Annotated in this window: 50 protein-coding genes (2 of these 50 only partly in view); 36 read left to right on the top strand and 14 right to left on the bottom strand. The window is 59.6% G+C overall.

Annotated elements, in window-relative coordinates:
- From rlmN to glmM, 12 genes are all read left to right on the top strand, one after another.
- Positions 1–1,034, top strand: partial view of a 23S rRNA (adenine(2503)-C(2))-methyltransferase RlmN gene (gene rlmN / locus O3675_RS03490; RefSeq protein WP_060824432.1) — the 3' portion only. The gene continues 181 nt to the left of window position 1, outside the view; only the last 1,034 of its 1,215 coding nucleotides appear in the window; the start codon falls outside the window, past its left edge; its stop codon occupies positions 1,032–1,034.
- A gap of 286 nt (positions 1,035–1,320) precedes the next feature.
- On the top strand, positions 1,321–1,542 hold the full coding sequence (infA, locus tag O3675_RS03485) for a translation initiation factor IF-1 (protein ID WP_005505018.1): 222 nt from the start codon (positions 1,321–1,323) through the stop codon (positions 1,540–1,542).
- Between the two features lie 124 nt (positions 1,543–1,666).
- Entirely contained in the window at positions 1,667–1,780 is a 114-nt protein-coding gene (rpmJ, locus tag O3675_RS03480; protein ID WP_004005257.1) for a 50S ribosomal protein L36, read from the top strand.
- Between the two features lie 179 nt (positions 1,781–1,959).
- Positions 1,960–2,328: a 30S ribosomal protein S13 gene (gene rpsM / locus O3675_RS03475; RefSeq protein WP_005505026.1), complete on the top strand. Its 369-nt coding sequence runs from the start codon at positions 1,960–1,962 to the stop codon at positions 2,326–2,328.
- 68 nt (positions 2,329–2,396) lie between these two features.
- Complete coding sequence (gene rpsK / locus O3675_RS03470; protein WP_005505028.1) at positions 2,397–2,804, top strand: 30S ribosomal protein S11; 408 nt, start codon at positions 2,397–2,399, stop codon at positions 2,802–2,804.
- A 138-nt stretch (positions 2,805–2,942) separates the two neighbouring features.
- Entirely contained in the window at positions 2,943–3,935 is a 993-nt protein-coding gene (locus tag O3675_RS03465) for a DNA-directed RNA polymerase subunit alpha (protein ID WP_005505031.1), read from the top strand.
- Positions 3,936–4,040: 105 nt separating this feature from the next.
- Positions 4,041–4,694 carry a 50S ribosomal protein L17 gene (gene rplQ, locus O3675_RS03460; protein ID WP_005505032.1) on the top strand — a complete coding sequence of 218 codons (654 nt, stop codon included), beginning with the start codon at positions 4,041–4,043 and terminating at the stop codon, positions 4,692–4,694.
- Between the two features lie 175 nt (positions 4,695–4,869).
- Positions 4,870–5,835, top strand: a complete 966-nt coding sequence (gene truA / locus O3675_RS03455) for a tRNA pseudouridine(38-40) synthase TruA (RefSeq protein WP_070615115.1) — start codon at positions 4,870–4,872, stop codon at positions 5,833–5,835.
- Positions 5,836–6,199: 364 nt separating this feature from the next.
- Positions 6,200–6,643, top strand: coding sequence for a 50S ribosomal protein L13 (gene rplM, locus O3675_RS03450; RefSeq protein ID WP_005505035.1), 444 nt, complete (start codon positions 6,200–6,202; stop codon positions 6,641–6,643).
- A 31-nt stretch (positions 6,644–6,674) separates the two neighbouring features.
- The gene (gene rpsI, locus O3675_RS03445; RefSeq protein WP_070541455.1) at positions 6,675–7,166 is read left to right on the top strand and encodes a 30S ribosomal protein S9; all 492 of its coding nucleotides are present in this window, start codon (positions 6,675–6,677) and stop codon (positions 7,164–7,166) included.
- A 180-nt stretch (positions 7,167–7,346) separates the two neighbouring features.
- Positions 7,347–8,414: a polyphosphate kinase 2 gene (gene ppk2, locus O3675_RS03440; RefSeq protein WP_070541458.1), complete on the top strand. Its 1,068-nt coding sequence runs from the start codon at positions 7,347–7,349 to the stop codon at positions 8,412–8,414.
- A gap of 243 nt (positions 8,415–8,657) precedes the next feature.
- Positions 8,658–10,016 (top strand): phosphoglucosamine mutase, encoded by a 1,359-nt coding sequence (glmM, locus tag O3675_RS03435; protein ID WP_070506905.1) that lies wholly within the window; start codon positions 8,658–8,660, stop codon positions 10,014–10,016.
- Between the two features lie 172 nt (positions 10,017–10,188).
- Here the strand turns inward: glmM and mscL are convergent, their stop codons facing one another.
- The 3 genes from mscL to coaA form a co-directional block, all read right to left on the bottom strand.
- Entirely contained in the window at positions 10,189–10,569 is a 381-nt protein-coding gene (gene mscL / locus O3675_RS03430; protein ID WP_049331947.1) for a large conductance mechanosensitive channel protein MscL, read from the bottom strand.
- A 292-nt stretch (positions 10,570–10,861) separates the two neighbouring features.
- Entirely contained in the window at positions 10,862–11,785 is a 924-nt protein-coding gene (locus O3675_RS03425) for a M15 family metallopeptidase (protein WP_005505040.1), read from the bottom strand.
- 151 nt (positions 11,786–11,936) lie between these two features.
- The gene (gene coaA, locus O3675_RS03420) at positions 11,937–12,893 is read right to left on the bottom strand and encodes a type I pantothenate kinase (RefSeq protein ID WP_005505041.1); all 957 of its coding nucleotides are present in this window, start codon (positions 12,891–12,893) and stop codon (positions 11,937–11,939) included.
- A gap of 184 nt (positions 12,894–13,077) precedes the next feature.
- Between coaA and glmS the strand changes: the two genes are divergently transcribed.
- From glmS to O3675_RS03405, 3 genes are all read left to right on the top strand, one after another.
- Entirely contained in the window at positions 13,078–14,961 is a 1,884-nt protein-coding gene (gene glmS / locus O3675_RS03415; protein WP_005505043.1) for a glutamine--fructose-6-phosphate transaminase (isomerizing), read from the top strand.
- Positions 14,962–15,239: 278 nt separating this feature from the next.
- Positions 15,240–15,680, top strand: a complete 441-nt coding sequence (locus tag O3675_RS03410) for a holo-ACP synthase (protein WP_044150219.1) — start codon at positions 15,240–15,242, stop codon at positions 15,678–15,680.
- An 85-nt stretch (positions 15,681–15,765) separates the two neighbouring features.
- Positions 15,766–17,352: an NAD(P)H-hydrate dehydratase gene (locus O3675_RS03405; protein ID WP_314850380.1), complete on the top strand. Its 1,587-nt coding sequence runs from the start codon at positions 15,766–15,768 to the stop codon at positions 17,350–17,352.
- A 224-nt stretch (positions 17,353–17,576) separates the two neighbouring features.
- Here the strand turns inward: O3675_RS03405 and O3675_RS03400 are convergent, their stop codons facing one another.
- The 3 genes from O3675_RS03400 to O3675_RS03390 form a co-directional block, all read right to left on the bottom strand.
- Positions 17,577–19,058, bottom strand: coding sequence for a sugar transferase (locus O3675_RS03400; protein WP_044150222.1), 1,482 nt, complete (start codon positions 19,056–19,058; stop codon positions 17,577–17,579).
- A 509-nt stretch (positions 19,059–19,567) separates the two neighbouring features.
- Entirely contained in the window at positions 19,568–20,350 is a 783-nt protein-coding gene (locus O3675_RS03395; protein WP_371570984.1) for a phosphatase, read from the bottom strand.
- A gap of 28 nt (positions 20,351–20,378) precedes the next feature.
- Entirely contained in the window at positions 20,379–21,641 is a 1,263-nt protein-coding gene (locus O3675_RS03390; RefSeq protein WP_371570981.1) for a glycosyltransferase, read from the bottom strand.
- A 144-nt stretch (positions 21,642–21,785) separates the two neighbouring features.
- On the opposite strand from O3675_RS03390, the gene alr reads away from it, so the two are divergent.
- From alr to tsaD, 5 genes are all read left to right on the top strand, one after another.
- Entirely contained in the window at positions 21,786–23,099 is a 1,314-nt protein-coding gene (gene alr / locus O3675_RS03385; protein ID WP_371570979.1) for an alanine racemase, read from the top strand.
- A complete protein-coding gene (tsaE, locus tag O3675_RS03380) occupies positions 23,099–23,704 on the top strand; it encodes a tRNA (adenosine(37)-N6)-threonylcarbamoyltransferase complex ATPase subunit type 1 TsaE (protein WP_005505058.1) in 606 nt (201 codons plus the stop codon). Before alr ends, tsaE begins: the two co-directional genes overlap by 1 nt.
- A gap of 23 nt (positions 23,705–23,727) precedes the next feature.
- Positions 23,728–24,579, top strand: coding sequence for a tRNA (adenosine(37)-N6)-threonylcarbamoyltransferase complex dimerization subunit type 1 TsaB (tsaB, locus tag O3675_RS03375; RefSeq protein ID WP_044145751.1), 852 nt, complete (start codon positions 23,728–23,730; stop codon positions 24,577–24,579).
- A complete protein-coding gene (gene rimI, locus O3675_RS03370; RefSeq protein ID WP_371570975.1) occupies positions 24,580–25,104 on the top strand; it encodes a ribosomal protein S18-alanine N-acetyltransferase in 525 nt (174 codons plus the stop codon).
- A 157-nt stretch (positions 25,105–25,261) separates the two neighbouring features.
- Complete coding sequence (gene tsaD, locus O3675_RS03365; RefSeq protein WP_005508428.1) at positions 25,262–26,362, top strand: tRNA (adenosine(37)-N6)-threonylcarbamoyltransferase complex transferase subunit TsaD; 1,101 nt, start codon at positions 25,262–25,264, stop codon at positions 26,360–26,362.
- A 164-nt stretch (positions 26,363–26,526) separates the two neighbouring features.
- Here the strand turns inward: tsaD and O3675_RS03360 are convergent, their stop codons facing one another.
- The gene (locus O3675_RS03360; RefSeq protein ID WP_371570972.1) at positions 26,527–27,675 is read right to left on the bottom strand and encodes a glutamate--cysteine ligase; all 1,149 of its coding nucleotides are present in this window, start codon (positions 27,673–27,675) and stop codon (positions 26,527–26,529) included.
- A 333-nt stretch (positions 27,676–28,008) separates the two neighbouring features.
- Positions 28,009–29,472 carry a class I SAM-dependent methyltransferase gene (locus tag O3675_RS03355; RefSeq protein WP_371570970.1) on the bottom strand — a complete coding sequence of 488 codons (1,464 nt, stop codon included), beginning with the start codon at positions 29,470–29,472 and terminating at the stop codon, positions 28,009–28,011.
- A gap of 226 nt (positions 29,473–29,698) precedes the next feature.
- Here O3675_RS03355 and groES point away from each other — a divergent pair, with 226 nt between their 5' ends.
- The 7 genes from groES to O3675_RS03320 all read left to right on the top strand — a co-directional run bounded on the left by groES (position 29,699) and on the right by O3675_RS03320 (position 37,530).
- Positions 29,699–29,986 carry a co-chaperone GroES gene (groES, locus tag O3675_RS03350; protein ID WP_005505066.1) on the top strand — a complete coding sequence of 96 codons (288 nt, stop codon included), beginning with the start codon at positions 29,699–29,701 and terminating at the stop codon, positions 29,984–29,986.
- Positions 29,987–30,091: 105 nt separating this feature from the next.
- The gene (groL, locus tag O3675_RS03345; RefSeq protein ID WP_049327584.1) at positions 30,092–31,678 is read left to right on the top strand and encodes a chaperonin GroEL; all 1,587 of its coding nucleotides are present in this window, start codon (positions 30,092–30,094) and stop codon (positions 31,676–31,678) included.
- Positions 31,679–31,987: 309 nt separating this feature from the next.
- Positions 31,988–33,505 carry an IMP dehydrogenase gene (gene guaB, locus O3675_RS03340; protein ID WP_371570967.1) on the top strand — a complete coding sequence of 506 codons (1,518 nt, stop codon included), beginning with the start codon at positions 31,988–31,990 and terminating at the stop codon, positions 33,503–33,505.
- 145 nt (positions 33,506–33,650) lie between these two features.
- On the top strand, positions 33,651–34,781 hold the full coding sequence (locus O3675_RS03335; protein ID WP_005505070.1) for a GuaB3 family IMP dehydrogenase-related protein: 1,131 nt from the start codon (positions 33,651–33,653) through the stop codon (positions 34,779–34,781).
- 219 nt (positions 34,782–35,000) lie between these two features.
- A complete protein-coding gene (gene guaA, locus O3675_RS03330; RefSeq protein WP_303935959.1) occupies positions 35,001–36,593 on the top strand; it encodes a glutamine-hydrolyzing GMP synthase in 1,593 nt (530 codons plus the stop codon).
- Positions 36,594–36,832: 239 nt separating this feature from the next.
- On the top strand, positions 36,833–37,099 hold the full coding sequence (locus O3675_RS03325; RefSeq protein WP_005505072.1) for a type II toxin-antitoxin system Phd/YefM family antitoxin: 267 nt from the start codon (positions 36,833–36,835) through the stop codon (positions 37,097–37,099).
- An 8-nt stretch (positions 37,100–37,107) separates the two neighbouring features.
- On the top strand, positions 37,108–37,530 hold the full coding sequence (locus O3675_RS03320; RefSeq protein ID WP_080562532.1) for a type II toxin-antitoxin system VapC family toxin: 423 nt from the start codon (positions 37,108–37,110) through the stop codon (positions 37,528–37,530).
- Positions 37,531–37,730: 200 nt separating this feature from the next.
- Here O3675_RS03320 and O3675_RS03315 read toward each other — a convergent pair whose 3' ends face one another.
- Positions 37,731–38,192: a hypothetical protein gene (locus tag O3675_RS03315; RefSeq protein WP_371570963.1), complete on the bottom strand. Its 462-nt coding sequence runs from the start codon at positions 38,190–38,192 to the stop codon at positions 37,731–37,733.
- Between the two features lie 294 nt (positions 38,193–38,486).
- Here O3675_RS03315 and O3675_RS03310 point away from each other — a divergent pair, with 294 nt between their 5' ends.
- Complete coding sequence (locus tag O3675_RS03310) at positions 38,487–39,491, top strand: permease (protein WP_371570960.1); 1,005 nt, start codon at positions 38,487–38,489, stop codon at positions 39,489–39,491.
- A 129-nt stretch (positions 39,492–39,620) separates the two neighbouring features.
- Here the strand turns inward: O3675_RS03310 and O3675_RS03305 are convergent, their stop codons facing one another.
- From O3675_RS03305 to O3675_RS03295, 3 genes are all read right to left on the bottom strand, one after another.
- A complete protein-coding gene (locus O3675_RS03305) occupies positions 39,621–41,426 on the bottom strand; it encodes an alpha-glucosidase (protein WP_371570957.1) in 1,806 nt (601 codons plus the stop codon).
- Positions 41,427–41,555: 129 nt separating this feature from the next.
- Positions 41,556–43,370: an alpha-glucosidase gene (locus tag O3675_RS03300; protein ID WP_304269676.1), complete on the bottom strand. Its 1,815-nt coding sequence runs from the start codon at positions 43,368–43,370 to the stop codon at positions 41,556–41,558.
- Between the two features lie 71 nt (positions 43,371–43,441).
- Positions 43,442–44,320 carry an endonuclease/exonuclease/phosphatase family protein gene (locus O3675_RS03295; RefSeq protein WP_371570954.1) on the bottom strand — a complete coding sequence of 293 codons (879 nt, stop codon included), beginning with the start codon at positions 44,318–44,320 and terminating at the stop codon, positions 43,442–43,444.
- Between the two features lie 419 nt (positions 44,321–44,739).
- Between O3675_RS03295 and O3675_RS03290 the strand changes: the two genes are divergently transcribed.
- The 5 genes from O3675_RS03290 to O3675_RS03270 all read left to right on the top strand — a co-directional run bounded on the left by O3675_RS03290 (position 44,740) and on the right by O3675_RS03270 (position 52,420).
- Complete coding sequence (locus O3675_RS03290; protein WP_070599077.1) at positions 44,740–46,377, top strand: alpha-glucoside-specific PTS transporter subunit IIBC; 1,638 nt, start codon at positions 44,740–44,742, stop codon at positions 46,375–46,377.
- 236 nt (positions 46,378–46,613) lie between these two features.
- Positions 46,614–47,432, top strand: a complete 819-nt coding sequence (locus O3675_RS03285; RefSeq protein ID WP_371570951.1) for a MurR/RpiR family transcriptional regulator — start codon at positions 46,614–46,616, stop codon at positions 47,430–47,432.
- 87 nt (positions 47,433–47,519) lie between these two features.
- Complete coding sequence (locus O3675_RS03280) at positions 47,520–47,978, top strand: cell shape determination protein CcmA (RefSeq protein ID WP_294640344.1); 459 nt, start codon at positions 47,520–47,522, stop codon at positions 47,976–47,978.
- A gap of 127 nt (positions 47,979–48,105) precedes the next feature.
- Positions 48,106–52,107: a DEAD/DEAH box helicase gene (locus tag O3675_RS03275; protein ID WP_371570948.1), complete on the top strand. Its 4,002-nt coding sequence runs from the start codon at positions 48,106–48,108 to the stop codon at positions 52,105–52,107.
- Complete coding sequence (locus tag O3675_RS03270) at positions 52,100–52,420, top strand: hypothetical protein (RefSeq protein WP_371570946.1); 321 nt, start codon at positions 52,100–52,102, stop codon at positions 52,418–52,420. The genes O3675_RS03275 and O3675_RS03270 overlap by 8 nt, the downstream gene beginning before the upstream one ends.
- 90 nt (positions 52,421–52,510) lie before the next feature.
- On the opposite strand, the gene O3675_RS03265 is transcribed toward O3675_RS03270, so the two are convergent.
- Together O3675_RS03265 and O3675_RS03260 are read right to left on the bottom strand one after the other, a co-directional pair.
- On the bottom strand, positions 52,511–52,696 hold the full coding sequence (locus O3675_RS03265) for an FmdB family zinc ribbon protein (RefSeq protein WP_005505091.1): 186 nt from the start codon (positions 52,694–52,696) through the stop codon (positions 52,511–52,513).
- Positions 52,697–52,886: 190 nt separating this feature from the next.
- A complete protein-coding gene (locus O3675_RS03260; protein WP_044145758.1) occupies positions 52,887–53,606 on the bottom strand; it encodes a 5-formyltetrahydrofolate cyclo-ligase in 720 nt (239 codons plus the stop codon).
- Positions 53,607–53,946: 340 nt separating this feature from the next.
- Between O3675_RS03260 and galU the strand changes: the two genes are divergently transcribed.
- From galU to O3675_RS03245, 3 genes are all read left to right on the top strand, one after another.
- Positions 53,947–54,855: a UTP--glucose-1-phosphate uridylyltransferase GalU gene (galU, locus tag O3675_RS03255; protein WP_005505093.1), complete on the top strand. Its 909-nt coding sequence runs from the start codon at positions 53,947–53,949 to the stop codon at positions 54,853–54,855.
- 304 nt (positions 54,856–55,159) lie between these two features.
- Entirely contained in the window at positions 55,160–56,782 is a 1,623-nt protein-coding gene (locus tag O3675_RS03250; protein WP_371570943.1) for a hypothetical protein, read from the top strand.
- Positions 56,783–57,205: 423 nt separating this feature from the next.
- Positions 57,206–57,671, top strand: partial view of a DedA family protein gene (locus O3675_RS03245; RefSeq protein WP_049360469.1) — the 5' portion only. The gene runs 35 nt beyond the window's last position; the window shows 466 of its 501 coding nt (coding positions 1–466); its start codon is at positions 57,206–57,208; its stop codon lies off the right edge, out of view.

Raw genomic sequence — 57,671 nt, 5'->3', positions numbered from 1 at the left:
TGGGCTACCAGTCGTTCCGTGCGTCGCAGCTGTCAAAGCACTATTTTGAGCGTCTGGTCACTGATCCCGCCGAGATGACTGACCTGCCGGCTAAGGACCGCGAGCAGATGGTTGCACAGGCGATGCCTCAGCTGCTGACCCCGGTCCGTACCCTCGAAGCTGACGGTGGTGATACCCTGAAGGTTGTGCACCGCCTCTTTGACGGTGCGCTCATTGAGTCCGTCATCATGCGCTATGACAACCGCGTGACCATGTGCATTTCTTCGCAGGCTGGCTGCGGTATGAACTGCCCCTTCTGTGCAACCGGTCAGCAGGGTTTGACCCGTAATCTCTCTACTGCAGAAATTGTGGAGCAGGTCGTAGCTGGTGCCCGCTACCTGAAGCAGATGAAGGGCCTGGAAGAAGCAGAAGGTGGCTCTGAGGATACTCGTCCGCTGCGTGTTTCCAACATTGTCTTCATGGGTATGGGCGAGGCGCTCGCTAACTACAAGGCAACCATGGGTGCTGTGCACCGTCTGATTGATCCTTCCCCCGAGGGCCTGGGTATTTCTGCTCGTGGCCTGACCATGTCAACCGTGGGCCTGGTGCCGGGTATTCGCAAGTTTGAGATGGAGAAGCTGCCCATTACTTTGGCTCTGTCTCTGCACGCTCCGGATGATGAACTGCGTGATGAACTGATTCCGATTAACCAGCGTTGGAAGGTTGATGAGACCCTGGACGCTGCGTACGACTACTACCGTACGACCGGCCGTCGCGTCTCCATCGAGTATGCGCTGATTCGCGATATTAACGATCAGGGCTGGCGTGCGGATCTGCTCGGTAAGAAGCTGGCGCAGCGCGGCCGTGGTTGGGTGCACGTGAACCCGATTCCGCTGAACCCGACCCCGGGTTCGAAGTGGACGGCATCCCGTAAGGGCGTTGAACAGAACTTTGTGGAGCGTCTGCGTGCTCACGGTATTCCGACGACTATTCGTGATACTCGCGGTTCCGATATTGATGGAGCATGCGGTCAGCTTGCCGCTAAGGAAGACTAAGCGGCTGAGCTTTGGTCGATAAACGGTGCCCCTTTCCTGCGGAAGGAAGTCCTTAAGACTTCCTGGAGCGCGGGGGAGGGGCTTCTTCCTTTTAAACCTTAAGTGCCTGATGTCATAAAAATCACGGTTGTTTTTCCACGGTCTTTGCCGTAGAGTTAACAGTTGGTTGTTTGTGCCAGTGTTAAGTGCGCCTTAAAACGCCCTAGCGCCTCACCGAGGTGAGCTCACAAACAGAAGATACATTTGCCCGCCGCACCTGCGACGGGCACCGACGTTAGCGGAGGATATGGCTAAGAAAGACGGCGTCATCGAGATTGAAGGCTCTGTGGTTGAAGCTCTGCCCAACGCGATGTTCCGTGTTGAGCTGGATAACGGCCACAAGGTTCTCGCGCACATCTCGGGCAAGATGCGTCAGCACTACATTCGCATCCTGCCTGAGGACCGAGTAGTAGTGGAACTGAGCCCCTACGACCTTTCCCGAGGTCGTATCGTCTACCGTTACAAGTAAACCCGAGATAAACGTCGCCCCTGGCGGCGTTTAAATCGTGTTCAAAGGGATAACGCAGTTCCCCAACGTAAGTGAGGGAACCTCTTATCTCGCCAGTAATCAAGTTGCAATCAAAAGGAATGCGATGAAGGTCAAGCCGAGCGTTAAGCCGATCTGCGATAAGTGCAAGGTGATCCGCCGTCACGGTGTGGTCATGGTGATCTGCGAAAACCCGCGCCACAAGCAGCGCCAGGGCTAATCCCTAGCAGCTGACTTCATAGCCGCCCTGTAAGAGGGCGGAATTGTCATAGGCACCGCTCCGAAGCAACGCCAACGAGGCGCCTTCGGATACCTCCGGACTCAGAGGCCGGGGACCGGGTCAGAACAACCCGGGCAGTGATGCTATAGACCTCTGGAAAACAACAAGGAGAAGCCAGTATGGCACGTCTCGCTGGAGTTGATATTCCCCGCGAAAAGCGCGTGGAAGTTGCTCTCACTTACATCTACGGCGTGGGCAAGACCCGTGCACACGAAACCCTCGCTGCTACCGGCGTCAACCCTGACACCCGCGTCAAGGACCTGACCGACCAGGAGCTCGTGGCACTTCGTGACTTCATCGAAGGCAACTACAAGGTTGAAGGTGATCTTCGCCGCGAGGTTGCAGCTGACATCCGCCGTAAGGTTGAAATCGGTTCCTACCAGGGCCTGCGCCACCGCCGCGGCCTGCCGGTTCACGGTCAGCGCACCAAGACTAACGCACGTACCCGCAAGGGCCCGAAGCGTACCGTCGCAGGTAAGAAGAAGTAAGCAACGTTGCTCTGTTGGATATCTCTATCCGACCAACGTATTAGAAAACCTTTGTAGGAGAATCAAAAATGCCTCCCAAGACTCGCGCTGCGGCAGCTCGTAAGACCAACCGCCGCAAGGTTAGCAAGAACATCGTTGCTGGTCAGGCTCACATCAAGTCGACCTTCAACAACACCATCGTCTCCATCACCGATCCCACCGGTGCAGTGATCTCCTGGTCCTCCGCTGGCGACATGGGCTTCAAGGGCTCCCGTAAGTCCACCCCCTACGCCGCACAGCTGGCTGCTGAGGCTGCTGCAAACCGCGCCAAGGAGCACGGCGTCCGCAAGGTTGACGTGTTCGTCAAGGGCCCCGGTTCCGGTCGCGAAACCGCGATCCGCTCCCTGCAGGCTGCAGGCCTCGAGGTCGGTTCGATCCAGGACGTTACCCCCGTTGCACACAACGGTTGCCGTCCCCCGAAGCGCCGCCGCGTCTAATTAGGTCCCTGACCTAATCCCTCGACGGGTACACTCCACGGAGCTGTACCCGGAGAGTACAGACACCCGTCTGCTTCCTAAGATATGTTTTCCCCAACCTGTGGGCTCATATAGCGGAGCTCACCGAAAGGAAACAAAGTGCTTATTGCACAGCGCCCCACTCTGACTGAAGAGGTCGTAGCGCCCAACCGCTCGCGCTTCACCATCGAGCCTCTGGAGCCCGGTTTCGGCTACACCATGGGTAACTCCCTCCGCCGTACTCTGCTGTCCTCCATCCCCGGCGCCGCTGTTACCAGCGTCCGCATTGATGGCGTACTGCACGAGTTCAGCACCGTTCCCGGCGTGACCGAGGACGTCACTGAGATCATCTTGAACATCAAGAAGCTCTCCATCTCTTCTGAGAACGACGAGCCCGTCGTGGCCTACCTGCGCAAGCAGGGCGAAGGTGAACTGACCGCAGGCGACATCGAGGTTCCCGCTGGCGTGGAGATCCACAACCCGGAACTGCACCTGGCAACCCTGAACGCCTCGGCAAACTTCAACGCTGAGCTGGTTATCGAGCGCGGTCGCGGCTACGTGACTGCAGCTCAGAACAAGGTCGGCGATGGCGAGATTGGCCGTATCCCGGTTGACTCCATCTACTCCCCGGTTCTGAAGGTTACCTTCAGCGTGAACGCGACCCGTGTTGAGCAGCGCACCGACTTCGACAGCCTGACCCTGGACGTCGAAACCAAGGAAGCCATCGCACCGCGTGACGCCGTTGCTTCTGCAGGCAGCACCCTGGTCGAGCTCTTCGGCCTGGCACGTGAGCTGAACATTGCAGCTGAGGGTATCGAAGTTGGCCCGTCGCCCGCCGACGAGTCCATGGCCGCTGATTTGGCACTGCCGATCGAGGACCTGAACATGTCCGTCCGCTCCTACAACTGCCTCAAGCGCGAGGGCATCCACACCGTGGGTGAGCTCGTGACCCGCAGTGAAGCTGACCTGATGGACATCCGTAACTTCGGTGCTAAGTCCATTGACGAGGTCAAGGCAAAGCTCATCGAGCTCGGCCTGGCTTTGAAGGACTCCCCTCCCGGTTTCGAGCCTGCTGCACGCCCGCTTGATGACGAAGACGGTTCCGGCGAATAATTTCGACCGAATAGTTCACCCGGTTCCACCGGGATCAGTCAAACTTGATTCCCTAAGAGGCTCCGCTGCTGGGGCGTTAGGGAACGCAACTATGGAGATTTAACTATGCCTACTCCCACTAAGGGTCCCCGCCTCGGCGGTTCCCCGACCCACGAGCGCCACATGCTCAACAACCTGTCGGCGCAGCTGTTCCAGCACAAGCGCATCACCACCACCCTGACCAAGGCAAAGCGCCTGCGTCCGGTGGCAGAGCGCTTCATCACCTTCGGTAAGAAGGGCGACCTGGCTGCTCGCCGTCGCGTGCTGCGTTCCATCACCGACAAGTCCGTCGTGCACGAGCTCTTCACCGTTATTGCTCCGGCAATGGCAGAGCGCCCCGGTGGTTACACCCGCATCATCAAGATCGGTAACCGTAAGGGTGACAACGCTCCCATGGCAGTCATCGAGCTCGTCATGGAGCCCGTTGCAACCAAGGGTGCAGTTGCTGAGGCAACCAAGGTTGCTGAGAAGGCAGCTGAGGCTCCCAAGGCTGAAGCAGCTGAGGGCCTGCCGGCAGGTTCCCACGCACCCCTGGAGTCCGGCGAGGCTCCCGAGGGCTTCGAGGTTAAGGGTAACGCCGATTCCATGAAGTACCACGTGCCCGGTTCCCGCTGGTACTCCAGCACCAAGGCTGAAATCTGGTTCGACTCCGCTGAGTCGGCAGAGGCTGCAGGTTACGCCCCCGCAGGTGGCGCAGCAGCACAGAAGGTTTCCGAGTAATACGGATCCCAGCTGATTTAGGCTAAGCCTAAAATATGTCAATCCGCCGTCCACTGCTGTGGGCGGCGGATTGGTGTATCTGCATACTTAACAAGGAGACGGTTCTTTGCGTATTCGCTAATACAAGAGCCGATCCGTATTCTTCAACCGTCCTTTACCGCTGAAAGGCACACCAATGCATAACGCTACTGCTTTAGAGAACCGTGAAGAACAGCCCTTCACTGCTACGCACCGCGTGCGCATTGATTGTGCCTACGACGGTTCTCTTTTTAGCGGGTGGGCTGCCCAACCGAACCTGGTTACCGTGCAGGGGGTCATTGAGAATGCCCTTGAACTGATTTTGCGGGCGCCTCACCGCGTGGTGGTCGCGGGTCGAACTGATGCCGGTGTGCATGCGGAAGCCCAGACCCTGCATTGCGATCTGAACGATGAGGACTGGACTCGCCTGCAAGGTCGAACGGGGGAGGACGACCCGACGGCTGCCCTGGGCCGCCGCCTCACCGGTGCTCTTCAGCGCTGCCTCTACGATGCGGAAGAGCAGTTGAACTTGCCGAAGAACGTTCGCGGCATTCTGCAGGGCGCTATTCAGATTCACCGCGTCACTGGGGTTCCCTTCGATTTTGATGCGCGCTTCTCGGCTACCGGTCGCCGCTACGTATATCGCATTGCAGATGGCGCGGCGGACGGTCTTAATCCTCTGCACCGTACCTACACCTGGGCGGTACCTGAGCACCTGGATTGTGCTGATCTTAACCAGTCGGCGCAGCAGCTACTCGGCCTGCGTGATTTTCTCTCCTTCTGCAAGCCGCGTGAAGGCGCGACCACGATTCGTGAGCTGCGAGAGCTTAGCTTCACTCGTGCTGAAAGTGGCCTTATTGAGGTGCGTGTGGTGGCTGATGCCTTCTGTCATCACATGGTGCGTTCACTTGTGGGTGCGTTGGTGCTCTACGGCACGGGTAAACGTGACGCGGCCTGGTTGCGTGAGCGGATCGAGAACCCGGGACGCGAAGCTTCGCTGACTCTTGCGCCTCCGCATGCTCTGGCACTAGCTGAGATTTACTACCCTGCCCCGGAGTTGTATGGAGAGCAGGCGGAACGTGCTCGAGCAAAGCGAGAGGACCACGAAGCGCAGAGCGCTTAACGCCCTGTATATATTGAGCCCCGTCACGTTGCTCATGCGCCGTGAAGCGTCGCGGGGGAGCGCAACTACCCCGGGTGAATTACACGGATGGAATTTAAAATGTGTTTAAGACAAAAAAGCCCTATTTTTAAGGCTTTGGCGGTGGATTAAGCACTCGACGTCCTGTATAGTCTTGATATGTTGTGCGTGTTCTACCCGAGCGCGCTCTAAATCGCTGTCTAGTTGCAGGACGTTAAGGCGGTCTAGAGTACGGGCAGAACGGGCGGCAGCTCGGTCCTCACCCGGGTGTTCGTCATGCACGTAAGTAAAAGGCGCGATACCCAACTAAGCGCCGTATGTACATTTCGAGACAAAGGCCAATATTTTGCGCACTTATACTCCCAAGCCCGGCGAAGTCGAGCGCCAGTGGCACGTCATTGACGCCACCGACGTTGTTCTCGGCCGCCTCGCAAGCCAGACCGCTATCCTGCTGCGCGGTAAGCACAAGCCGACTTTTGCTCCCCACGTTGACACCGGTGACTTCGTTATCATCGTGAACGCTGAGAAGGTCGCCCTGACCGGTGCAAAGCTCGAGCAGAAGCGTGCATACCGCCACTCGGGTTACCCCGGCGGTCTGAAGTCCGTGAACTACGCAGAGCTGCTTGAGACCAACCCCGTTCGCGCGGTTGAGAAGGCTGTCAAGGGCATGCTGCCCAAGAACAAGCTTGCTGCACAGCAGCTCAAGAAGCTGAAGGTCTACGCTGGCCCCGAGCACCCGCACGCGGCACAGCAGCCCAAGACCTACGAATTCAACCAGGTCGCCCAGTAATTCGGGCCTACGAGAAACAATAGGAGAAATCGTGGCTCAGAACGAAGAGCTGATCGTAGTCGAGGAAGAGCTGACCAGCTACACCTCGGAGTCCGCTGCTCCCGCAGCGGCTAAGGCAGCACGCCCGGCCCTGACTGTTGCAGGCGCAGCAGTTGGTCGCCGCAAGGAAGCAGTGGCACGCGTTCGCGTTGTGCCCGGTTCCGGCAACTGGACCATCAACGGTCGTAGCCTGGAAGACTACTTCCCCAACAAGCTGCACCAGCAGGACGTCAACCAGCCTTTCAAGCTCCTGGAGCTTGAGGGCGCATACGACGTCATCGCACGCATCAACGGTGGTGGCCCCTCCGGTCAGGCAGGTGCTCTGCGCCTGGGTATCGCTCGTGCACTGAACGAGATCGACCGCGAAAACAACCGCCCCGCACTGAAGAAGGCTGGCTACCTGACCCGTGACGCACGCGTCATCGAGCGTAAGAAGGCTGGTCTTAAGAAGGCACGCAAGGCTTCGCAGTTCTCCAAGCGTTAATCGCTGGTTTTCACGAAGCGTTACGCCCCGCTTCTCCTTCGGGAGATTCGGGGCGTTTTGCGTATCTACTCACCGTGAGCGTTACAAGGTTATAGGGTGCATATAACTGTTACGTTTGTTCATCGAAGAGCACACCGGTAGAGTTAAAGAGTCAAAGCAGACAGGAAGAAAAGAGTACTCATGGCAGAGCAGAATCCCTCCACCCAGCCCGAAGAGAAGGCAGTGGAGGCTCCTCAGGCTGAAGCCCACCAGCACGCCGCTGAAGGCGCACACGCACACACCGGTTCTGAGAAGAAACAAGCCATCAAGGAAGCCCTGAAGCCCCAGGCACGCCGCACCTCCGTTGTCGAAGACTACTCGGCAGAGCTGGACGAAATGGCTTCCCTCACCCGCGCCCTCGGCAAGGACAAGAAGGACGACGAAACCTCGCAGGCATGGAAGAAGGGTTACCCCTACGACACCAAGCTCAGCCGTAAGGCATACGAGAAGGAAAAGCGCGCCCTGCAGATTGAGCTGCTGAAGCTGCAGCTCTGGGCTAAGTCCACCGGTCAGAAGATTCTGATTATCTTCGAAGGCCGTGACGCAGCAGGTAAGGGCGGCTCCATCAAGCGTTTCACCGAGCACCTGAACCCCCGTGGCGCTCGCGTTGTGGCACTGGAGAAGCCGACCGACATCGAGCAGACCCAGTGGTACTTCCAGCGCTACATCAAGCACCTGCCCTCCGGCGGCGAAATCGTCCTGATGGACCGCTCCTGGTACAACCGTGCCGGCGTTGAGCGCGTTATGGGCTACTGCACCCAGGCACAGTACTTCGAGTTCATGCGCGAAGTTCCGGACCTGGAGCGCATGCTGGTGAACTCCGGTATCCATATCATCAAGTTCTGGTTCTCCGTCACCCGCGAAGAGCAGCTCGCACGCTTCACCTCCCGCCGTACCGACCCGGTCCGCCAGTGGAAGCTTTCCCCCACCGACCTGGCATCTCTGGACAAGTGGGACGACTACACCGCGGCAAAGGAAGCAATGTTCTTCTACACCCACACCGGTGACGCCCCCTGGACCGTTATCAAGTCCAACGACAAGAAGCGCGCACGTCTGGAAGCAATGCGTTACGTGCTCTCCCAGTTCGACTACCCCTCCAAGGACGAGGCAGTCGTGGGCGAGCTCGACTCGCTGATCGTTCGCTCCGCATCACACGTCTTCGAGGACGAGTCCGGTGACTCCCCCGACGGCTTCCCCGTCGTCAAGTAAGCGTTGATAGATAGGGGAGAGCAACAACTCAACCCTACGGCGATAGAGCCGCCAAATAGCTTGCATTATGAAGGTGCCTGTCTCTCTTTTCCCAACCCCGGGAACGGAGAGCAGGCACCTTTGCGCGTCTGCAGAAATATTAGCTATGAAGCAGATATGTAGCCGCTGAAAATCATTTTCTGATTATGAAGAATTTACGGTGTATGCGCCTAAGCAGAGTTACGCACAACGTAAAATAAAAGGGTGACTGAACGACTTTTTGGAACCGACGGCGTACGCGGTCTGGCAAACGATGTAATTACTCCCGCCCTGGCTATGGAGCTCGCGCAGGCGGCTTCTATTGTTCTGGGCTTTGACACGGTAGAAGAGGGCGTACGCCCCCGTGCCGTGATTGCAAATGACTCCCGATCCTCTGCAGACTTTATTGTCTCTGCGATGAAGGCTGGCTTCGCTAGCGCAGGTGTTGACGTGCTGGATGCCGGCATTGTCCCCACCCCCGCAGCAGCTTACCTGGTGGCACACACCGGTGCTGACTTCGGCGTGATGATTTCTGCATCGCACAACCCTGCAGCGGACAACGGTATTAAGTTCCTGGCTCGTGGCGGCCAGAAGCTGGAAGACTCCGTTGAGGACGCTATTGAGCGCGTTTACCGCGAGAAGTCCTTCCGCTACCCGACCGGTGGCGCTGTGGGTACCGTCAAGCCCCTGGAGAACGGTACCGAGGCTTACGTGAAGCACCTGGTCTCCACCCTGCCCGATGGCAAGCCCCTCGCAGGCATGAAGATTGTTCTGGACTGTGCAAACGGTGCAGCCTACGCGGCGTCCCCGGCAACCTTCGAGGCACTGGGTGCAGAGGTCATCGCACTGGCTGTAGAGCCCAACGGCACCAACATCAACGACGGCGTGGGGTCCACCCACCCCGAGAAGCTGCAGGCAGCAGTCGTTGAGCACGGCGCGGACCTCGGCATCGCCCACGACGGCGACTCGGACCGTTGCCAGGCAGTTGACGAAAAGGGCAATCTGGTAGACGGTGACCAGATTATGGCTATCCTGGCTGTTGCCGCTAAGCGCGAAGGCAAGCTCGCAAAGGACACCCTCGTCGCAACCGTAATGAGCAGCCTGGGCCTGGAGCTGTACCTGCGCGAGCACGGCATTACCCTCGGCCGCACCGCTGTGGGCGACCGCTACGTCCTCGAGTCTATGCGCGAGCACGGCTACAACCTCGGTGGCGAGCAGTCCGGCCACGTTATCATGAGCGACTACGCAACCACCGGTGACGGCGTTCTGACCGGCATCCAGCTGGCTGCAGAGGTGGCACGTAGCGGTCAGACCCTCTCGGAGCTGGCATCCCGCATGCAGCCCACCCCGCAGCGCCTAATCAATGTCAAGGGCGTTGACCGTGCGGCGGTCAAGACCAACGAGGCGCTCGCTACCGCTGTGAGCGAGGCTGAAGGAGTACTGGGTGAGAGCGGCCGTGTGTTGCTGCGTGCATCCGGCACTGAGCCTCTGGTCCGCGTGATGGTTGAGGCTGCAACCCAGGAGCAGGCTGATGAGGTTGCTCAGCAGCTGGCTGACGTTGTGGCTAAGGAATTGGCACTCTAAACGTATTCTTCCGGTGTGAAGACCGCAGTGGAGGATAGAGAAGGGCTGGGAAGGTGTTACCTTCCCAGCCCTTCTTCGTTATCTTGGGTGGTCGTAGGGGATGTGGATACGGAAAACCCCCGTATCCACAGGGATACGGGGGTTCGAAAGTTAGTGTTAGAGAGCAGAGAAATTACTTCTTTGCCAGAGCGTCGCGGATCTCCTTCAGGAGGTCAAGCTCGGTCTCTTCCTTTTCAATAGCCTCGTCTTCAGCCTTCTTCTTAGCCAGCGCGAGTTCAGTCAGCTTCTGAGTGGGCACAACAACTGCGAAGTACACAGCAACTGCAATCAGGATGAAGTTGACAATAGCGGTCAGGAACACGCCAACCTTGATCTGGCCGAAGACCAGGAAGTTGTCGAAGTTGGGGGAGCCAACCAGCATGGAGATAGCCGGCATCAGGACGGCCTGGACAAGCGAGGTCACCACAGCGGTGAAGGCGGTACCCATAATCAGACCAACTGCGAGGTCGATGACGTTACCGCGGATTACAAAATCTTTAAAACCCTTAAGCATGAGATATAGAATAGCGCCTTTTCGCCTCAGAAAATGCCATATTCTGAGAAAATTTTCGTTGTAAAGCATGTGTTTTTCTTCACAGTGGTTCTGCGGTACCCAATACTTAAGGTCTAGGTCACATAAAGGTGAGTAAAAATCTCTGAAACCTGCGAAAAATCGCGGATTTACGCGGCGTGTACGCGAAAAAATATGCATCTACTGTGCCTATTTATTTCCGACACGGAAGCTAGAAATACGATGCACATCACCACTCGACGCACTTGGCAAAGCTGAAAGCTTAGCCCAGAGCCTAGCTCGCACTTGCATAATCGGGTGCCGCACCCGTGCCGATAAACTCCTCAAAAGTCTTCGCACCCGAAGACACATACTCCTGAGCAATCTGCACACCCACATAACGGTAATGCCACGGCTCAAAACGATAACCGGTCACCGACTGACGACCATCGGGGAAACGCAAAATATATCCGTAACGCGGAGCATTCTTCGCCAACCACTGACCAGCCAGCGTATCGCGGTAACACTCCTCCAGGCGGCAACCCTCAGGAGAAGCAAAATCAATCGCCAAACCCGTCTGATGCTCCGAATAGCCGGGACGAGCCGACAACTGATCCGCCACCTGCTGACCGTTCACCGAAACCCAATACTGATAGGTCTGCTGCTGCACCGCATACGAACGATACGCGCTAGAAACAAGCAGAGTCACGCCGTCGGTCGCCGCCGCATCAACCATCGTGTCCGCCGCCTTAGCGGCCTCAGCACGCAATTGATGACCGTAGAACTCCACCAGGTCACTCGGCTCCCAGTCCTGTTGCTCAAAGGGGCGCATCTTATTTACGAGGCAACGCAACGAGTCCGGCTGAGACTCAACACTAGGCTGAGCAAGCGCCAACGGGGACGAAGAAGCGCTCGCAGAAGCACCGGTAGCAGAAGCAACAGGGGAGGGCGCGGCAGAAGAGGTCGCCGCAGTGGAAGAGGCACTAGAAGAAGCCACTGAAGCCGTCGCAGACTCAGAAGCAGAAGCGCTCGCTGCAGAAGATGAAGAGGAGGCACCCTGACCCTGTGAACCACCCTGCGAACCACAAGCCACCAATAGTGCGGTACCGCCAACCCCCAAAGCGGCACCCAAGAGAGCGCGGCGGTTCACTGCAGAACTATTAACCGCAGAACTATTAAGAGACTCCTGAGCGGTAGACGTACGGTGCAGAGACTTCACAATAACTCCTCATCATGGCGTAGATGCAAACAAAAAGCGCCGGAAGCCTAAACCCACCCCGCGAGGGAGTGGAGCCTCCGGCGCCTTCTACTAGAATGCACCACAATACGGGCTAAAAGCCGCACACGAACACTAAAAACCTAAAGAACCTCTAGTTCTTACGCAGAAGAACCTGCTCCACGGTATGCTCGGCACCCTTCTGCAGAATCAAATGCGCACGAGCACGAGTCGGCAAAACATTCTGCACCAGATTAGGCTCATTCACGCTCTTCCAAATGCCGGTCGCTACCTCAACCGCCTGCTCATCGCTCAGCTCCGCATAACGCTTGAAATACGACTCCGGATTCGCAAAAGCCGAAGAACGCAGAGTCAAGAAACGATTCACATACCAGCGCTCAATATCCTCAGTGCGGGCATCCACATAAATAGAGAAATCAAAGAAATCGCTCAGCGTCAGATCGGAAGTCTCCGGACCCTCAGCCTGAGAAGGCGCCAAAACATTCAAACCCTCAAGAATCAGAACATCCGGTGCCGTGACCTCAATATGCTCATCCGGCATGATGTCGTAATACAGGTGCGAATACTTCGGCGCCACCACACGCTCGGCACCGGACTTCACCTGCGACACAAAATTCAACAGGGCGCGGCGATCATAAGACTCCGGGAAACCCTTGCGGTGCATAATGCCGCGACGCTGAAGCTCAGCATTCGGGTACAAGAAACCATCCGTAGTCACCAACTGAACCTTCGGAGTCGAAGGCCAGCGACTTAAAAGAGCCTGCAAAATACGCGCCGTCGTCGACTTACCCACAGCAACAGAACCCGCCACACCAATAATGAACGGGACGCGGCGCTGAGACACATGCAGAAAATCATTCGTCATATGGTTCAGCGAGGATGCGGCAGTTACATACAGATTAAGAAGGCGAGAAACCGGCAGATAAATACGCTGCACCTCTTCAAGGTCGACAGTTTCACCCAGGCCTCGAAGAGACTCAATTTCCTCAGCACTGAGGGGAACAGAAATCTCATCGGCTAGGTGCGACCAACGGGAACGGTCAAGATGCATGAAGCGGTCATCGCCAGAAAAATACGGTGCGGTGCTCATTTATCTAAGTGTACGAACTTTCAGCCCGCGGGGAAAATACCCACCCTCACGGTTTGTTCGAAGAAATAAATGTATGAGAAGAAAAGGACAAAACCCAATAAAGCTAGGAAAGCCACAATAAACGTGACGTATAACGGTATTTCACCGTGCGCATATCTGGATACTTGTGGGATAAACTTATAGCATGTGTGGAATCGTAGGATATGTAGGTCTGGACACTGCTCCGGACGGTAACAAGTTTGACCACAACGCATACGATGTGGTCCTCGAAGGTCTGCGCCGCCAGGAATACCGCGGCTATGACTCTGCTGGCGTGGCACTCGTGTGCCCCGACGGTATCGTATTCCGTAAGAAGGCAGGTAAGCTCCTGAACCTTGAAAACGAGGTCAAGGAACACCCCCTGCCGGACTCCCAGATTGGTATTGGTCACACCCGTTGGGCAACCCACGGTGGACCCACCGACAACAACGCTCACCCCCACGTTGTCGACAACGGCCGCCTCGCCGTCGTACACAACGGTATTATCGAAAACTTCGCAGAACTGCGTGCCGAACTACTCGCCGAAGGCGTAGAGTTCGCATCTCAGACCGACACCGAGGTAGCTGCAGCAACCATTGCAAGCATCTACAACAAGCTCGGCACCGGTGACCTCACCGAGGCAGTACGCGTCGCATCCAACCGCCTCGAAGGTGCATTCACCATCCTGGCTATCCACGCCGACCACCCGGACCGCGTTGTGGCAACCCGCCGCAACTCCCCGCTGGTCATCGGCCTGGGCGAGAACGAAAACTTCCTCGGCTCTGACGTCTCCGCGTTCATTGACTACACCAAGGAAGCCGTCGAAATGGGTCAGGACCAGATCGTGACCATCACCGGCACCGACTACTCCATCATCGACTTCGAAGGTAACCCCGCAGAGGGCAAGCCCTTCCACATCGAATGGGACGCAGCAGCAGCTGAAAAGGGCGGCTTCAACTCCTTCATGGAGAAGGAAATCCACGAGCAGCCCACCGCAGTTGAGCAGACCCTCATGGGCCGCCTCGACGAAAACGGCAACCTCACCCTCGACGAACTGAACATTGACGACTCGGTGCTGCGCACCATCGACAAGATCATCGTCGTCGCATGTGGTACCGCAGCATACGCAGGCCAGGTGGCACGCTACGCCATCGAGCACTGGTGCCGCATCCCCACCGAGGTTGAGCTCGCACATGAGTTCCGCTACCGCGACCCCATCGTGAACGAGAAGACCCTCATCGTGGCACTCTCGCAGTCCGGCGAAACCATGGACACCCTGATGGCAGTGCGCCACGCACGCGAACAGGGTGCAAAGGTTATCTCCATCTGCAACACCCACGGCTCGACCCTGCCCCGCGAATCCGACGCTGCCCTGTACACCCACGCAGGCCCCGAAATCGCAGTGGCATCCACCAAGGCATTCCTGGCACAGATCACCGCAGCATACCTGCTCGGCCTGTACCTGGCACAGCTGCGCGGCAACAAGTACAAGGACGAAATCGCTTCGATCCTCGCCGAGCTGCAGAACATGCCCGCAAAGATCCAGAAGGTCATCGACAACGACACCCAGGTCAAGGAACTGGGCGTCGAAATGAAGGATGCCTCCTCCGTGATCTTCCTCGGCCGCCACGTGGGCTTCCCCGTCGCAATGGAAGGCGCACTCAAGCTCAAGGAAATCACCTACATCCACGCTGAAGGCTTCGCAGCAGGCGAGCTCAAGCACGGCCCCATCGCACTGATCGATGAAGGCCAGCCGGTCATCGTAGTGGTTCCCTCCGCAAACGGTCGCGACTCCCTGCACGGCAAGGTCGTCTCCAACATCCAGGAAGTGCGCGCTCGCGGCGCCTTCACCATCGTCATCGCCGAGGAAGGCGACGAGGCCGTCAAGCCCTACGCAGACCGCCTCATCACCGTCCCGGCATGCCCCTCGCTGCTGCAGCCCCTGCTGGCAACTGTGCCCCTGCAGATCTTCGCATGCGCACTGGCAGAAGCTAAGGGCCTGGACGTTGACCAGCCGCGTAACCTCGCAAAGTCCGTGACCGTGGAGTAATTCTCTAGGGTAATCCTCTGGAGTAATCCTCGGAAATCGCCTCGGCGATAACGACAAGGGCGGTGGTTGAGTTCTTAGAGAACTCAACCACCGCCCTTGTCGTTTACTCAGGCGGTTATTCGTGGATGATCCAACAAAAATAGACGCTGTGAAACAGATATCAACTATGCGTCATATTTGCCGCTATCCCATCTAAAAGAAACGAATCTCGCTAGACTTAAAACAAGAGAAACCGCAAACAGGACGCGGCACCACCCCTAGCCCAGAAGGTGAAGCTCATGATCATGGGAATCGGCGTAGATACCGTCAACATCGAACGATTCGAACGAATCGTCACCGAAACACCAGCCTTCGTCCGCCGCGTCTTCACCCCCAACGAACGTACCCGGAATGTACGCTCCCAAGCCGTACGATTTGCCGCCAAAGAAGCCGTCGCAAAAGTACTCGGAGCACCCGCCGGACTCAACTGGCAAGACTGCGAAGTCGCCACCGCCGAAAGCGGCCAACCCTACCTCATCATTCAGGGCACCATCGCCCGCCGTGCTAAAGAACTCGGCATCAACCGCATCCACCTCTCGCTGACCCACGATGAACCCATCGCCATCGCCATCGCAACCGCCGAATACCTCAGCGATGCAGAACTGGCGCACCTGCAAAAGTTCAACCCCGAAAGCTACCGACTCAGCGTCATCGCCGGCGACGACACCGACGAAAACTAACGCCACCGACGATTAACGCAGAGCCACATCAACACCACACCCGGTGACCCCTAAGGCCCGCACGGTGCCACCCAAGGAGACAGCAATGAAGCTCATCTACACTGCTTCCCAGGTACGCGAAGCAGAAAAGCCCTACATCGAAGCCGCCGACTACGACGGCTACCTCATGCAACGCGCCGCAGACGCCGTCGCAGCCGAAGCACAGGACCTGCTCCGCGGCAAGGACAACGCCAAAATCCTGTTGCTCATCGGTCCGGGCAACAACGGCGCAGACACCATCTACGCCGGCGCCCGCCTTAGCGCCAAGGGTCACCGCGTTGATGCAGTCATCTTCGACTCCAGCGAAAAGAACCTCGAACTCATCGCCCGCGAAGGCGGCGAAGGCACCCGCGTGCTCGACCCCGAACACACCCACGAGCAGCTTGCCGGCTACGACCTGACCATCGACGGCATCCTGGGTACCGGCTCCAGCGGCGCCGTACGCGGTAGCGCCGGCGAATACCTGGGCGTACTCCGCGCCGCGCAGCTCGACGGTAAGCTCGGCGCAGTCCTCGCCGTCGACACCCCCTCCGGAGTCGACAACAACCGCGGAACCGTGCACGAACCCTCCCTGCGTGCCGACCGCACCGTCACCTTCATCGGTCACAAGCTGCCGGCAGGCACCAGCCACAGCGTCCACTCCGGAGACATCAAACTCTACGACCTGGGCGTGCCCGAAGCCCTCGACGCCCACAAGCCCGCCCTGCGTGTTCTCGACCGCGAAGACTACCGCGAACTCATCGAAATCCCCGACGAGCACTCCCACAAGTACACTCGCGGCGTACTCGGCATGCTCACTGGAAGCCTCGAATACCCCGGCGCAGCCCTCATGAGTGTGCGTGCTGCCCTCAACACCGGCGTTGGTATGGTTCGCTTCGGTGCCAACTCCCACGAGCTCCGCCAGCTCATGATCGCCCACAACCCCGAAACCGTCTACTTCAGCGGCGCACCCGCCCTGCAGAGGGTCACCGTCTGGGCCGGCGGATCCGGCTCCAGCTACGACTCGCTGGACAAGAACCGCTACCTGCTCCACTCGCCCGAACCCGCAATCCTCGACGCTGGTGCCTGCGACCTGGCGGCAGAATACATGGCAACCGGTAAGCACCTCGGATCCCACAAGATTCTCACCCCGCACGCGGCAGAACTCGAACGATTCCTGCGGGTCGTACACGAGCTCGCCCCCGAAACCTGGAAGAAGCACCTGGGCGAAGCCATCGTACCCAGCCGCAAGGACATTGACGCAGAGCCCTTCCGCTGGGTGCGTGCCGCCTCCGAACTCTCCGGCGCGACCGTCATGCTCAAGGGCGGTTACACGCTCATTGCGGCACCCAACGGCGCCACCTACAGCGTTGCCGGAGGAAGCCCCTGGCTCGCCACCGCAGGCAGCGGAGACACCCTCACCGGCATCTACGGCGCCCTGCTCGCCCAGACCGTAGCCGCCTTCGAAGCCCGCGGAGAAACCCTGGAAGACTGCACCTACGCCTCCATCGGTGCGCTCGCAGTCTACCTGCACGGTGAAGCCGCACGCGCCAGCGCCACCGGAAGCGTCAAGGACGCACTGCTGGGCCCCGCCCCGGCAACCCGCGTCGCGGAGATGCTCCCCGAAGTCATTGCGCGACTCATCGCCGAATAGGGCAGAGGCGCCCAGTACGCCGCCTCCAGCCTAACGCCCTCCAGAGATTCTAGAGCGTCTCTCAATGAACCAGGCAGAAGGCACAAAGGAAGGGGCGTGAATCCACCGGAAATGGATTCACGCCCCTTCTGTGCGTTTATATCAATGGATGATGCCAAGCTGCCTGTGCCGGAACAGCATCTTCAAAAACGGCATACATACCAGCGAGAGACCCCCAACTCTTCTTAGTACGCGCCTTCCTTAGCGAAAACCGCACGGACAGTACGCAGAAGAATAATGAGGTCACCGGTAAGCGACCAGTTCTCAACGTAGTAGAGATCCAGACGAACCGACTCTTCCCAAGAAAGGTCACTACGGCCAGAAACCTGCCACAGACCGGTAATACCGGGCTTCACCAGCAGACGGCGGTACGCAATGTCCTCGTACTGCTCAACTTCCTCAACCAGCGGAGGACGCGGACCCACCAGCGACATATCGCCAATGAACACGTTCCACAGCTGAGGCAACTCATCAATCGAGTACTTACGGATGAACTTGCCGATGGGGGTAATACGCGGGTCGTCCTTCATCTTGAAGAGCACACCATTACCCTCGTTCTGCTCCAGGAGGCGCTTCTTAACCTCTTCGGCGTCAGTACGCATCGAACGGAACTTCACCATCTTGAACATTTCACCGTTCAGACCCACACGGTTCTGCAGGAAGAAGACCGGACCGCCATCACGCTTGACCAGCAGCGCCACCACCAGGAACAGCGGAGACAGCAGAATCAAACCCAGACCCGAAGACACAACATCCACAGCGCGCTTGAAGAACGCCGACAGACCGGTAATACGCGGCGTCGACACGTGCACCAGCGGTAGACCATTCAGCGGCTGCATGTGCATACGCGGACCAGCAATATCGGTCGTCGCAGGAGCCATAATCAGCGAAATATGCGCGTCAGCAAGCTTCCAACCCAGCAGACGAACCTGATCCGGGCTCAAGTGGTGACCATTCGTAACCGCGACCATGTGAATATCGTTCTCGCGGATGGCCTCCATAATGTCAGCCGGAGAAGTGCTGTAACCAAGGACCGGAATCGGAGCGCCAGCAACAGTAGTACCCGGGGTGAAACCGGGCAGGTAGAACGCAGCGGGGGACAGGCCGGAAGCAACCACATCCTTCAGGTTCTTGTACAGGTGCTGACCAGTCGTCACATCAGAAATAATCATGACGCGAGTCAACGCACGACCGCGAGTACGCGAACGCACCAGACCCTGACGAATCAGCCAACGCTCAACGAGCAGAAGGAACAGACCCAGCGGGTAAGCAATCAGTAGGTACATGCGGGTGACGTCAACTTTAAGGAAGAACGCCACAATAATCAGCAAGCAGAAAAAGTAAGTAGTACCGCGAGTAATGAGGCGGTACTCCTCAGTGCCGAACCCCATGATGCGCAGGCTGCGGGAGCCGTTCACCTGGAGGATAAACCACCAGCCGACAACCATACCAACGCCCAGGAAGATGTAATCAATAGCGGGAATACGGCCATCCAGGGCGTTAATAGGCCAAACGTTCACATAGGGCAGGTCAGCATTCTCCCACCCGAAACGAATCAGATGCGCAGCGACAACCGCAATAGCAATGGCGAGAAAATCGCCAAAGTAAAGGGCACGCTGAACCTTGGGATGCCAGCTTCGCTTGACGACGAAGTCTGAACCCCACATTTTTTTAAGACGATCTTGTACTTTCAACGGTGTAATCTTCCCCGGAAATTTGTCCTGTGTCGTGGACTGAGAGCGGCGAATAGGCACATTTACCCCTAATTATCGGTGAATAGGGAATCGTGTCCTAGTCTTTGTCCTGATGAATGAGTGAACCCTTAATCTTACTGAGTGAAAATAATGGCAGAGACTACGGCAAAGGCGCTGGTAAGACGCCTAGTGGAGCGTTATATGAGCCCACAGAGCGCATAAACGTGTTCCGTAAACTATTCTACGGGGTCGGGGGTCTTACGTCTCGAAGAATAAAGTCGTAAAGTCGCTCCCGCGTGATGAAATCAATCACAGAAAAAGAAAAGAATAAGAGCCCCCGAGAAGAATGCCTAGTGAAGCTAAGAAAATCCTAAAAACACCAGACTGTTTCACACGCCTGCAGAAAAACAATAACCGGCATATAAAACGACAAACCCGGGAGGCTCAATAACAAACCCTACACACACGGTGTAAAAGGGACATTAAGGACGCTCAAGCCCCGCACGATCCAAAATAAAATCAATCATCGGCTCATAACGACGCGGCGGAACGTTATCGTCCATCGGCACGCACACCGGCAGGTCCCCCTGCTCAGCCGCCACAAACAGACCCGGATCATTACAATCCGCAATACCAATCGTCAGCAACTTACAGGTCGAGGAAGCATAACCAGCCATACCGTGATCCGAAACCACCAGATCCGGAGTCACACCGCGCGCCTTCAACTGATCCAGTGCGATGCGCATCGGGCCGGGGAAATGCGTATGCTGCAGATTACCGTACTGCTCAAACATCACGACATCCATAATCTGACGGACATCGCCGTCCAGGAAGCGCTCGCCCTCCTCAATCTGGAGAACCTCAGCACCGGCAGCCTTCGCAGCCGCAGCCATCACCGCATAGATGGGGAACAGGCCCGCCGGGTGACCGGTCGCAAACAGAATACGAGAACCCGCACGCACCGCCTCACCGAAGATGCGGGCGTACTCCTCCAGCGCGCTGATGCACTGCTCAGCACCAATAGTGTCCTGACCGTGAGTATGCGAACGATCCGGGTTCAGACCCGCGCGGCGAACCATCACCTCAAACACCGAATCGTAATCCCACTCGCGGGTCCACTGCACACCAAACTCAAGGTGCTCATTACCATCCAGGAAACCCTGAATATGGTCTAGGTTATTCTCTCGGGCGGTTGCCACCTCGCCGGTAATACGCACCGAATCCAGGTACGCGGCGAACTCTTCGCGGCTCATGGAGAAAGACATTAAAACTCCTCATAACGTGAAAAATACATTACTGCGAGATACCTTCACGTACCTCGGCATAAGCTTCCAGGGTCTTACGCGCCGTCTGCTCCCAACCCATCGTGCGGGCACGCGCCGCGGCGTTTGCACCCAACGAATGACGCAGATATGGGGCACGCACCAGACGCTCAATAGCCGCAGCCCAACGTTCTGGGGTGCGCGGCGCCACCAGCAGGCCCGTGCGGTGGTTCTCCACCGCAAAGCGCAGACCGTCAGCATCCGTAGCGAGCACCGCCGCGCCGCACGCCTGCGCCTCCAGAGCCACCAACCCGAACGTCTCGGACGACGACGGGGACGCCACGATGTCGGCGGCACGGAAAATATTCGCCAACTCAGACGCCGGAACCGGGTCCTTCAAATGCACCCGATCTGCCACACCCAGCTGCTCCGCACGCTCCAGGAGGTGGCGCTCATAATCCGAATCGGAGCGACCAATAATATCCACGTCCACCTGCAGGTCGGAGGGGAGCAGCGCGAGCGCCTCCACCAGCAGATGCGGGCCCTTCAACGGCTGAGGCCTACCGGCAAACACAACGCGGCAACGAGTCTCCGAGGTGTCATTGAGCGGATGCACGCCAGGAATCGTATGGAAAATCGAGGTGTCAACACCCGGCGGGATAATGGCAAGCTTCTGCGCATCCGTACCGTAGTACTCGCCCATCTGCTGCGCCTCCAGGGGGGTATTCACAATCACCCGGCTCGCGGAGCCACTCATCAGACGCTCGGCGGCATAGCGTTCCTCGGGCTCGGGCGCTTCACCTTCGCCGCGGCGCGCATCCTTGGCGGCAGCCGTCGTATGCGGAGTGAAAAGAACGGGGACCGGGAAGCCAGCGCCCTGAGCCGACCACAGCTGGGATGCGCGAGCCGCAGCCTGACCAGATAGCCAATAGTGGGCGTGAATAATATCCGGGGTGTACAGTGCCTGCTCCACACACGCCTGCGCAAAATCATCGGTGACCGTAGCCAACTCGTTCTTCGAAAGACCACGAGCGGACGGAAGATCAAGGCTGTGGCGCACAAGGCGCTCACCGGGCTGAGGAGGCTGACGGAACGGCGAATCAGCCGGAAGCGCCTCACCGCGGTCCAGCGTGAAAACCTCAACCCGTAGTTCGGGATTGAGCTCCAGCATGGCATGCACCGACCGGGCAATATAGACGTTCATGCCGCCTGCATCTCCGCTACCGGGCTGCGCAAAAGGGTCGGTGTGCATGGAATACACGTGAACCGTCCGAACCGGCGGCAGAGTGCTCATCGATGCTTTCCTCTCTCAAAGGTGTACCTGACCTAGTGTAGCGCGACAGGACTTTCGCACACCGGGAGGTCTAGAATTTAGTAGAAAAGAGGCTGACCAAGCGCAGCCTGTAGTACCCGCCCGTCAGAAGGACCGTGAAGGACCATGACTCACCCTCAGCAGCCTGCCGAACCGCTCTACTGCCCGCCCTGCACCCCGGCAGAGGCAGAGCGAAGCGCCACCATTGACCTTGATGCGCTAGAACATAATGTGCGCCGCCTCAAGGAACTTATTGGCGACCGCGCGCTCATTGCGGTGATTAAGGCGGACGCGTACGGTCACGGCGCGTACCCGGTGGCTCGTTCGGCTATTGCCGCCGGTGCTGACCTGTTGGGTGTGGTGCACGTGAACGAGGCGCTGGAACTGCGTGCTGACGGTATTGATGCGCCGCTCATGGCGTGGCTGCACACTCCCTCCACCGATTTTGAGGCGGCGCTGCAGGAGAAGATCCGCCTGGGTGTTTCCGGTTGGGACCTGGAGGCGGTAGCCGCCGCCGCTGAACGCACCGGCGAGCGCGCTATCGTGCATCTGAAGGCTGATACCGGTCTGGGTCGTAACGGTGCCACCGCGGCGGATTGGCCCGCGCTGGTGGCTCGAGCCGCCTGTCTGGAGGAGTCTGGGCTGATTACGGTTGAGGGTATTTTTAGCCACCTGGCGGTTGCTGATGAGCCGACCCGCGCCGAGACTGCTCAGCAGCTCGACACCTTGGATACTTTTGTGGCTCAGGCTCGTGAGGCTGGCCTTGCCCCGAAGATGGTGCATCTGGCGAACTCCCCGGCGACCCTGACCGCCTCGCTGGAGGGCTGGGACACGGAGGAGCGTCTGCTCGGTGACGGCGTGCGTTGCGGCCTCGCGCTGTACGGTCTTTCCCCGCTGCCGGAGGTGACCGCTGAAGACCTGGGGTTGAAGCCCGTCATGACGGTGAGCAGCTACATTGCCGCCGTGAAGGAAGTTCCTGCAGGTCAGGGTGTTTCCTACGGTCTGCGCTACCACACTCCCAAGGCAACCACCCTGGCGCTGGTGCCGCTCGGCTACGCTGACGGCGTGCCGCGCATTGCGGAGAACGCGCCGGTGCGCATCAACCCGGGCGCGCAGAACGCGGAGAACGGCTCCGTGCCTAACAATACGGAAGGTAAGACCTACCGCGTGGTTGGCCGCGTCGCCATGGATCAGATGGTCGTTGACCTGGGCGAACCCGGTCTGAGCGACCCCGCCCTGGGATACCTGGGGGCGCCCGCTATCCTTTTTGGTGCCGGTGAGAACCCGCCCGTGGAAGAGTGGGCGGATGCCGCGCAGACCATTAACTACGAAATCGTGACCCGCATTTCGTCCCGCGTGGAGCGCCTCTACATTGGCGGCTCCTGGGTTGAAGCTGAGCTGAACGAGCTGTGGGGTACCGGGCAGGAGCAGGAGGGCTAATGAGCGCTGAGTACATTTCTGCCGCACTCGACCTGGATGTGACCGGCCCCGACCATACCCGCCGCCTGGCGCTCACCCTGGCACAGCACCTGAACGCCGGGGACGTACTGTTGCTCTCGGGCGAGCTCGGTGCGGGCAAGACTACGTTCACCCGCTCCCTGGGTGAAGGCCTGGGCGTGCGCGAAGGCGTTATCTCACCGACCTTCGTGCTCTCGCGTGTGCACCCGAACCTGCCGGATGGCTCCCGCCCCGGCGGGCCCGACCTGGTGCACGTGGACGCCTATCGCCTCTCCAGCGCCGAAGAGCTTGACGACCTGGATCTTGAGTTCTCCCTGCCGCGCTCGGTGACCGTCATCGAGTGGGGCCGCGATAAGGCTGAGCACCTGAGCGATTCCCGCCTGGAGTTAGACTTCACCCGCCTGACCGGCGCGGATGCACGCTTCGCCTACTCGGGAGCCGAAGAGTTCAGCTGGGACGACGAAGACGAGGACGAAAGCGACGAGGAAGCAGACACCCCCGAACCTCGCCTGCTACGGGTGCGCGCCTTCGGCCCCCGCTGGGAGCACGCTTTCGACGCACTGAAAGAGGCCCTGCAGAGCGCCTAGAGCCCGCGCGTTAGAATGATAGGGTGCTAGTACTTGCCCTTGATTCATCCGCCACCGCATCTGTGGCGCTCGCCCGTGTGCACGGCTCCGAAGCCGGTGCGTCCTTCGAAATCCTTGCCCGCTACGAGAGTGAAGATACCCGCTCCCACGCCGAGGTGATGGGCCCCTACGCGCAGGCGGCCCTGCAGGACGCTGGCGTGCGCGGCGAAGATTTGGATGCGATTCTGACCGGTACAGGTCCGGGACCTTTTACGGGTCTTCGCGCCGGTATCGTTACTGCGCGCGCTCTGGGTTTTGCCTGGTCGGTGCCGGTGTACGGCATGATGAGCCTGACCGCCCTGGCTGAGCGTGCTGTGTCTGGCGTGGTTGCCGGTGAAGCTGCCGGGGGCGCAGCTGGAGATACAGCCGGGGAAGAGAACGTAGAACGAGCGTTCGCCTCTGCTGAAAGTGCTGAGTTTGTAGAAGGTGCTGAGCTACTTGTACTCTCCGACGCGCGCCGCCGCGAAGTCTACTCCGCCCGCTACCGCGTGAACGCCGAAGGCTACAGCCTGGTGGACGGCCCGAACGTATGCCCCGCCTCCGAAATTCTGCCCGGTGGGGCTCCCTCCTATGCCTACGGCTACGGTGCTGGCCTGTACGCCGAGGCTCTCGAAGAGCACGGCTGGACCATCGTCGAATCTGCCCGCGGGGTTCACCCCCACGCCGAGTATCTGGTTGCCGCCGCGGCGCGTCTGGGCGTAGAGAACCTGAGCGAGGACACCTCCGCCCAGTACCTGCGCGACTCGGATGCAAAGGTCCCCGCCGCAATGCTCGCCCGCCAGCAGAAGCAGGCCGCGCAGGCCGTTGTACAGGCTGCCGCGCAGAAGGAGAGCTAAATGAGCGCTACCGACAATATCGTGCGAGACGACCTGGCGCTGAATAATCTGGCACTGGGCGCCCGCCTGCGCGTTGCTGAACTTGCCGATGCGCAGGCAATGCACCGCATGGAAACCACCCTGTTCCCCGCCGACGCCTGGCACATCGACATGTTCCTCGAAGAGCTGACCCACCCGACCCGCACCTACTACATGCTCGAATTGCCAGCAGAAGGTTCGGAAGATAACGAGGGCGGCTGGCGCGCTATCGGCTACTGCGGAACCATGGTCGTAGCCGACACTGCCGACGTTCAAACCATCGGCGTGCTCCCCGAATATGAGGGCCACGGCTTCGGTCGCGCCATGCTTGAGCAGATGCACGAGCGTGCCCGCGAGCAGGGGGCCGAGCGCATCCTGTTGGAGGTGCGTGCCGACAACCCGCGCGCCCAGCGCCTCTACGAACGCAATGGCTACCGTGCGATTCACGTACGCCGCGGCTACTACGATGACGGAACCGACGCCATCATTATGGAATGCACGTTCTAAATACTCCGTTGGGCTAAACGGCAATCCACGCGATAGGGGCGAGCATCCGCCGCCCTCTACACTCGCCCTCTATGCCGCGGCATTCCTACGCAACAGCATCCTTACATCACTGCAACTAGAAGCACTACGCGCAGACAGCGCAACAGAAAGATAGACTATGAGCACTCGCGAACCCCTCGTTCTGGGCATCGAATCCTCCTGCGATGAGACCGGTATCGGCATTGTGCGCGGTGCACAGCTGCTCAGCAACACCATCTCCTCCTCCATGGAAGAGCACGTGCGCTTCGGCGGCGTGATCCCCGAAATCGCCTCCCGCGCTCACCTGGACGCCATGATCCCCGCCCTCAAGGCGGCACTCGCCGAAGCGGACATCACCCTCGATCAGGTGGACGCTATCGCCGTCACCGCTGGCCCCGGCCTGGCGGGCGCACTCATGGTGGGTGTCTCCGCGGCGAAGGCGCTCGCTATTGCCACCGGCAAGCCCCTCTACGGCATTAACCACCTGGTCGCCCACGTTGGCGTTGGCCTGCTGGAGGACAACGGCACCGAAGACGGCTCCGACCTGCTGGCGAATGCCGGATCCGGTGGCCTGGGTGCGCTGCTGGTCTCTGGCGGTCATACCGAAATCCTGCAGGTGCGCGATATTACCTCCGATGTGCGCCTGCTCGGCGCGACCCTCGACGATGCCGCGGGCGAGGCCTACGACAAGGTCGCCCGACTGCTCGGCCTGGACTACCCGGGTGGCCCCGCGATTGACCGCGCCGCCGCCGAGGGTAACCGCAACGCCTTCGTGTTCCCGCGCGGCCTGTCGAACCGCAAGTTCATGGGCACCGCCGAGGAGCCCGGTGCGCACCGCTACGATTTCTCCTTCTCCGGCCTGAAGACCGCCGTGGCGCGCGTGATTGAAAGCTTTGAAGCGGCCGGTGAAGAGGTCCCGGTTGCCGATATCGCCGCGTCCTTCCAAGAGGCGGTCGTGGACGTCATCACCAAGAAGGCGATGCTTGCCTGCCGTGAGCAGGGTATGAAGACCCTGCTGCTCGGTGGCGGCGTGGCGGCTAACTCGCGCCTGCGTGAGCTGCTTGCCGCCCGATGCGCCTCCGAAGGGGTGCGCCTGATTATCCCGAAGTTCACCCTGTGCACCGATAACGGCGCGATGGTTGCGGCGCTGGGTGCCCGCCTGGTCGCTGCCGGTCGTGAGCCCTCGGGCGTGGACTTCACGACGGACTCCTCGCTGCCGGTGACCACGGTCTGTTTCTAAACGGGCTACCTCTGAAATAGCTACTTCCGCAGGGATTATTAGCGCGCGCCCGTTGATGCGGCTCGCCTTGAAAATGCTTATAGAAATGCCTCGGCACAGTCTCACAAAGGACTGCGCCGAGGCATTTTCTGTATTCAAATTTTAGCTGCGGGGGGGGGGCGGCTCTAATGCAGCGCTCGCGCACGAGACTGCGCGGCAACATCCAGCGCCACCTCACGCAGAGAGCCGGTCTTCTCAAAGACCGCACGCTGACGATCCGCACCCGTACCCTCGGCGAGGATGCGGCGTACCTGCGCCAGCTCTACCTCGCAGTCAAGGTCGCGTGCCACCGGCTCCAGCTTGGGCAGAAGCAGCTCAAAATCTTCACGCAGGGTACGCTGCACCGGCTCGTTAGAGACCACGATCTTAGCCTCCAGGCCGTAGCGGGCAACGCGCCACTTATTCTCCTGCGCGTGCCAGGGGGCGAGCACCTCAACGCTTTCACCCGCCTCAATCTGGCGGGAGAAGTACTCCACCAGGCACTGCGTGAACGCCACGATTGCCGCAACATCCGGCAGGGAGGCGAGGCCATCGCAATAGCGCATCTCGATGGTGCCGTAACGCGGAACCGGGCGAACATCCCAACGGTCCTCGCTCGGATCGTTAATCACGTCGGTCGCCACGAGCGACTCCAAGTACTCGCTGTACTGCTCCCAGGTGTCAAAGTGGAAGGGCAGACCGTTCGTGGGCAGCTGCTGGTAAAGCTGGGTGCGGTGCGAAGCGTAACCGGTATCGACTCCATCCCAGTAGGGGGAAGAGCACGAAAGCGCCAGCAGGTGCGGCCCGTAGTTGGTCAGCGCGTCAATAAGCGGCAGAACCTTATCGCGGGAGTCAACGCCCACGTGCACGTGCACACCGTAAATGACCATGTGGCGGCCCCAATACTGGGCGCGCTCGACCACACGCTGGTAGCGTTCCTTCGCCACGACCGGCTGGTCAGCCCAGTGGGAGAAGGGGTGAGTGCCGGCGGGGTAGAACTCAATGCCCAGGTCATCGGTGATGTCGCGCAGGGTATCCGTCAAATCCTGTAGCTGACGGCACGCCTCAGCGACGGTGCGGCAGATGCCGGTCACCACCTCGACGGTGTTCTCCAGGAATTCGCCGGTCACATGCGCCCGGTCGGAGGCGGGCTCAAGCAGTTCGGGGCGGCGCTCGCGCAGGATGGATAGCACCTCGCTGGCGCGCTGGGTCAGTGCACCGCTTTCACGGTCGATGAGCGCAATCTCCCATTCCACGCCGAGAGTGGACTGCGGGGAGGTAGCAAAGTCGATCATATTGCCTTTCCTGCGTCTGGAAATAGGGTCGTGCATGGTGCCGACTATGGAAGTTATTATCGGTGGGCTCTGCCCGGCTGTGCGCTAGCCGGTGAGAGCTGGATCCTTGGGGAGTGCCTCTACTAGGCCGCGCATCTTTATTAGGCACAGTATCTTTATCCGGCACCGTATCTAGTGTACGGTCTTGCGGTGCTCGGTGCCCTGTCGAGTGCAGAATCCGGAACGGGAAACGTCACGAATCGTCACGAACGGTAACCCGTCCTCGGGGCTGGGCAGTCGGGACTGGGTCGTCAGTGCTGGGTAGTTAGGGATGGGCGGCCGGGGCTGGCGAGGTTAGAGCGGGCGCACATGCCAGCCGACGCGGCGTGAATCCCTACCCGAACCGATGCGGGTAAAGACCAGCGTTGCCGGACGGTATGAGGGCTCCTGGGCATCCGAAGAAGAATTAGCGTTCTTTTTCTGTTTCTTCTTGGAAGGCTTAGAACCCGCAGAACCCAGCAGACGCGCACGCAACTGTTCCGGAACAATGTCCACGCCACGCTTCTTAATCGTCAGCGCCGTAAAGCCCTGCTCACGCACCCAACGCTTCAGCTGCTTCTCCTGCAGGGGAACCTCCTCCAGCACCTCGTAACAGGCAACCAGCGGATGCTCCACCGGCTCGGCAGAACACAGGTACGCCAGGTGCTCATCCAGCAGATGCGCGCCAATACTCTGCGCAAACTCAGCGACCAGGTGCGAGCGCACAATCGCCGGGGCGGGCTCCAACAGGTATTCACCCGGCTGCGGCAAGGACGCCGGAACTTCAACGCTCTGCTGTGCATCTTCCGCCGTCAGGGGGCTACGGAAGCTCACCGCCTCGTAGGGAGGCAGCAGGGAACGGGCGTCGTTGGAGCCTTCATGGGAGCTTTCACCGAGGTCGACTTTTTCCGCAGGCAGCTCGCGCGCAGGGGTTTCATGCACAGAGGTTGCCGTGCGAGCCACCCCCTCCTGAGCTAGCGCGTTAAACCAGAGCACCAACTCGGCGAGGGAACCCTCCGACTGGATCCACTCCGCCTCAACACGCGGGTTGGGGTTTGCCTCCGACGCAATATCTTCGGGCGAGGGGATGCCCTCATGCGGAAAACCGGGACCCAGCTTCACGCCCATCGGCACGCCCGTACGTGCCAGATTCAGCACGAACGAGAACGGAGGAGAGAACGCCTCCGGATCAAAAAGGCGCTCCGTCTGAGCCTTCTTAGCACCGCGCAACTCGCGGCGTGCCGGGTCCATCCACACAATGCCCACCGGCTCACCGGCAGCGTCCAGAAGCTCACCGTGCACATAATCGGTCACATCCCCCGAATACACGCGCGCCTGCGGGCAAAACTCAAGGTTCTTCGCTGCAAAAGAAGCCGTCAACGGGTCCAACTCCACCGCAACCACGGCACCGCGCTCCGCCGCATACACGGCAGAATCCGACGCAATACCGCAACCCAAATCAGCCACCGTGCCGGCAACCGGGCGCAGGCGCTGAGCACGATAGTGGGCAATCACCGGGCGGGTCGCCTGCTCTGCAGCCTCCTGAGTGAGCATGAGCGTGCGGGCGCGCTCGCCGAATTTGGCGCGCGCACGGGTACGAGCCTGCGCCAGCGAAATAATCTGTGTAGACTCCTCGGGGCTAAAACCTCGCGAACGCAAAGATGTAACGGCGCTGAGCGTATCTGAGCCCAGCGGGTAGAGCTCATCGGCTGCCGCGAGCGCTTCGGTACTGAACGGAAGCTCGGCGGCGGGAGTAAAAGGGGATGCGGGAATAGGCATGCTCCTCATTTTACGGGGTGCCGGTTTTGGCAGGTGGGGAGCCTGATTTGCCCAGCTTTTTGCTCAGCGTTCGCCTTGCGGTGAAACACCCCGGCAGAGGGGCGCTTTTCTTGACCGAAAGCACAGGTGAAACTAGAGTTGAGGTAGCACTCGAGACAGTCATCGGGCGCACCACTGCGCCGCTGTCTCGCATCAAACGTAAATCCACAACCCGGAGGAACCGATTATGGCTATCAAGCCCCTGGAAGACCGCGTCGTTATCAAGATCGAGCAGGCTGAGCAGACCACCGCATCCGGTCTGGTCATCCCCGAAACTGCGAAGGAAAAGCCGCAGGAAGCACGCGTTGTCGCCGTTGGCCCGGGCCGCGTGGATGAGAAGGGCAACCGCATTCCCGTAGACATCAAGGAAGGCGACGTTGTCGTGTTCTCCCGCTACGGTGGCACCGAGGTCAAGTACCAGGGCGAAGAGTACCTGATTCTCTCCGCACGCGACGTTCTGGCAATCGTCGACTAATACTTTCAGATGCTCATGCGCCGTACCGCTCATCCGGTACGGCGCATGAGCTATCATCTGCCCCTCAAATTTTCCTTTCTGTGACGCACTAGGAGTAGCGAACACATGGCAAAGCAGCTTGAATTCAACGATGCCGCCCGCAAGTCCCTGCAGGCTGGCGTCGATAAGCTGGCAAACGCGGTCAAGGTAACCCTCGGCCCGCGCGGGCGCAACGTTGTGCTCGACAAGCAGTGGGGCGCACCCGTCATCACCAACGACGGCGTGTCCATTGCCCGTGAAATTGAACTGGACGACCCGTACGAGAACCTGGGCGCCCAGCTGGCGAAGGAAGTCGCCACCAAGACCAACGACGTAGCCGGTGACGGCACCACCACCGCAACCGTGCTCGCACAGGCACTGGTCAACGAGGGCCTGCGCAATGTCACCAGCGGCGCGGCACCTGCCGACGTCAAGCGCGGCATCGAGGCTGCTGTGGAGGCTGTCTCCGCACGACTGCTCGAGAACGCACGCCCCGTGCAGGGCCCCGAGGTGGCGCACGTTGCCGCTATCTCCGCGCAGTCCGAGCAGATCGGTGAGCTGCTGGCTCGCGCCTTCGAGAAGGTCGGCCAGGACGGCGTCATCACCATTGAAGACGGCTCCTCCACCGAAATCGAACTGGACATCACCGAAGGTATGCAGTTCGACAAGGGCTACCTATCGCCCTCCTTCGTCACCGACGCTGAGCGCGGCGAAGCAGTGCTGGAGAACAGCCTCGTGCTGCTGTACCAGGGCAAGATTTCCACCATCGCAGAAATCATGCCCGTGCTCGAGAAGATCGTTCAGGCGAAGAAGCCGCTGACCATCATCGCAGAAGACGTTGACGGCGAGGCGCTCTCCGCACTGGTCGTGAACAAGCTGCGCGGCACCATCAACGTGGTCGCTCTGAAGGCTCCCGGTTTCGGTGACCGCCGCAAGGCAATCATGCAGGACCTGGCAATTCTGACCGGCGGCACCGTCGTGACCGGCGAGCTCGGTATTGACCTGCCGCAGGTCACCCTGGAGCACCTGGGCTCGGCACGCCGCGTGACCGTCACCAAGTCCCACACCACCATCGTGGACGGCGGCGGCGACCCCGAGGCAATCGAGGACCGCGTGCAGCAGCTGCGCCGCGAAATTGAGCGCGTGGATTCCGAATGGGACCGCGAGAAGCTCAAGGAACGCCTGGCTAAGCTCGCCGGCGGCGTGGGCGTCATCAAGGTCGGTGCCGCAACTGAGGTTGAGGCGAAGGAACGCAAGCACCGCATCGAGGACGCTGTGTCCTCCACCCGTGCCGCTCTGGAAGAGGGCATCGTCTCCGGTGGCGGTTCCGCACTGGTTCACGCGCTGAAGGCATTGGACGGCATGGACCTGGGTAACCACGACGCAAACGTTGGTGTACAGATTGTTCGCCGCGCTCTGGTTCAGCCGCTGCGCTGGATCGCTGAGAACGCTGGCGAAGACGGCTACGTCATCGTCTCCAAGGTCTCCGAACTGCCCGTGGGTCACGGCTTCAACGCCAAGACCGGCGAGTACGTGGACCTCATCGAAGCCGGTGTGATTGACCCGGTGAAGGTGACCCGTTCGGCTCTGCAGAACGCGTCCTCCATCGCGGCTCTGGTGCTGACCACCGAGACCCTGGTGGTTGAGAAGCCCGAAGAAACTGAAGAAGACTAAATAGTGTGTGTGCCCGGTGCCGCCCCCTCCACTATGGAGGCGGTACCGGGCACTCGCTGTCGGTAGGCTCGGATGCGCTCGCGTTCGTGGGGGCGCTAGAACCTGCCGACAGCCTCCCGCTGAGGGGCGCTTACTATGAGTGCTTCTCAGCAAAGAAACCTTTAGCGGTTTACTATAGAAGGTAAGCTGTTCCCGTTTGCGCTCAAACCACCTTGTGGGGTGCGAGCAGACGGGTCGTACCGCATCTTGACATACGCAACGTATAGGCTGAGCTTCTCACCGATGAAGCCAGCATCCGAAAGGTAGACAATGACCATTCCCACCGCTCTGTCCGAGGATCCCTTCGGCTTCACCGGCCTGACCTACGATGACGTGCTGTTGCTGCCCGGCAACACCGACGTCATCCCCTCCGATGCGGACACCTCCACCCGCCTGTCCAAGCGCATCACCCTGAACACCCCCATCATTTCCGCCGCAATGGACACCGTGACCGACTCCGCTATGGCAATCGCTATGGCACGTCTGGGCGGTATGGGCGTTATTCACCGCAACCTCTCCATCGAGGACCAGGCTGCACACGTGGACCGCGTTAAGCGCTCCGAGTCCGGCATGATCATTAACCCCGTCACCATCGGTGCTGACGCAACCATCGCCGAATACGACGAGGTCTGCGGCTACTACAAGGTCTCCGGTCTGCCCGTCGTCAGCGAAGAGGGCGTGCTGGAAGGTATCATCACCAACCGCGATATCCGCTACATCTCCCGCTCCGACTACGAGGGTATTCGCGTCCGCGACATCATGACCCCCATGCCGCTGGTCACCGCGCACCCCAGCGTCACCAAGGACGAAGCATTCGCACTGCTGTCCAACAACAAGATTGAGCGTCTGCCCCTAATCGACGACGCAGGCAAGCTCGCCGGTCTGATTACCCTCAAGGACTTCGTCAAGACTGAGCAGTACCCCAACGCCACCAAGGACGAGGACGGCCGCCTGCGTGCCGGCGCCGCTATCGGATTCTTCGGCGACGGCTACGAGCGCGCAATGACCCTGGTCGAGGCAGGCGTCGATGCACTGTTCGTGGACACCGCAAACGGCCACTCCCAGGGCGTGCTCGACATGATTGCCCGCCTGAAGAAGGACCCCGCCGCAGCACACGTGGACGTCATCGGTGGCCAGGCTGCAACCCGCCTGGGCGCACAGGCAATCATCGACGCCGGCGCTGACGGCGTGAAGGTCGGCGTTGGTCCCGGCTCCATCTGCACCACCCGCATTATCGCCGGTGTTGGCGTTCCCCAGGTGACCGCTATCAACGAGTCCGCTAAGGCAGCAATCCCGGCAGGCGTGCCGCTGATCGCTGACGGCGGTATGCAGCACTCCGGCGAGATCGGCAAGGCACTGGTTGCAGGCGCTGACTCCGTGATGCTCGGCTCCCTGCTGGCTGGTACCACCGAGTCCCCCGGTGAGCTGATCTTCATGAACGGTAAGCAGTACAAGGCATACCGCGGCATGGGTTCGCTGGGCGCAATGCAGACCCGCGGCCGCCACAAGTCCTTCTCCAAGGACCGCTACTTCCAGGCTGACGTCTCCAGCGAAGAGAAGCTGATCCCCGAGGGTATTGAGGGTCAGGTTCCCTTCCGCGGCCCGCTCTCCGCAGTGATTCACCAGCTCGAAGGCGGCCTGCGCCAGACCATGTTCTACGTCGGTTCCCGCACCATCGAGGAACTCAAGTACAAGGGTCAGTTCGTGCGCATCACCCCCGCAGGTCTGAAGGAATCGCACCCGCACGACATCATGATGACCGTTGAGGCACCGAACTACCGCCGCTAAAACGCCTCACCAACGATGATTCGCCGCATGGTGTGCACACCATGCGCCGTTGAGCCCGCCCCATACCCGTTCAGGTATCGGGCGGGCATCGGCGCGAATAACGCCCAGCGGCACCCCTCAAACCGAATTCGAAAGGATTCACCCCATGTCTGAAATTCAGATTGGCCTCTCCAAGAACGCCCGCCCCACCTACTCCCTGGACGATGTGGCGCTGGTTCCCACCCGCCGTACCCGCGACCGCCGCGACGTCGACACCTCCTGGCAGATTGACGCCTTCAAGTTCGACACCCCCATCATTGGTGCGCCCATGGACTCGGTCATGTCCCCGGCGACCGCCATTGCACTGGGTAAGCTGGGTGGCCTGGGCGTGCTGAACCTCGAGGGCCTGTGGACCCGCTACGAGGACCCGCAGCCGCTGCTCGACGAGATTGTTGAGCTGCCCGAGGCGGACCCCGCCTCCGCAACCACCCGCATGCAGCAGATTTACTCCGAGCCGATTAAGCCGGAACTGATTACTGCACGCTTGGAAGAGATTCGTGACTCCGGCGTGGTCGTTGCAGGCTCCCTGAGCCCGCAGAATACCCAGGAGCACTACGAGACCGTGGTGAAGGCAGGTGTTGAGCTGTTCGTCATCCGTGGCGCGTCCGTCTCTGCCGAGCACATTTCCACCTCGCACGAGCCGCTGAACCTGAAGAAGTTCATCTACGAGCTGGACGTTCCGGTCATTGTTGGTGGCGTTGCTGGCTACTCGCAGGCTAAGCACCTGATGCGTACCGGCGCAGCCGGCGTGCTGGTGGGCTTCGGCGGCGGTTCTGCACAGACCACCCGCCAGGGCCTGGGCATCTCCGCACCCATGGCAACCGCTATCGCCGACGTGGCTGCGGCACGTTCGGACTATCTGGATGAGTCCGGCGGCCGCTACGTACACGTGATCGCTGACGGCTCCCTGGGCCGCTCCGGCGACATGGTGAAGGCGCTTGCACTGGGCGCTGACGCTGTCATGCTGGGCGCTCCGCTGGCTCGCGCATCCGAGGCTCCCGGCCAGGGCTGGTACTGGGGCAATGAGGCGCACTCGCTGGACTTCCCGCGCGGCGTGCGCACCCCGCTGGGTGTTGTCGGCTCCCTGGAGGAGGTCCTGTACGGTCCTTCGCACCACGTGAACGGCACCAGCAACATTGTCGGTGCGCTCAAGCGCGCAATGGCTAACTGCGGTTACCTGGACCTGAAGAAGTTCCAGAAGGCTGACCTGACCGTGGTTCCTGCGTACCGCGGCTAATGTAGCTTCATGAATCACCGCTTGGCGGTTGGCAGGTTGTGATCTGCCGGTCGCCGGGCGGTGCTTTCTATACGCACGCTCTACCCCCGTTAGAGCATGTAGCGGCACCTCCGGATGGGGGAGCGGCTACGTACCGTCGGCGGCGTACAGCGATAGCGTAAAATAGATATATCCCCGCGCAAGTGCGCGGATTAGTACCAACACGTTGAGGTAATTTTCGTGACCAACTCTGTGAACCTGGACCAGCTCGAAGAGCGTCCCGTCCTGGTGGTAGATTACGGTGCACAGTACGCGCAGCTCATCGCTCGTCGCGTGCGTGAAGCCGGCATCTACTCCGAAATCGTCCCCCACTCCATGAGCACCGAGAAGATGCTCGCCAAGAACCCGGCAGCCATCGTGCTCTCCGGTGGCCCCTCCTCGGTCTACGCCGATGGCGCACCCAAGGGCGACAAGGCCCTCTTCGAAGCTGGCGTGCCGATCTTCGGTATCTGTTACGGCTTCCAGGTGATGGCCCAGACCCTCGGCGGCACCGTCGCCCAGACCGGTCTGCGCGAATACGGCGCAACCGACGCTGTGGTCTGCGCTGAGAACTCCTCCTTCCTCACCGGCACCCCCACCACCCAGAACGTGTGGATGTCTCACGGTGACTCCGTGACCGAAGCCCCCGAAGGCTTCGAGGTGCTGGCAAAGACCCCCGGCGCATCCGTGGCAGCATTCGTGGACGAGTCCCGTAAGCTCGGCGGCGTGCAGTGGCACCCCGAGGTGAAGCACTCCGACTACGGCCAGGTCGCCCTGGAGAACTTCCTCTACAATGTGGCAGGCCTGAAGCCCACCTGGTCCACCAACAACATCATCGAAGAGCAGGTCGCAAAGATCCGCGAGCAGGTCGGTAGCGACCGCGTCATCTGCGCGCTCTCCGGCGGCGTTGACTCCTCCGTGGCAGCAGCACTCGTGCACAAGGCTGTCGGCGACCAGCTCACCTGCTTCTTCATCGACCACGGTCTGCTCCGTGAAGGCGAGCGCGAACAGGTCGAGCAGGACTACGCAGCATCCATGGGCATTAAGGTCATCACCATCGACGAGTCGAAGCGTTTCCTCTCCGCTCTCGATGGCATCACCGAGCCCGAGGCGAAGCGTAAGGCTATCGGCCGCGAGTTCATCCGCTCCTTCGAAGAGGCACAGCGCAAGCTGATTGCCGAAGCTGGCGAAGAGGGCGCAGACATCAAGTTCCTGGTCCAGGGCACCCTGTACCCGGACGTTGTCGAGTCCGGCGGCGGCGACGGCACCGCAAACATTAAGAGCCACCACAACGTGGGCGGCCTTCCCGACGACCTGACCTTCGAACTGGTTGAGCCGCTGCGCACCCTGTTCAAAGACGAGGTTCGCGCTATCGGTCGTGAGCTCGGCGTTCCCGAGAAGATCGTGGCACGTCAGCCGTTCCCCGGCCCCGGCCTGGGCATCCGCATTGTCGGCGAGGTTAACCGCGAGAACCTGGACACCCTGCGTGCCGCTGACGCTATCGTGCGTGAAGAGCTGACCGCAGCAGGTCAGGACGAGCACATCTGGCAGTGCCCCGTGGTTCTGCTGGCTGGCGTTCGCTCCGTGGGCGTTCAGGGTGACGGCCGTACCTATGGCCACCCGATTGTTCTGCGCCCGGTCTCTTCGGAAGACGCAATGACCGCTGACTGGTCGCGCCTGCCATACGACCTGCTGGCTAAGATCTCGAACCGTATTACGAACGAGGTCAAGGACGTTAACCGAGTGGTGCTGGACGTTACCTCCAAGCCCCCGGGAACCATTGAGTGGGAGTAATCCCCGCGTGGGAGTAATCCCGCTTGGGCTACCTAGCTTTGTAGCTGGGAGCCTGTGAAGGAGCCGCCCGGTGCATCCGAATGTGGATGCGCCGGGCGGCTTCTTTTGCATCTTCCTAACGCGAAAATAGCGGGTTGAAAGATAGAGGGGGGGTTGTCCTAGTACCAGATGGAAAATATAATGTAGCTACGTAGTTACATTATTTATGTTTTCATGTCGTGAGCAACAAGGGGGAAATTATGACCGTTATGACGAGCCGCGAGTTCAACCAGAATCTCGCCAAGGCCCAGAAGCAGGCCCAGCAATCACCCGTTATTATCACTAAGCGTGGTGAACCTACGTATGTCCTCATGACCTACGAAGAGTATTCGCGTAGCCAGCAGGATGAGTCTTCTCTCTATGACTTCTTCGCTAACTACCCTCAACCTGCTGGGGATGTAGACCTACCTGAAGATTTTCCTGTGGCTGAACGTTCCACTCATCAGCGCCCCGTCGTAGAGTTCTAGGGGTAACGATGTATCTGCTTGATACCAATGTCATTTCTGAGCTGTGGAAATTCTCTCGAGGTAAAGCTGACCCTGTCTTTGAATCGTGGTTTCGTGTTTACTCCGATAGGCCGCTCTATATTAGCGTCGTGACCTTGATGGAGCTGGAGCGTGGAGTACTCGCCATGGAGCGTAAAGATCCGGCACAAGGAGCGTATCTGCGTGAATGGTGCTCGACAGTTCGAGAGAAATTTCAGAAACGAACTCTTGTTATTGACGGGGCTGTAGCTGATTATTGTGCAGGGCTTCATGTACCGGATAAAGCGCCGGAGAATGACGCCTGGATTGCTGCGACCGCGCTGGCACACGGCCTTACCCTTGTAACGCGCAACGTCAAAGATTTTGAGCGTCTGCATGTTCGACTCCTGAACCCCTTCGAACCTGCAATATAGCGGAGGCAAAGCCCGTGAAGAAGCCGCCCGGTGCATCCTGTTTGTGGATGCGCCGGGCGGCTTCTTGCATTAAGTCGTGTAGAAAAAGGGAAAGCGTTTTAGGATTTATAAAAAATCGTCTATTTATTTAAACTGCGAGTCTAAATAAAAACGCACTCCAAATAAATGCCCTAAAAAACTACGCCTAGAAATAAACCTTTTTAGTGTGGGTGATGCGGGTGGCGAATCGAATCACGCCAATGAGCGCTCGACCCCAACCCAAAATGCAAAGCAAAAAACGTACCAAAACAGCAGAAGCCAAACGCGCACGCCATGTACACACCATAGGTCAGCATCACAAACTCAGAATCATGGCTCAGACCCGACGCCACAATCATCGTCAACGAAACAGCCAGAATGACAAGCCATGCAGCGCTCGCAGCCGCAATCATCCACGAGATAGCGCTCAACACCGGGTGAGGAACCCTAAACGTGCGCTCAGGGCCATCAGGGGCGGGTACAGTCGCTACAGAAGCTGTAGCGGGGGCAGTAAGTGGAGCTGATGAACGCCACGGAATATGCGAATCAGCATGCTGACTGGAAACCTGCGCCGGACGCTGCGGGACGCCTCCAGATTCGGGAGGGGACGAAAGATACGGCTGCTGCATTGCGGGCTCCTGCATATTTAGCCTCACGGGAGAAGGAACAGCCTAGTTCCTAATCTCGTAAGAAATGAGTGTCGGTGATAGAACGAAAGAATGTGGTGGAAAATATATTCTCTCTATATTTCAAGATTAGAAGCGAGCAGTATAAAAAACGAGAGCATCAGCGAATATGATGCAATATGACGCGAAAATTTCGAAAAATACAACGAAAAAGCAGTAAACCTCAACCTGAAGGTTCAGGGTAGGGTTATTAGACAGGGACCATAGCCGTAAAACAACGGCACAGACACAGCAACAGCGAAAGGAACGAGCATGGGAATCATCCTCCCACTCCTCTACTTAGGGGCAGGATTCGGGCTCGCAATGTTGCTACCTGAGCACTGGGGCAACCGCCTGAAAGAAAGCGCCTCCGCCCTGCTGACCCGCTGGATCATTCCCGCCGTCATCATCTACACCGTCGCCACCAGCCGCCCTGAGCTTTTCTTCGTTGCAGCCTCCACCATGGTGCTGATGCTCCTCGGAGTGCTCTGCGCCGGGCGCATCACCCGCGACCCCGTGCAGAAACTCGCCTTCGTCTATCTGAACGCGGGACTCTTCGGCATCCACGTGGTCGCCGGGTTCTGGGGTGAGGAAGCCGTGCGAGTCTACATCGGCGCGTATATCGGCAACTCCATCATGGGAAATATTCTGGGCACCTCGCTGCTACGAGGCGGTTCTACAACAGATGCCGGGGAGCGCGCCGCCTCAAGTGCACGAGCCGCGCAGAACTCACACACAACACAGGATGCACGAGCCACTAGGAGCCGTGGTGAAACCCTCCACACGGTGCTGCGGGGGCTGCGTACCAGCCCGCCGGTTATCGCCGTGGTGGTGGGTCTGCTCTGCCTGCCCGCCGGCTCTTTCCTGAGCGTTCACGGGGCGGGTTTCTACCGGGTACTGACCTGGATTTTCAGCTTTATCGGACTGATTGTTCTGGGCATGTGGCTCGGTGTCGCCAAGCTACACCGCGCCGACCTGACCCGCGCCGCCGGATGGGCATTCCTACGCGCCGTGCTCGTGAGCGTCTACAGCGTCGGCGTACTCACCGCCGCACACTGGATGCACACGCACACTGGAGTGCACCTCGAGCAGCTACTGGCGCACCCACAGGTACTTTTTATCCTCGGAGTGCTACCGCCAGCCGCTAATATCGTCATTCTGGAAACCCACTACCGGCACGAAGGCACCGCAGCCCCCGTCATTGCCGCAGGGGCGGCCGTCAGCGTAGGAATGATAGCGCTCGCCGTGCCGATCCTGCAGCTCGTCTTCGCCAGCTAAGTAGAGCCAAGAAAGCACGCCGGGAGAACACAGGAGACAACACAAAAGGAGGGCGGGGCATAAGCCTCACCCTCCTTCTGCTGTCTATCACCTTATCGGCACACGGTAGCACTCAACGAGCTACAGCGCTTAGCGAACGATGTGGTACACCTTCGCCTCGTAGGGGCGCAGGGTCGAACCCGCGTCGTCCTTGTAGTTCGAGCTCACCAGCTCAACACGAGCACCAGCCTCACGAGCCTCAGAAAGCACCGCGAAGTCGCGCTCCTGCTCCTGGTCGGTGAAGTTCGAAACAACCAGCAAAGACTCATTCGCGGGGCTGCCATCCGCACCACCGGTACGGGTGTACGCGTACACAGCTTCATCCTCGTTGTGCGGAACCTGAACCGAATCCACCGGAGCGAAGGCTGCGTAAACCATCAGGTCCTTCAGCTTGCCGCGGCGCAGAGCCACCAGCTGCTGGTAGTGGTAGAAAATCGAATCCTCATCAGCCAGAACAGCCTCAGCGTTAATCGCCGGGTAGTTCGGGTTCACAGCAATCCACGGGGTCACACCCTCGGGGCTGAAACCACCGTTAGCGGAGGCATCCCACTGAACCGGGGTACGAGCGTTATCGCGGCCCTTAATGTAAATCGCCTGCATCGCCTCTTCGTGGCTCAGACGCTTGTGATCAACGTGCATGTCCTCGTAGAAGCGGATCGAGTCACCATCGCGGTAATCCTCAATCGAATCAAACTTCACGTTGGTCATGCCCAGCTCTTCACCCTGGTAAATGTACGGGGTGCCCTGCATGAAGTGCAGAGTGGTCGCCAACTGCTTAGCGGACAGGGTGCGGAACTCATCCGAATCGTTACCGAAGCGGGAGACAACGCGCGGCTGGTCGTGGTTGTTCCAGTACAGCGAACCCCAGGCGTTACCCTCCAGGGTGGTCTGCCAGTCGTTCAGGATGCGCTTGAGCTCGGTCAGCTTGTACGGTGCGTAGGACCACTTGCCGCCCAGATTGCCGTTCGGGTCGTTATCCACGCCCATGTGATCGAAGTGGAAGATCATGTTCAGCTCACCGGTGTGGTAGCCAGCCCACAGCTTAGCGTCCTCGGGGCTGGTTGCGCTGGTCTCGCCCACGGTCATCACGTCGTAGCGGCTGAAGGTCTCGCGGGTGAGCTCCTTCATCCACGGGTGCACCATGGTGCCGTTCGTGATGACGAACGGAATCGAGGAAGTGTGCTTCTCATAGTCGGTGGAGGGGTCATCCGGGTAGCCCTCGGGCTTGGAGATGATGTTGATAGCGTCCAGGCGGAAGCCGTCAACGCCCTTGTCCAGCCACCAGCGGACCATGGAGTACAGGTCCTCGCGAACCTTCTCGTTCTCCCAGTTCAGGTCGGGCTGTTCCTTGAAGAAGATGTGCAGGTAGAACTGGCCGGTCGCCTCGTCCCACTCCCACGCCGGGCCGCCGAACTCGGACGCCCAGTTGTTCGGAGGAATCGGGTTGCCGTCCTCGTCGAAGCCCTTCGGGTCCTTCCAAATGTAGTAGTCGCGGTAGGGGTTGTCCTTGGAGGAGCGGGATTCCTTGAACCAGGGGTGCTCATCGGAGGTGTGGTTTGCGACCAGGTCCATCAGGATCTTGATGCCGTGCTTGTGGGCGGTTTCGAGCATCTCATCGAAGTCTTCCATGGTGCCGAAGTCACTCATGATCGCGAAGTAGTCAGAGATGTCGTAGCCGTTGTCCACGTTCGGCGAGTCGAACACGGGGGAGAGCCAGATGACGTTGATGCCCAGCTTAGCCAGGTAGGGCAGCTTCTCGGTGATGCCCTTCAGGTCGCCAATACCGTCGCCGTTTGCGTCGTTGAAGGAACGGGGGTACACCTGGTACACCACGGCTTCCTTCCACCACTGGCGGCCTTCGTAGGAGGGAACCTGGTATGCCTCGGAATTGCTCATAATTGCCTTTCTGTACCGGCCATCCAGCCGAAAAGAGGAACAAATTTTGTCTGTGATTGAAGTATAGGGCGAAGAGGGACCGGAATGTCTGTATCTGGTCCCCCTTCGCACAGTAAGAGTGGGGTACGACTACTTGGCGTTACCGAAGAGGTACACCTTCGCCTCGTAGGGGCGCAGCAGAGTGCCCTCGTCAGTGAACTCGCGGTTCTCATCGCGGTAGTTCGAGCTAATCAGCTTCGGGGTGTTCTCGATTGCCTTCAGCTCAGTCGGAGAGAGTGCCTGCGAGTTGGTCAGCACCACCGAATCCAGGTTGCCGCCCGCGTAGTTCAGCTGAACAGTGTCATCGGTGAAGTTCGCGACGACCAGCAGTGCGCGCTCGCCGGTTGCGGCGGCGTCCTCATCGGAGTTCACGCGCAGGTAGGCGTAAACCTGGTCATCCTCTTCATCCAGCAGGCGGTACTCGCCGGTCAGGACGATCGGGTGCTCGCGGCGCAGGCTAATCAGATCGCGGTAGTGGTAGAACACCGAATCCTGGTCAGCGAGCTCTGCCTCCGCGTTGATTTCGGTGTAGCGCGGGTTCAGCTTCAGCCACGGGGTGCCGGAGGTGAAGCCTGCGTTCTCGCCAGCGGTCCACTGCATGGGGGTGCGGGCGTTATCGCGGCCGGAGGCGCTGATGTAGCGCAGCATGTCCTCAGCGGAGACACGGCCCGACTCTTCAACGTACTTGCGCCAGGAGTCGTGAATCTCCAGGTCGTTGTAGTCCTTCACATCGTCGAAGAAGACGTTGGTCATGCCCAGCTCTTCACCCTGGTAGATGTAGGGGGTGCCCTGCATCAGGTGCAGCACGGTGCCGAGCATCTTGGCGCTGACAGTGCGGTACTCGGGGGAGTCGTTACCGAAGCGGGAGACGGTGCGCGGCTGGTCGTGGTTGTTCCAGTACAGGGAGTTCCAGCCGCGGCCGTGCAGGCCTTCCTGCCAGTGGGTGAGGACCTTCTTGAGATCAACCAGGTTGAAGCGGCGGTCGGACCACTTGCCGGTCACGCCACCTTCGGAGGCGTCTACGTCCATGTGCTCGAACTGGAACACCATCTGCAGCTCGTTGCGGTCGAAACCGGTGTAGAGTGCGGCGTCGTCCACGGTCACGCAGGGGGTTTCGCCCACGGTCATGACCGGGTACTTGCTCAAGACCTCGCGGTTCATCTCCTGCAGGAATTCGTGCACGCGCGGGCCGTTGGCTGCGACAGCCAGGGAGTTGTCGAGGCCGCCAGCGAGAACTGCCGGGTCCTCGGGGAAGGAGAGGTCCTTAGAAATCAGGTTGATGACGTCCATACGGAAGCCGTCCACGCCCTTGTCCAGCCAGAAGCGCATGATGTCGTAGACCTCTTCGCGGACCTTCGGGTTCTCCCAGTTCAGGTCGGGCTGCTTGACGGAGAAGTAGTGCAGGTAGAACTGGCCGGTCGCCTCGTCCCATTCCCACACGGAGGGGCTGAAGCAGGAAATCCAGTTGTTCGGCGGAATCGGCTTGCCGTCCTCGTCGAAGCCCTTGGGGTCGCGCCAGATGTAGTAGTCGCGGTAGGGGTTGTCCTTGGAGGAGCGTGCCTGCTTGAACCATTCGTGCTCGTCGGAGGTGTGGTTGACGACGAGGTCCATCATGAGCTTGATGCCGTGCTTGTGTGCGGTTTCGAGTAGCTCATCGAAGTCTTCCATGGTGCCGAACTCGGTCATGATGGCGCGGTAGTCGGAGATGTCGTAGCCGTTATCGTCGTTCGGGGAAGCGTAGATGGGGGAGAGCCACAGTACTTCGATGCCGAGGTCTGCCAGGTACGGAATCTTCTCGGTAATGCCGGGCAGATCGCCGATGCCGTCGCCGTTGGAGTCGTTGAAGGAGCGGGGGTAAATCTGGTAGACAACGGGTTCCTGCCACCACTGGGTCTGGGTCGTCATTGTTCTTCCTTCCCTTGGTATGGATGAGTGTTGTGCGGGGCCGCTCTATAGGCGGCTAAAGTCTGATGACCTTAGTGCTGGGTGGTGAGGGGCGTCAGGAGGCTCTGCGGTGCCCAGCTGGAGGGGTCAATTTCTAGGAGTAGACCGCTGTGGTCGGAGATGGCTTCGGGGGAGTTGTCGCGGAAGACTACCGCGTGCGAGTTCACCGTGAGCAGTCGGTCAGCGAACACGAAGTCAATGCGCTTGGCGTCCGTGCTACCTTCCCAGCCGGCGATTTCGCGGTGGACGGTGTTTTCGCCGTCGGTGTGTTCCGCCAGTGAGCGGGTATCAATCATGCCGCTGGAGGTGACCAGCGCGTAGCCTTCATCGCTCAGATGCGCGGCGGAGTTAAAGTCGCCGCCGAGCAGTACGGGTGCGGTGAGGGCACATTCTGCCAGGGCCTGTGAGAGGCGGGTGTATTCCTGCGCGAAGAGGGGCTCACCGTCGAAGTCCCACCAGGACATGTGGGTGGTTGCGCACCAGAAGGTACCCGTCTCAGTTTCGATGAGCGCCGCCTGCGCTGCACGGCGCTGTACCTGGTGGTAACCGTACTCGGGGGACATGTCGATGGGCTTGATGCCGCGAATCGGCAGGCGCGAGAGAATTGCTACGCATTCGTCGTAGAGGTCCCAACCGATGTGGGCTTCGGTGAGAGTCCACTCGTAGGTTGCGCCCATTTCGTTGAGTGCCTGCACGAGTAGCAGGGCGTAGTTGTCTTCGTGAACCGGCACGCCTGCGCCGCCGCGGTAGTTGAGGGGGTCCTTCACCACGGGGGTGGAGGTGAGCTGGTTGACTTCCTGCAGCGCAATGACATCCACCTGCTGTTCAATGATGAACTTTGCGAGGGTGCGGATTTTGGCAATCTGGTGGATTTCGCACCAGCTGTGCGTGTTGAGGGTGAGGAAGCGCATGTATTAAGTCCGGGGTATGTGTGAGGTTGAAGAATGATATGCGCACCGCGTATTGAGGTGGTGAGTGTTTATGCACTCTGACCTCTATGGGCGCACTGTTTATGCTATCGATTCTGTGCGCTAGGTAATAGGGAAAAAGTCTCATCTGCAGCAAGTATTTTTAACCAGTGCCGGGATATGTTTCAGGTTCTGAAAAACTCTTTCAAAACTCACAGTTTTGGTACCTGTGGGCAGGTATGACCTGGCATTATTGTTTCTGTCTAAAACACATTCGGCATTTAGCGCACGCAGGATATGTGGCACCCGTCTCATATACTTTCGTTTGAGGGTATAAAGATACGGCGTTGCCACCGCAGACCGGCAACGATCGCCGGCACCTGCGTCCGCTCACTCGACAACCCGAAAGGGCGTATAGCCTCATGATGGAAAAAGTACAGAGGTTCGGCTCTGCCATGCTGGCACCCGTTCTTCTCTTCGCATTCGCTGGCCTCGCGGTCGGTATTGCGATCATTGCACAGAACGGCGACCTGATTCCCCTCGCTGCTGACAAGGAAAGCGCGTGGAACCACTTCTGGTCCGTTTGGGAGTCCGGCGCATGGACCGTCTTCAACCAGATGGAACTGCTCTTCGTGATCGGTCTGCCCATTGCACTGGCAAAGACCGCTAACGCACGTGCAGTGATGGAAGCTGCAATGGTCTACCTGACCTTCAACTACTTCGTCGGCGCCATGCTCAAGGTATGGGGCAAGGGCGGCACCGGTTTCTTCGACCTGGACTACACCACCGACATCTCTGAGAGTGCGGCAGGTACCGGTCTGAAGATGATCGCCGGTATCAAGACCATGGACACCGGTATCTTCGGTGCAATCATCATCTCCGCAATCGTGGTGTGGGTACACAACCGCTGGTTCGACAAGAAGCTGCCCGACTTCCTCGGTATCTTCCAGGGTTCCCAGTACGTCTACGGCGTCTGCTTCTTCCTGATGATGCCCGTGGCATTCCTGTTCTCCTGGCTGTGGCCCTACGCTCAGCACGGCATCTCCTCCCTGCAGGGCTTCTTCATCGCATCCGGCGCACTCGGCGTGTGGGTTTACACCTTCCTCGAGCGCTTCCTGATTCCGACCGGTCTGCACCACTTTATCTACTCCCCGTTCGTCTTCGGTAATGTTGTTACCCCGAACGGTATTGCTAAGGACTGGCCGACCCACCTGACCGAGTTCGCAAAGAGCGACAAGCCCCTGAAGGAACTGTTCCCCGGCGGCGGCTTCGCACTGCACGGTAACTCCAAGGTCTTTGCACCCATCGGTATCGCAGCGGCGTTCTACACCACTGCTCGTCCCGAGAAGCGCAAGGAAGTTCTCGCTCTGATGATCCCCGTCTGCCTCACCGCGATCCTGATTGGTATCACCGAGCCCCTCGAGTTCACCTTCCTGTTCCTTGCACCCCCGCTGTTCCTGGTCCACGCAATCCTGGCAGCATCCATGGCAGCAATCATGTACCAGCTGGGTCTGGTTGGTTACATGGGTGGCGGTCTGCTCGACTTCCTGTTCCAGAACTGGATCCCGCTGTGGGCAAACCACTCCGGCACCTACCTCATGCAGATTGGTGTGGGCCTGTGCTTCACCGTCCTGTACTTCCTGATCTTCCGCTTCATGATTCTGAAGTTTGACTTCAAGACCCCCGGTCGTGAAGAAGACGGCGGCGAGACCAAGCTCTACAGCAAGGCAGAGTACAAGGCAGCTAAGGCTGCTGAGAAGAACGGCGGCGCAGCTGCTGAGTCCGCTGACGGCGACCTCTACGCACCCCGTGCAGCTGGCTTCCTCGAACTGCTCGGTGGCGCAGAGAACATCACCACCGTGAACAACTGCGCAACCCGCCTGCGTGTCTCCGTTGCTGATGAGTCCCTCGTCAGCCCCTCGGATGCAGACTTCAAGAATGCAGGCGCTCTGGGTCTGGTCCGTAAGGGCAAGGCATTCCAGGTTATCGTCGGCATGGATGTTCCCCAGGTTCGCGAGCGTTTCGAGACCATGGTGAACGAAGCTAAGACCCTCTCCTAAGAGGAATCAGCTTTCAACCGTCTGACGGCATAACGCCTCATAAGGTATAGACTTCGCCGGCGGTATCGGATAACACCGATGCCGCCGGCGAAGCTGTATCCAGGCTCGCACCCGGACTCAAATCTGCACGAGGCACCCACCCAAAGTGAGAGACGACCAACCTCGCCCACCCTGGCCGATGACCCTAGAGCGTGTACTATTTATATATTGCTCACCATCGGATTCAGGAGCTTTGAGTGGATTTACAAGACGTCGTGAATGCGAACCAGCACCGATTCAGTGAAACTGAACGGGAAATTTTGGCATTCATGCTAGAAAACGAAGAGTTCGTTGCGGAGTCAACGATCAACTCTTTGGCACATAAAACTTATACTTCGACCAGCTCAATTATCCGCCTGACGAAGAAGCTGAACTTCTCCGGATTTGCTGAGTTGAAGTACTTCATTAAGTCCTCTCTGAACCGCAGCGAACCCTTCAACCCGCGGTTCATTGAGAGCGGCCGCGAAGACATTCAGCGCACCTATGACTACCTCGAGCACATGGAACTGAGCGGACTGCTCAAGCGCATCCATGAGGCTCGCACTGTGTACTGCTTCGGTACCGGCTACGCTCAGCGCAATGCTGTGCAGGAATTTACCAAGTCCATGCAGGTCTGCGGTAAGTTCTGCCAGGTCATCCCGGCACGTAATGAGTTCGAAAGCGCCATGAACAATATGACCCAGGACGACGTGGTCATCATTGTGTCCTTCTCCGGTCAGACCGAGAACATGCGCGAACACATTAAGATGCTGGCGCTACGCCGCATCCCCATGATTGCGGTGACCGCCATTGGTGTGAACTACATGTCTTCACACGCCGAGTACTCCCTGCACTACCAGACCACCCCCACCCACATCAGCACCCAGCGTAAGCCCTACTACTCCTTCGTTGCGCTGTCGGTGCTGCTGGACTACATCGTGCGCCGCTACATTGAACACGTTGAGAATGAGCGCCGCGAGTCCCTGCAGGACCAGGTGGAAGACGCTCTCAACAATGGGGACGAAATCGACGTCTGACAAGGCATTACCGTGCCCGCCTGCTCCTTCACTCACTCCTCCTGAATCCGACCGAATCCGCCTGAGATCATCTGAAAGAGACACCCTGTGACCGCAATTTTCGCGCTCATCGAAAACACCGAGAAGATGCGTAAGTACCTGTTCTGGTACCTCATGATCATCCCCGCGTTGCTACTGCTGTGGATTGCTCTGGGCGCAGCGAACTCCCAGATGGACTTCCAAGCAGCCCTGAAGATTCCCTTCTTCACCGTGGCTTTCCTGAACGCATGCCTCAGCCTGCTGTTGGGCGGCACCCTCAAGTTCGCAGGTGCAGAGAACGAACGCACCGAACGAGCCTACGCCCTGTACCTGACCGTACTGCTGGTCATTATCGGTAACCTGCCCGGCGCAATCCTGAGCTTCTTCCTCTTCCGCTCCCTGCGCTTCGGCAACCTGGAAGGCGAACTAGCACCCAAGTACCGTTGGGCGCTTCTGCCCGCCCTGGTCTTCTACGTATTGGTGACCGTAGTGCTACTCGCCGTGAACATCGCAATGTGGTCGAAGTAAGCACAGAGGAACAGACAGCAAGCACGCGGGCACACTAAGCACGCAGGCGCACGCTGACACCCGCCCCGCTTGAAGTACAGCATGAGGCACCCGGGCAGAGGACCCCGGAAGAACCACCATCTTCGGTGTGTACGCGCAAACGTACACCGCACTGACCCACAAGGACACTCACGACGTGAACCAGATTCCCGAGCCTACCGACGCGCAACACGCACCCGGCACCCCGGCTGATACTGCTCAGCCCGCCGCAGCCGCCGCGACCTCAGCAGAGGAAACCCACGAAGTAGCCGACGAAATCAACATCGCCGAGCTGCCCGCACACCTGAACCCCGCCCACGAGGACTTCGACCCCTCGGCGGGGCTTGAGCGCTGGGCAGAACAGATGGACGTCTACACCGGCCCGGACGCGATGCTCGACTTCAACCAGGTCGACTACGTGCACATCGACCTGTCCGAAGCGAACCCCTCCGGTCTGGCTCAGCTACTCGCCGGACGCAAGACCCGCCTCTCCACAATCCTGCGCGACAAGTCGCAGCTCGAGGCGGGCATGCGCTCCGCCCGCACCCTGCGTACCAAAATCTACGAACTCGCCACCGATCACGGCCTTGACTCCGGCTACTTCGTGGCGGGTACCGCCTCCTGGCTGTCGCACGATACCCGCGAGGACACCGCTGCCTACGAGAAGCGTTTCATTGCGCCGATTCTCATGGCGCCGCTGAGCATCACCCCGCACCCGAAGGACGACGACTTCGAGCTGCGCCTCGCCGGTTCCGCACGTCTGAACCCGGCGATGGTCCGCCAGATCAAGCAGGAGTACGGCATCGACCTGGGCACCATGGACGTGGCGCAGCTGGCGAACTCCATGTCCCGCCTGGACCCCGAGCCTGTTATCGAGCGTATGCGCGCCTCCGCAGGCCGTATTCCGGGCATGACCATTGAGTCGAAGTACTTCATCTCCACCTTTGCTGACCTGAAGGAAAGCCTAGGCGAGCTGCCGCACACCGCCATCACCCCGCTGGTGCGTGACCTGGCGGCACTGAAGGTTCCCGGGGTGAAGCCGCGCGAGCTCAACGCCCACAACCTGCAGCAGCCCCTGGACCAGCGCGACCCGGCAGAAGAAATGCTCCTGCTGGACGCTGACGCGAACGCCCAGGAGATTATCGACACCGCTGTCAGCGGTTTCTCCTTCACTATCACTGCGGCACCCGGCACCGAGCCGTTGCGCACCGCCGTGAACATTGCATCCGCGCTGATGGGTCGCGGTAAGTCCGTGCTCGTGGTGGGCGAGAAGCGCTTCACCCTTGCCGAGTTCTCGGCGCTGCTCAAGCGCACCGGCATTGAGAGCCTGCGCTACGACCTGCTTGCCGAGCACGACTCCGAGGGTCAGCGCGCCGAGTTCATTCGCGCGATTGTGCGCAATGAGGGCGCGGAAGAGCCGAACTCTGAGGACCTGAACGAAGAGCTCGTGGCGACCCGTGCCGCGCTGCTCGATCACACTCGTGCCCTGCTGAACAAGGACTCGAACTGGCAGATTTCTGTCTACTCGGCGTTGCAACGTCTGGCTGAACTGACCGCCTCCGAGGACGGCCCGGCAACCCGCGTGCGTTTTGACCGCCCCATGCTTGATGCGCTCATGGAGCGTGAGCAGGTGCGTGCCGAGCTGGTGCGCCTGGGTGAGATTGATGGTTTTGCGGCGGCTTCGCGTACCTCCCCGTGGTACCGTGCCCGCCTGGTCAATGACGAGGAAGCCGCCGAGGCGTACGCCCTGGTCATTACCCTCAAGTCCTCCCTGCTGAACCTGCGCGAGGCGATGAACCGCACCAGCGCCATGCTGGGTCTGCGCCGCGGCCGCACCATCGCCGAGTGGGAGTCGCAGCTGGCGATTCTGATGCGCATCCGTGAGACCCTCAAGCGTTTCCGCGCGGACGTCTACGACCGTCCGGTGACCGACCTGATTGCGGCGACTGCTTCGGGCGCGTGGCGTCGTGAGAACGGCATCGAGATGAGCAGTATGCAGCGTTCCCGCCTGCGCCGCGCGGCGAAGGAGTACATCCTGCCCGGCGTGAATATTGGTGACCTGCACGAGCAGCTGAAGGTGGTTCAGGCGGAGCGTGCCGAGTGGATTCGCCACATTGAGGCGCCCCGCACCCCGCAGATCCCGGAGAACCTGGATCAGCTGGCTGACGCCCTGAACTCCCTGGTTTCTGAGTTGGCGGGCCTGGGTATTGTCCTGGCTGACACCGTTGAGGGCACCGATTTTGTGCGCACCGACCTGGACGTGCTGGATGCGCGCCTGGACGCCCTCATGGCGGACCGCGTGCTGCTGATGACCCTGCCTGAGCGTGACGCTCTGACCCAGAAGCTGCGTGAGCGCGGCCTGTCGGAGCTGCTCGATGACCTGTACGCACGTCAGGTTCCGACCGAGGTTGTTTCCGCTGAGCTGGAGCTCGCCTGGTGGCAGTCTGCCTTGGAATTCTTGCTGCAGCATCACGAGGGTAAACTGCTGGACGGCGACCGCCTGCGCGACACGGAGTCCCGTTTCCGCCGTGCCGACTACGCCCACATGACTAGCGCCCCGGCGCGTCTGCTGGCGAAGGTTGCTCGCGTGTGGACTGAGCGTATTGAGTCTGAGCATGATCAGGCAGCGTACCTGAAGAGCCAGCTGCGCGGCTACGAGTTCGTGCTCGAGGAGCTGCTGACTCACGCCCCGGTCATGGCGCGCACCCTGTTGCCGCTGTGGACTGCGAGCCCCTTCGCCCTGGCGCGTAAGGTTCCCGCCTCCATGCGTTTTGATACGGTATTGCTGCTGGACTCCGAGTCGACCCCGCTGGCGGCGAACCTGCCGGCGATTACCCGCGCAGACCAGGTGATTGCCCTGGGTGACCCGCATTCGGGTTACCCCTCGCCGTTCATCGTGTCCGCGCCGACTTTCGGTGCACCCGAGCCGACCGACGAGCAGCTGGACAGCACCTTCGATGTGCTCGCTACCGTGCTGCCCAACCGCACCTTGGCGATGCTGCACCGCAGTATGGACCCGGTGATTCTGGACTACCTGAACCGGGAGTTCTACGGCTCGCAGCTGCATGCGGCTCCGGTGAGCCGGGCCTCCTCTCAACCTGCCGGTTCGCTGACCGTTGAGTACATTGATACTCGCGGTAAGGTCAGCGATAACGCGAACCTGGATTCGCCCGGTGTTGAGGTGGAACGCGTGACCAACCTGGTGCTTGAGCACGCCTACCGTACCCCGGATCGTTCGCTGGCGGTGGTGACGGCTAGCCCGAAGCACGCTCAGCGTGTGGCTGAGTCGGTGCGTCACGCCCTGAGCCTGTACCCGCAGCTGGCGCCGTTCTTCGCCGCCGGTGAGGAGTCTTTCCGCGTGGTCGACCTGACCCGCGCTGAGACCCTCGAGCGCGACACCGTGATTTTCTCTCTGGGCGTGGGCCGTGCCCGACTCGGTCAGGCGTCGTACGATTTGGGTCAGCTGTCTGCCGAGCACGGCCGCCAGGGCTTTGTGGTGGCGTTGACTCGCGCACGCCGTGCCCTGCGCATCGTTTCGTGCATTGACCCGTCGGAGCTGGACCCGCAGAAGCTACATCATGGTGCGGTGGACTTCTACCACCTGCTGCGTGAGCACGCGGAACGTCAGGCGCGTGAAGAAGCAGAGGCGAAGGCACAGCGCGTGCCGGAAACCCTGCCGCGTAACGCATTCTTGGCTGCCGACGATGCGGACACCCCGGATTTGGGCGACTGGCTGCTGAACGATTTGGTGGCGCGCCTGCAAGCTTGCGGTGTGCGTGTGAGCCGCGGTGAGGGCGATATCGCTCTGATTGCGCACGCCCCGGAGAAGCTGGCTGCTGAGCCGGTGCCCGCGCTGGGTGTGGCTCCCGTGGTGTCTTCGCAGCCGAGTGCTCCGGCGGCTATGCCGCTGGTGGCGTGCTCTGATGGCGAGCAGAATTACGCGCGTGCTTCGGTGCGTGAGCGTACCCGTCTGCTGCCGGAGCGTCTGAGCCGCACGGGCTGGAACTACATTACGCTGGGCACCCTGGAGGTGTTCGCCGACCCGGATGCTGTGGTGGCGCGCGTGCTGCACTACCTGGATATGGATGAGGGCGCTGAGGTTCGTGGCTAGTTATTCGTCGACGCCGAAGCCTCGCCGTGGTCACCGCCGTGTGAGCGGCGGAGGCTCGGTGAGCGGGGCTGAGCCTCTGCTGGTGGGTGTGACGACGCCTCCGGTGGTGGCTTCGGGTGCCTCGTCTGCTGCGGGGGCTTCCGCGAAGAAAGCTGATGCCCAGAGCCAGAACTCCCAGAAGAACCAGAACGCCCAGAAGGCGGGTTTTCAGAGAGCGGCTACATCTGAGCAGCCGCTGACCCCGGAGGAGCGTGAGCGTCTGGAATGGATGCGTCAGCAGCGTCCTCCGCACTGGGGTAACAATATCGTGTAGCGCATCCGAGTCGGGAGTGCTTCTTAAACGCCGAGGGGCGGGGCAACCTGTGTTGCCCCGCCCCTCGTTTTGGCTGGTGTGGAACCCCGTTTAGGAGTTCCCCTTGTCGGTGCTGTAGAAGCCGGAGCCCTTGAAGGTCACACCGACGGTGTTGTAGCGCTTGCGCAGGGTTTCTTCGCCGCACTGCGGGCAGACGCGCAGTGCATCGTCGCTAAAGGACTGGCGCTGTTCAAAGACGTGGTTGCAATTCTTGCACTGGTAAACGTAGACCGGCATTTTGTCCTTCTGTATCCGTTTTCGCTGGGATGGTTCACTAACGTGGTTTGAGTGTACCGCTTTTGAAAGGTTGGGAGCTATTTGCGTTTTCTTCTCAAATAGCTATTTCTGTTTCTTTTCGCCTTTTTCGTGAGTGATTTTGTTGGTGTGTTCCTGCATATCTTTGCGTTTTGCATAAAGATTCGGGGTGTCAATCAAGAGCGAACCAGGCATGGGGAGTCGGGTGTTTATAGCTCTGCTGGTGAGCGTGGAAAATACCCCGCTCGGTGAGAATCACCGGCAGAATAACGTCCCACCGGTCGTAGGGGATAGCTTCGTAAATTTCGTCAGCAAAGACCACACCGATGCTCTGCTCCTCCAGTTGCTGTGCGCTGAGCAGGGGGATAATGCGGTCGTAGTAGCCGCCTCCTTGACCGAGGCGGTGCCCGTCAGCGTCAAAGGCGAGAGCGGGGATGAGGCGCACATCGGCGTTCACGAATGCCTGTGAGTCCTGTTCTTCGCCTTCGGGTTCGGGGATTCCCATGGGGTTGAGTGGATGTTCAACGGTGGGGTCCCAGTGCACCCAGGCGAGTTTGCGACCGGGGCGTACGACGGGCACGAGGATGCGGTGTCCCTGCTCATGGAGAGCGTTTAGGGCTTGAAGAATGGGCGGCTCGGATTTGGTGGGCAGATATGCCGCAATGGTGCCGGGGGAGTGGACCCGCTGCGCGACTGCTTCGAGGATATGGGCGGTGAAGAGCTCCTGCATCTGCTGCTGGCCCTGTTCGCCGCGATGGCTGCGTGCGGTGAGGCGGCGCGGGCGAATCTGAGAGCGGAGAATGTCTTTATCCAGGGAGATATCGTCTGCGCTGGCACCGGCGTCGGAGTTGCTGGTGGCGGGGGTGGTGTTGAGGTGCATGGTGTGTCCCATCGTCTTTGCGGGTGAGGTCTTATGTGGGGCGGGGGAGAGCGGTTCTATGGGCTAGATTGGCTGGTTTGGGCCATGATGCCTCCGCGCTGAGGGGCGTTTCGAGGCAGGGTGAAAACGTTCTGGTAGATGGCAAAAAAGCAACCTACTCTGTTGGGCTGTAGATTCTACTTTTTAGTATAGAGATTACAGAAAATAGCATTGGGTTCTGAAGAAGGTATTTTCTCTACAGCCCGAAGAATGTGCCTTCACCGATATGTAGTTAGTCACGTTGAAGATTTTTTCATGTCATAGTGTCGATAAATCGCATTGAGTACTTTACAACTTAGGGTATTCTTGTGGCATGGCTACTGAAATTAAGTCTGTTACTAAGGCAGTTATTCCTGCTGCTGGTCTGGGCACCCGATTCCTGCCCGCAACGAAGGCAACCCCCAAGGAAATGCTCCCCGTCGTCGATCGCCCCGCGATTCAGTACGTGGTGGAGGAAGCAATTCGTGCCGGTCTGAACGACGTTCTGATGATTACCGGCCGTAACAAGCGCGCTCTCGAGGATCACTTCGACCGCGTTCCCGTTCTGGAGCAGCAGCTCGCTGAGCAGGGTAAGGACGCCCTGCTGGCATCTGTTGTTGAGACCAATGAGCTCGGTGGCGATTTGCACTACGTGCGTCAGGGCGACCCCAAGGGTCTGGGCCACGCTGTTCTGCGCGCAAAGCGTCACGTTGGTGATGAAGCATTCGCTGTTCTGCTCGGCGATGACCTGATTGATGAGAAGGAAGACCTGCTCGCTCGCATGGTGGAGGTCCAGGAGCGTACCGGCGGTTCCGTCGTTGCTCTGATGGAGGTTCCCCGCGAGGCTATTTCTGCTTACGGTGCGGCTGCTATTGAGGCTGTTGAGGGCGAGGATGGTTTCGTTAAGATCACCGGTCTGGTTGAGAAGCCTGCTGCTGATGAGGCTCCCTCGAACTACGCTGTGATTGGCCGTTACGTTCTGAGCTCGAAGGTCTTCGAGGTTCTGGAGAACACCGCTCCGGGCCGCGGCGGCGAGATTCAGCTGACCGACGCCCTGCAGACCCTGGCCCAGGGTGATGGCGAAGGTGAAGGTGTCTACGGTGTGGTCTTCTCGGGCCGCCGTTTCGACACCGGTGACAAGCTGTCCTACCTGAAGGCAAACGTTATTCTTGCTGCTGAGCGCCCCGAGTTCGGTGACGACCTGCGCGCATGGCTGAAGGACTTTGTCGCAGAGAACTGCTAAGCGCTCTGCATCCGCTCTCTGATGAGGGCAATCGATAAATACCATTCACGCTGAGGAAGGCGTTTTTCCGGTGGGGGCATTAGCTCCGGGGAAAGGCGCCTTCCTCTGCGCTGTACATGGGGTATTGCTGAGTGAAGGCTTAGTAATGGTCCTGTGACGAACATACACAAGCATCATTGGATACATATTCCTTCCGGGGTATATGCGCATATCCAGACCGATTCTTGCCACTTATGGAAAGCATCGGGAATATAAGGGTATGATTAAAGTCTAGGGATAAAGGGACGATAGAGGGCGACCTGATATGACGCTGTTAAACACCTCCGGTGTGTTGGTAATTCTGACCGTGATTTTGCTGCTGTGGTTTGTGCCCAGGAGCCTGCGTCGCGCGCCTGCTGGTCCCGCCATGGAACCCGAGCGTCCCCTGATTAGCGCCGAGCGTACCGCTGAGGATATTCTCGCCTCCCCGGGTGTGTTGCTGAATGAGTCGGAGGCGTACCAGTCCTCCGATCATGCGGTGGCGCCGGGCACCTCCCTGCCCTCTTCCGCTCTTCCGCAGGCTTCTTCCCGTTCCTCCCACACGGTGGAGGAATCCGCCCAGCCTGCGCCCGATACGGCTTCTATTTCGCAGATTCGCGAATCTTCCCCGACTGTCCCGTACACGGACGAGATTCCGGTCGTGGAGGACGCAAAGCCCTCGCCTCTGTCCTACTTTGATACTTCGAGCCCGAGCGGTATTGCCCTGCTGGTTGCAGCTGGTCTGGGTGTTCTTGCCCTGGTCACCGGCCTGTTGGCGCTCTTTGGAGTTCTGGCGTGGGGCTGGGCTGTTCTCTTGCTGATTCTTGCCGGCGGTGCATGGGCTGTGAGCCGTTTTGGTCTGCTGGAGTCTGTTGCTAACCAGGTCAAGGCGAGCCGCGATGCACGCCAAGCTAAGGCAGAAGATGATGAGGATGACGAAGCTGAGAACGAAGCCTACGAAGAGTCCGATGAAGATGAAGAAGCCGGCGATGACGCTTCTGAGCCTGTAGAGGATTCGGCGGCTGAGGGTGTGGAGCCTGAAGTTGCTGAAGAGCCTGCGCATCATGCTCGCCCCGCCACCCGTGAGGCTACTACCCACAAGCCTGTACACGGCGTGAACCGCGAGGCGGCACGCCCGAGCCGCGCGCACATCGCGGTGGAATCTTCAGCTGAGGCTCCCGAGGCGGCTCCTCGTGCGGAAGCGCCTGCTGCGGCACCTGCTCATTCTTCTCGTGCCTTACCTGCCCGTTCTGCCCGCGCGGCGGAGGAGCCCGTCGCACACCGTCAGGAGCGTCGCCAGCAGCGTCCGAGTCGATTCCAACCGATTCGCCGCGGTAGCGTGCTCTTTGATCAGGAGAGCGGTTCCGCTACTTCCTCCGGTGCACCGCGTACTGCGGCACAGCCTCAGCGGGTAGCTCAGGCTCCGGTTGCTCCGAGCCAGCCTGTCCAGCCTCAGCCCGCTCAGGCACCCGTACAGGCTCCCGCCAAGCCGGTAGCAGCTCAGCCTGCACCAGCCACCCAGGCACCTGTACAGCCGGTAGCAACTGCCGCACAGCAGCCGGCAATTCACCCGGATCAGCCGGTGGCTCGCCAGGCTCTGCGTGACGGTTCGCCCGTCCGCCAGGCGCCTGCGGCACCTGCTACTCAGGCTCCCGCTCAGCCGGTTCTCGAAGAGATTCCTCTGCCGGATGTCCTGGATGATTCCGAGTTCGATGCGCTGGATATCGCCTCGCTGAACGACCCGGCTCTTTCGACCGGTGCTACTGCGACCGGCGGTGTTCGTTCGACGAACCGCCACCCCGGTGCTGGCTCCTCCTTTGAGGCTGTGAGTAACACCTGGAACCCGGTTCAGTTGCCCAAGCCGCTGAGTGCTCTGCACCGTCAGGACAAGAACCAGGGTAAGAAGTAGACTTTGCTCCAGACACGCATAAAACCCCGACAGTTCACACTGTCGGGGTTTTTGTATGCCTGGGGATGATTGGGAAGAAGTTAAAAAGAAAAGGAACCCCGTCCATGGGGTTCCTTTTCTAGCATCACACACAGGAAGAAAGTCTTCTAGACCGATTAGGAAGGCCTTCCCACAAGGCCTGCCCTATTCGGTAATAAAAATATATCCTAATTCCCGCGTGGGTGACAAGCCGAAAATAGCGACACCCTGTCAATAAACTAAGGTTTACCTAAGTGAAATCCGCGCCATTGCAGGCGACAAGAGGCAATAGCCCCCGGCTGAAAAAAGTTTAAAAATTTTTTCTGCCACCTCTATATGTCGAATAAGAAGCCTCAAAGAACCTTCAATCAGGTCAATATCGCCCACTCATGAGAGAATAGCCGGGTGAAAGATTGGTTTGACGCACTCCCGATTGAGGTTGCCCTAGCTTTCATGTGGGTGGTCGGAATCGTCCGCACCAGCATCGTGTACGCTCTTGGCGCGCTCGCTGCTGAAGGCGGCGCTCGCCTCGACCGCATCCGCAAAGCCATGGACAGCCCGCTCTACCGTAAAGCGCGCCGCTTGATTAACCGGTGGGGCGTAATTGCTGTGCCCCTCTGCTTTCTCACCGTGGGTCTGCAAACCGCGGTCATCATCACGACCGGCTTCACAAAAATGCCTCTGCGCCGCTGGGTTCCCGCGATGCTGGTTGGAACCTTCATGTGGGCGTGTATTTACACCACGATCGGCTTCGCAATTCTTGCGGCCCTCGGCCTGGAGCCGTGGATGTTCCCGCTCGCCCTTGCCATCGTTATTACGGTGCTGGTCATTGTGACTCAGCTACGCGAACGCCGCATTAACCGTGAAGCCG

Source organism: Rothia sp. 27098_8_27 (assembly GCF_041432805.1).
Lineage (GTDB): Bacteria > Actinomycetota > Actinomycetes > Actinomycetales > Micrococcaceae > Rothia > Rothia mucilaginosa.
The sequence above is the reverse complement of the archived record's forward strand: the minus strand, read 5'-3'. Positions and strand labels throughout refer to the sequence as shown.

Coding starts and splice junctions, on each gene's coding strand:
- infA (WP_005505018.1), top strand. CDS start 1,321: ATGGCTAAGAAAGACGGCGTCATCGAGATTGAAGGCTCTGTGGTTGAA.
- rpmJ (WP_004005257.1), top strand. CDS start 1,667: ATGAAGGTCAAGCCGAGCGTTAAGCCGATCTGCGATAAGTGCAAGGTG.
- rpsM (WP_005505026.1), top strand. CDS start 1,960: ATGGCACGTCTCGCTGGAGTTGATATTCCCCGCGAAAAGCGCGTGGAA.
- rpsK (WP_005505028.1), top strand. CDS start 2,397: ATGCCTCCCAAGACTCGCGCTGCGGCAGCTCGTAAGACCAACCGCCGC.
- rplQ (WP_005505032.1), top strand. CDS start 4,041: ATGCCTACTCCCACTAAGGGTCCCCGCCTCGGCGGTTCCCCGACCCAC.
- truA (WP_070615115.1), top strand. CDS start 4,870: ATGCATAACGCTACTGCTTTAGAGAACCGTGAAGAACAGCCCTTCACT.
- ppk2 (WP_070541458.1), top strand. CDS start 7,347: ATGGCAGAGCAGAATCCCTCCACCCAGCCCGAAGAGAAGGCAGTGGAG.
- mscL (WP_049331947.1), bottom strand. CDS start 10,569: ATGCTTAAGGGTTTTAAAGATTTTGTAATCCGCGGTAACGTCATCGAC.
- coaA (WP_005505041.1), bottom strand. CDS start 12,893: ATGAGCACCGCACCGTATTTTTCTGGCGATGACCGCTTCATGCATCTT.
- glmS (WP_005505043.1), top strand. CDS start 13,078: ATGTGTGGAATCGTAGGATATGTAGGTCTGGACACTGCTCCGGACGGT.
- O3675_RS03410 (WP_044150219.1), top strand. CDS start 15,240: ATGATCATGGGAATCGGCGTAGATACCGTCAACATCGAACGATTCGAA.
- O3675_RS03405 (WP_314850380.1), top strand. CDS start 15,766: ATGAAGCTCATCTACACTGCTTCCCAGGTACGCGAAGCAGAAAAGCCC.
- O3675_RS03400 (WP_044150222.1), bottom strand. CDS start 19,058: ATGTGGGGTTCAGACTTCGTCGTCAAGCGAAGCTGGCATCCCAAGGTT.
- O3675_RS03395 (WP_371570984.1), bottom strand. CDS start 20,350: ATGTCTTTCTCCATGAGCCGCGAAGAGTTCGCCGCGTACCTGGATTCG.
- O3675_RS03390 (WP_371570981.1), bottom strand. CDS start 21,641: ATGAGCACTCTGCCGCCGGTTCGGACGGTTCACGTGTATTCCATGCAC.
- alr (WP_371570979.1), top strand. CDS start 21,786: ATGACTCACCCTCAGCAGCCTGCCGAACCGCTCTACTGCCCGCCCTGC.
- tsaE (WP_005505058.1), top strand. CDS start 23,099: ATGAGCGCTGAGTACATTTCTGCCGCACTCGACCTGGATGTGACCGGC.
- rimI (WP_371570975.1), top strand. CDS start 24,580: ATGAGCGCTACCGACAATATCGTGCGAGACGACCTGGCGCTGAATAAT.
- tsaD (WP_005508428.1), top strand. CDS start 25,262: ATGAGCACTCGCGAACCCCTCGTTCTGGGCATCGAATCCTCCTGCGAT.
- O3675_RS03360 (WP_371570972.1), bottom strand. CDS start 27,675: ATGATCGACTTTGCTACCTCCCCGCAGTCCACTCTCGGCGTGGAATGG.
- O3675_RS03355 (WP_371570970.1), bottom strand. CDS start 29,472: ATGCCTATTCCCGCATCCCCTTTTACTCCCGCCGCCGAGCTTCCGTTC.
- groES (WP_005505066.1), top strand. CDS start 29,699: ATGGCTATCAAGCCCCTGGAAGACCGCGTCGTTATCAAGATCGAGCAG.
- groL (WP_049327584.1), top strand. CDS start 30,092: ATGGCAAAGCAGCTTGAATTCAACGATGCCGCCCGCAAGTCCCTGCAG.
- guaB (WP_371570967.1), top strand. CDS start 31,988: ATGACCATTCCCACCGCTCTGTCCGAGGATCCCTTCGGCTTCACCGGC.
- O3675_RS03335 (WP_005505070.1), top strand. CDS start 33,651: ATGTCTGAAATTCAGATTGGCCTCTCCAAGAACGCCCGCCCCACCTAC.
- O3675_RS03325 (WP_005505072.1), top strand. CDS start 36,833: ATGACCGTTATGACGAGCCGCGAGTTCAACCAGAATCTCGCCAAGGCC.
- O3675_RS03320 (WP_080562532.1), top strand. CDS start 37,108: ATGTATCTGCTTGATACCAATGTCATTTCTGAGCTGTGGAAATTCTCT.
- O3675_RS03315 (WP_371570963.1), bottom strand. CDS start 38,192: ATGCAGGAGCCCGCAATGCAGCAGCCGTATCTTTCGTCCCCTCCCGAA.
- O3675_RS03310 (WP_371570960.1), top strand. CDS start 38,487: ATGGGAATCATCCTCCCACTCCTCTACTTAGGGGCAGGATTCGGGCTC.
- O3675_RS03305 (WP_371570957.1), bottom strand. CDS start 41,426: ATGAGCAATTCCGAGGCATACCAGGTTCCCTCCTACGAAGGCCGCCAG.
- O3675_RS03300 (WP_304269676.1), bottom strand. CDS start 43,370: ATGACGACCCAGACCCAGTGGTGGCAGGAACCCGTTGTCTACCAGATT.
- O3675_RS03295 (WP_371570954.1), bottom strand. CDS start 44,320: ATGCGCTTCCTCACCCTCAACACGCACAGCTGGTGCGAAATCCACCAG.
- O3675_RS03290 (WP_070599077.1), top strand. CDS start 44,740: ATGATGGAAAAAGTACAGAGGTTCGGCTCTGCCATGCTGGCACCCGTT.
- O3675_RS03265 (WP_005505091.1), bottom strand. CDS start 52,696: ATGCCGGTCTACGTTTACCAGTGCAAGAATTGCAACCACGTCTTTGAA.
- O3675_RS03260 (WP_044145758.1), bottom strand. CDS start 53,606: ATGGGACACACCATGCACCTCAACACCACCCCCGCCACCAGCAACTCC.
- galU (WP_005505093.1), top strand. CDS start 53,947: ATGGCTACTGAAATTAAGTCTGTTACTAAGGCAGTTATTCCTGCTGCT.
- O3675_RS03250 (WP_371570943.1), top strand. CDS start 55,160: ATGACGCTGTTAAACACCTCCGGTGTGTTGGTAATTCTGACCGTGATT.